Below are 53,185 nucleotides of genomic sequence, written 5' to 3'. Positions count from 1 at the left end.
TACAATTCAATCTATTATCAATGTCGATACTCCCCAGGTACAGGAATTTAAGAGTTACTGGGAAAAATCAGATAGAAAACCTGAAACTATTGCCTTTGTTACTAAAGAAATATCCTAGATAAGGAGGCTGGAATGGGTTTTCTGGCTGATAATGCGGGATTGATATCGGGCATAATAAGTATTGTTGTTGGACTCGTGATTATTATCTAGCCGCGGCTTATAGCTTACTTAATCGGCGGCTATCTGCTGGTCGTCGGGATAATCATGGTTCTGGCAGCTATTTAAACGGGGAAATTTGGGAACTAACTGCTTGCTTTATTTTGCATATGATACGCACTTGGACCGCCGGCTTATGACTGTATGTTGCCCAACCGCCAAGCCGCGGTTTAGTGCCAGCTTACCCAATTTCCAGTTGATATTTACTGGTTGGTCCAGGGAGTGGCGCGGTGCTATCGCTAATATAAAACGCGCTGGTCGTGAGAAGGTACTGGGAGGGGTGTACGAAATTGACGAGAGCGATCTGGCAAAGCTGGATCGAGAGAAAGGCTTTCCGGCAATTAATGACAGGATCAAAGTAATTGTTTTTAAAGACACCGGTGAAGCTGTTGAGGCTTTTACATATACGTTGAAACAACAGAGCAAGGCGGAAAAACCATCCCCGGAGTACCTGAAAGTCATCCAAAAGGGGTATATAGACTGGGGGCTGCTATAGTTTTCTGGATAGGGTTTAAAGTCCGTTATAGTTTGATCGAAAGAGAAATTGGCGAGTCGCCCTATTGACAACCACAAGGGGTGTGACTATTATGGTGAGCTATAATGGCAGGTGAAACTGTAAGGGCACCAAAGTTTCATACCGGGCAAAGGGTTATCATACAGCCGGTTAAACAAGAACGAACCCCTGGGGATGCTGCAATTGAACCCTACGCAGGAAAAACTGCCACTATAGAAGATTATTATTATATTTACAGTCCTGATCGAAGCCAGGTTTTTTACGTATACACGGTCCGGTTGACCTCGGAAGAGAAAAAAGAGCTTGTTACTCACGAAGATGAGTTAAAGCCAATGTTTGAGTGATCAGAGTCCGAGCGCTTGTCCGATGCCCCAAATGATAATTATGGTCAAAAACACGGCGGCGCAAATACAACTTACGAGTGCCCAGTCTATCACCGGAACTTCGTTCTGTGTATAGTGGCGGCTTGCCTTGATTTTTATGAATTGTCTTTGCATATCGCCCCCTCCTCCAAAAATACCCTCTGATATATAACGTATTAGAGTATCGATGGTTAGGGGGGGGTGTCTAGCAAATGTGGATGCGGTTCAAGTCTGTAAAGTGGTATAATAAAAAGCAATCTGTATTCCGAATAGAGGAGAAAATATATGAAAAAAGCAGTCCTTAAAGCCGGTAAACGCAAGTTATTTGGTAAGAGAACACGGTTTTTAAGACGGGATGGTATCGTTCCCGCTAATGTATACGGACAAGGCGTTGATTCTCTTGCGCTCGAATTGGGAGAGAAAGACTTGGAACTAATCATCAAGGGGGGTACTTCACGAATTATTTTACTTGATGTGGAAGGTGAAAACAATAATCGTAACGTACTGATAAAAAACGTATCTCGGCATTCCCTTAGCCAGAGTCTGGTGCATGTTGATTTGTACCAGGTAAATATGAGCCAAAAAATTTCAGCCGATATACCTGTATTACTTATCGGTCAAGCGCCCGCGTTAGAATATAGTGAGAACTTTTTGGATCATCAACTTAACGAAATCCAGATTGAATGTCTTCCTGATAAATTGCCTCCTCACATCGAGGTTGATATCAGCGTGCTGACTGAAGCTGGCCAAACGATTTATGTTTCTGATTTGCAGCCTGAAGAGGGCGTGGAAATTATTACTCCAGGTGATCATGCTATTGTTAGGGTTACCCAGTCAGCCAAGGATGAAGCCGAAGAGGGAGAAGAAGAAAAAGCCGTTTCCGAAACTGAAGTTGTTGGTAAGGAAGCTGATACTGGAGCAGCAGAGGCATAGTTTTACCGTCTTTTTAGCTGGTTTTGGTATTATCCGTTACCCGCCAAATTTTTTTTGGCGGGTAACTTATTTTTCGGCAGAGTATCCTGGATTGAGGTAGAATGCTGCTTAAATCTGGACACAGCTTATAAAAATAGAGTAAACTTCTAAACTTGTTTAAATTATCGCTGAGAAGTAAATAATCCAAAAGAAAATACAATAAGGGGGGATACATGAAACGTATATTATGGTTGTTGTTGGCTACTGTGCTCGTAGCCGGGTTACTGTTGCCGGGTTGTGGTGGCGATACCGGCAAGATTCGTGTAGCTACTGATGCTACCTGGCCGCCTTTTGAATATGTTGATACAACGACTGGCGAAATAGTTGGCTTCGATGTCGATCTTTTCAATGCAATCGCAGAAGAAGCCGGTCTTGAAGTTGAGTGGATTAACGTTGAATGGGACCCGCTGCTTGCTGGTGTGGCACAAGGTACCTATGATGCAGCCATTTCATCCATAACTATTAAGGAAGAGCGTAAGGCTGACATGGATTTTTCTGATCCGTATTATATTGCAGGGCAGATCATCGTTGCCAGGACTGACAGCACGATGACAGGAGCTGGCGACCTTGTCGGTAAAAAGGTTGGCGTTCAGTCCGGTACTACCGGGGATGATGAAGTAAGCGCAATGGATGGCGTCAATGTAACCGGGTACGATGAAATCGGCATGGCTTTTGTAGCTCTTATGAATAACCAGGTTGATGCAGTTGTCTGCGATACTCCAGTTGCTTCCGGCTATGTAAACAAGTATGATACCTTGAAAACGGTAGGCGAAGTATTGACCACCGAAGAGTATGGTATTGCTATGCCCAAGGGAAGCGACGAGTTAATGTCAAAGATAAACGCAGCATTGGCTGAAGTCAAAGCCAAAGGCGTGATAGACCAGCTTGTTGAAAAATGGCTGGTTGATTAATAGAACAATTGTGGGAGGGTTCAATTGAACCCTCCCTTGGTTTAATAAATGGAACAAAAAGAAAAGAATGAACCTATTAGTGAGTTAAGCTTCGTCACCGGGGGTGAGGTCAATATACGTCAGGATCCCTGGTGGTGGCTGGTAGCGGCGGTTATCGCCATCATAATTTTGCTGGTCATGCTCGCCCCGGTACCTTTCAAGGAAATAGTTGTCTTTGCCCGGGAAGGGATTCTGGTAACCATTCTGGTAACTATTGCGAGCTATTTTTTAATGCTGATTCTTGGCTTGTTTGGAGGGTTGGGCCGACTTTCCAAGAACAAGCTTATCTTTGGAATTTCCTCTCTCTACGTAGAAATTGTTCGTGGCATACCCTTGCTTGTTCAGCTGATCGCCTGGTATTTCGCCTCTCCGGTAGTCATACAAAAAATTGGAGTTTGGCTTAACTGGGCGCCACTAATTAACTATCGTGCAAATCCGATCCTTACGGCTATTATAGCTATTACGGTATGCTACGGAGCTTATATGAGCGAAATTGTTCGTTCCGGTATCCAGAGTATTCCAAAAGGACAAATGGAAGCCGCAAGGTCTCTTGGCATGAGTCATTTTCAGGCTATGCGCTATGTGGTGTTACCACAGGCATTCAGGGTGATATTACCCCCTATGGGGAATGAATTTATTGCGCTGTTAAAAGATTCTTCACTGGTTAGCGTAGTAGCTGTGGCAGACATTACCAGAAAAGGAAGAGAGTTTATGTCTGCCCATTTTAATCCTATTGAAACTTGGCTGATGGTAGCTTTGCTCTATCTGGTACTCACTCTGGTCGCAGCGCGAGTGGTTTCCTACATTGAAAAACGATCGAGGCGTGGAAGTTAACATGGCGCAAGCTATCATAGAAATAAAGGACGTATACAAAAGCTTTGGGCATGTTGAAGCTCTTAAGGGAGTAAACCTGACTGTCGAAGAAGGCGAAGTCATTGTGATAGTAGGTCCTTCTGGTTCTGGCAAATCAACTTTACTGCGTTGTATTAACCGCCTGGAAGAATATGATAAAGGCAGCATAGTTGTTGATGGAATACCGTTGGATACCAACCAGAACATTAATGCGGTGCGTCGCGAAGTAGGAATGGTGTTCCAGTCGTTTAATCTTTTCGCGCACCTTACAGTTCTTCAGAACTTGATACTTGCGCAGACTATTGTACGCAAGCGAACCAAAGAGGAAGCTGAAAAAATTGCCCAGGAGCTGCTTGTAAAGGTGGGGATACCTGAAAAAGCGCGGAGCTATCCATCTCAGCTATCCGGTGGCCAGCAGCAGCGTGTGGCTATCGCAAGGGCTTTAGCGATGAATCCGAGGGTTATGTTATTCGATGAGCCCACATCTGCTCTTGATCCTGAAATGATAAAAGAGGTTCTTGATGTGATGGGCTCACTGGCAAGCGAAGGAATGACAATGCTGGTCGTTTCTCATGAGATGGGTTTTGCCCGGGCTGCTGCGCAAAGAGTAATTTTTATGGATGAAGGCCAGATTATTGAAGAAGCGCCCCCTGACGTATTTTTTACCGATCCCACTCATGAACGTACTCGGTCTTTTTTAAGTAAAATCCTCCATATGTAATAATTGTTCTTCGGTTTGTTTTCCGGCAAGTACGCAGGCGTTTTACTGTATGCCTGTGTAATATTTACAGGCAAGCGGAGCATGGTGCGATATCGTCTTTTAATTGCCGCATGATTTGTCTTTTGCGAAATTCGGGGGTAGAATCTACCCGGATTTACAGTTAATTTCTCAATCCATCTAAATGAAATCAAGGAAGGTAGACATGAGAGACTTCAACGAGAAAGATAAAACGAAAAAACGTGGGAGGATACAATTATCGGAAAATCCTGCCAATCTACCCGCAGAAAAACTTGCAGAGCTGGAAAGTGTCATAAGTGCTTCACTGAAGGATGGATATATGCCGTGCCCGCTGGCCTGGAAAATTGCCAGGGATGCTGGAGTCCCAAGGATCGCGGTTGGTGCGATCGTTGATAAAATGGGCCGCAGGGTGATCGATTGTCAGATTGGCTGCTTTAAAGTTGATAAAACTCCTTTCGAAGATATTGAAATGAAAAGGATGGACGGGGAAGTGGTTGCAGAAATCAACCAACTTGAATCGGCTGGCCGATTGACCTGTGAAGCAGTATTTGAGCTTGCCCGCAAGTACAAGCTAAAGCCGATGGACATTTCCAACGAAATAAATGCCCGGGATTTTAAGGTTTCCGTCTGCCAGCTGGGGTGTTTTTAATCCCGCTGTTGCCGGCTCGCCAACAATAAGGATGAAGCTCCTGTTAGCAGCGCTCCTCCGGCGGTCAAACCAGCTACTAACAGAGCAGCATCAAACCAAAAACCCTGCGGAAACATCATGATTAGGTAATCTGTAGCCGGATCGAGCAACCAGAGATCATTAGTAAAACTGATAAGATGAAACTGTAAAAACAGCCAGTTGAAGTCCATCAGTGCGATAATTCCAGTCGCTGTTATTGCCAACAAAGTCAATAGACTTCCAAAAGCAAACTTGCGTAGGATCATGCCCTGTCCGGATGGTTTCAGTGCGAGGGAAACAGCGCAAAAGCCCAGTACATATAGGCTTGAAAGCACAAGTGCGGTATAGTCCAGATTTACCAAATCCTTCACGTCTTTAAGGTGCAGCACTTCCTTTTCGTTAAACAATGTAAACAGCTGCCCATTTTTAATGACCGTGATTTCCGCTAACTCTTCTGATGAGTTGAAATACCTGATTAATTCCTGGCTGGCTTTTTTTAACTCGGATTTTTCAATACCGGTAACAACCTCAATGTCATATTTATTAAATCCTCTCTGATATACCCACTGACTATTAAAAGCAATTGCAATACTGGCAGTTAGAAACAGAACTGGCAGACAAACTACCAATAGAAATTTGGATAGCAGGTTGAAATACTTCATATTTATTCCTTTCTCTGACTATTTTACAATAATTAAATTAAAGTTGTCTGGCCTAGCCAGCCAGACCCGGCTTTATAAACCTGGCAGCCATTGTTATAATTAGCATTGTGAAACATACTCATCTCCATGTCCACACCGAATACAGCCTCCTTGATGCCATGTGCCGCATTCCGGAACTTGTTCAACGAGCAATAGATCTCGGTATGGATGCCATTGCCATTACCGACCATGGGGTACTCCATGGTGCTATCCAGTTCTATCAGGCAGCCAAAGAAGCCGGCATCAAGCCTATTATTGGCTGTGAAGCTTATCTGGCAAACGGCAGCAGGCATAGCAAGACCAGCGCAGATCGGGAAAATTATCATTTGGTGTTGCTAGCGAAAAATAGTACCGGATACAAGAACTTGATACGGCTTGTCAGTCTGGCAAATACTGAAGGTTTTTACTATAGACCCAGGATGGATAAAGAAATCCTGGAAAAACATAGCGAAGGTTTGATTGCTCTAACGGCATGCATAGCCGGCGAAATACCCAAGCTTATTTTAAGTAACCGCCTGCTTGAAGCTCGTGAGGCTGCTCTTTGGTATCAACGTGTATTCGGGGAAGATTTTTATATTGAACTGCAACGCCACCCAATTCCCGAACTCGAACAGGTGAACAAGCAGCTGGTACCACTTGCCAGGGAACTCGGAATACCTATGGTGGCAACCAATGACGTGCATTATATCTTCCCCGGGGATTCCAGTCCTCATGACTTGCTCTTGTGCATTGGCACCAATGCCACCGTGTTTGAAGAAAAGCGGAAAAAAATGGGGGGTGACTACTTCTATCTGAAAAGCTCTGAGGAAATGACAGAGCAGTTCAGCGATATACCTGAAGCGATCGAAAATAGCAATAAAATTGCCGAAAAGTGTAATCTTGAGATTGATTTCGGCAGACTGCACTTACCGCAGATTGATATACCTGAAGGAAAAACTCCCCTTCAATATCTTAAAGACCTTTGCTCTGCTGGATTAGAGCGTTATTATCCCAATGCCAATGATGAGATTCAAGATCGGCTTAATTATGAGCTTGATGTTATCCGTCAGACAGACTTTGCCAATTATTTTCTGGTAGTATGGGACATTGTGTCGTTTGTACGCCGTGAAGGCATTTTATTTAATGTGCGGGGTAGCGCTGCGTCATCAATAGTTCTTCGTTGTCTTGGAATAACCGAAGTTGATCCGATCGAGCACAAGCTGGTTTTTGAAAGGTTTTTGAATATCGAAAGGCGAGAAATGCCGGATATTGACCTTGATTTTGCCGATACACGACGGGATGAAGTGATTAACTATGTTTCTCGAAAATATGGGGCTGATCACGTAGCTCAGATTATAACCTTTGGAACAATGGGTGCCCGAGCGGCTATAAGAGATGTGGGTCGCGCGCTGGGGATGCCGTATGGTGATGTTGATCGTATCGCACGGCTGGTGCCTTTTTCCCCGGGAATGACTATAGATAAGGCGCTGGAAATGAGCGAAGAGCTGCGACAGTTAAAAAGCAGGGACGCTTCGGTAAACAATGTCCTCGAAACTGCTAAAAGAGTAGAAGGCTTGAGTCGTCATGCGTCTACACATGCGGCAGGAGTAGTCATAGCCCGCGAGCCGCTTACCGACCACTGTCCGCTCCAGTTGCTTTCTCGGGGAGATAACAATGGCCTGGTTATGACGCAGTATCCGATGGGTGATATTGCCAAAATCGGATTATTGAAGATGGATTTTCTGGGGTTGGTGAACTTAACCATTTTAGGGAAGGCTCGTGATATTATTCTGCAAACCCGGGGTGAGAAGATCGATCTTACCAAAATCCCACTCGAAGATGCCAAAACCTATAAACTACTCTCCAGCGGAGAAACGGCCGGAGTTTTTCAACTGGAAGGAAGCGGTATGCGCCGTTACATACGTGAGCTGAAACCCACAACGTTCGGAGATATTGCTGCCATGGTTGCCTTATACAGGCCTGGCCCAATGGAGCAGATACCCCATTTTATCAACTCTAAACATGGTCTGGAACCCATTCATTACCCGCATCCGGTACTGGTAGATATCTTGGAAGAAACCTATGGCGTGATAGTCTACCAGGAGCAGGTGCTTTTTATTGTAAGGGCGTTTGCCGGATACACTTTGGGCCAAGCGGATATATTCCGCAAAGCCATGGGGAAGAAAATTGCTGGCGCAATGAAAAAAGAGCGCAGCAACTTCATTGAAGGCGCGCTCAAGCTTGGGTATCCGGAAAAAGTTGCAGATGAAGTGTTTTCTCTTATTGAACCTTTCGCCGGATATGCCTTCAACAAAGCTCATGCTGTAAGCTATGCGCTTGTAGCGTATCAAACTGCTTATTTGAAGGCTAATTATCCGGTGGAGTATATGACTGCCCTGTTGACTTCTTACCTTGGACATTCAGAAAAATTGGCTACTGCTTTTGGAGAGTGCCGTAATTTAGGCATACAAGTGCTGTCCCCTTGTATAAATCATAGCGAACTTGATTTTGCCATTGAAGAGCAAGAAGATGGAGCTATGGCGATACGCTTTGGATTGTCTGGGATTAAAAATGTCGGCACAAATGCTGTAGAGCCGTTGGTTGAAGAGAGGAATAAAAACGGGGCTTTTGCGTCGATTGAAGATCTCTGCCGGAGGGTAAACTTAAGCGCCATCAACCGGCGGGCATTGGAAAGTCTGGTCAAAGCAGGCGCATTCGATGTGTTTGGTGATCGTGGTACACTACTGGCTGGCCTGCCGAAAGTCATGTCTCTTTCGGAAAGACAGCAAAAATTGAAAAGCACCGGGCAGACTACCATGTTTGACTTGTGGGGCTCAGAGGCAGAAACGCCTCTGCCGAACCTCGAGTTTGAGGTATCTCAGGTGGCACTAAAAGAAAAACTAGGCTGGGAAAAAGAACTTATGGGGGTTTATTTATCCGAGCATCCATTTAGCCCATACGCAACACAGGCGAAAGCAGATGCAGATATTGTTCTTTGCGGCCAGATTGATGAAGAGATGGAGGATAAAACAGCCGTTGTGGCCGGTATGGTTGCTTCAGTGCGTAATTTGACCACGCGTGATGGCAAGGCATCTGTAAGTGCGGCGCTGGAAGATATGGAGGGAAGCATTGAGGTGGTAGCCTGGCCAAGGGTTTATGCTGCCTCAAAGGAATTATGGCAGGAAGGGAATATCTTGCTGGTGCAGGGAAAGATTAAAGCCAGAGGTGATAGCGTCCAGCTAGTTGCCGATAGCGTTAGTACCTACGAACTTAATACTAGACCCGAGGAGAAAGATTTGATTCAATTTTCTAGTCATGATACCGGTACATCTGAAGATAGAAAAAGGGTGATATTGCATATGGATCAGACAGAAGACGAAGAAGCTGATTTAGAGCGTCTGGATCATTTAATCAATGTGTTAAAAAAATACCCCGGTGATGACAAGGTAGGGATGGTGGTTAACAATGGCAGCCGTATTTATTGGATGGAACTGCCGGATACCGAGATAAAGTACACTTCACAATTACACAAAAAGCTGGTTGAAATCCTGGGGTCAAATGGAGTGACTGTCGTTTCTTCAAACGGCACTAGTAATGGAATCGGATAAAAAAAGAGACAAGAATAATCATCGAGAAAGGCTGCGGCAGCGGTTTGAAAATGGAGGACTTTCCAGTTTAGCGGACCACGAAATCGTGGAACTGTTGTTGACTCTTGGTTACCCCCGTAAGGATTGCAAGCCCCAGGCACATGAAGCAATAAGAAGGTTTAAAAACCTTAAAGGCGTTCTGGAAGCTCCAAAAGAAGAATTACTTAAGATTGAAGGGATGGGCGAAAGAAGTACGATTGCCTTGCGGTTGATACGCGATGTCAGCCAGCGCCTGGTTCGGGATAAGACTATTAACTCGGGAGCTTGTTATTCAAATCCGGATGATGTTTATGATTTTCTTAAGGTCGCCATCGCTTCCCGGCCTAAAGAAATATTCAAGGTTTTGTATCTGGATAATCGTAACAGGCTGTTAGAAGAAAAAACACTTTTCGAAGGAACTGTAAATCGTAGTGCAGTCTACCCTCGCGAGGTGATGGAAGACGCTCTGAGGCAGCATTCTACTGCTATGATATTTGCCCACAATCACCCGTCAGGTTCCCTTGAACCAAGCCCGGAAGATAAAAATCTTACCCGCACACTCGTTTTTGCAGCTATTTTTATGCAGTTAAAGATTTTGGATCATTTGATTATCACACAGAGAGGATATTACAGTTTTGCCGAGCATGGATTGATAGAACGGTGGGAGTCTGAGTATATCAGGTTAAATATTCCGGGCTCTTAAGTTTAGCTCTTGGCTTTAACCAGTGCGTCCTTTTCTAGTTTGAGCAAGTCTTCTTTAAGTGTAGTTCCTCCGTTAAATCCCCCGATTGACCCGTTATTGCATATAATACGATGACAGGGAATGATTATAGGTACAGGGTTGCGCTTGAGAGCCTGTCCAACTGCTCTAAAAGACTTCGGACTCCCCACTTTAATAGCTATATCACGGTAAGAAGCTGATTGGCCATAACCGATTTGGCGAGTGTTGTGCCATACAGATTGTGTAAAAAGAGGATATTCTGCAAGGTCGGTAATTTCATTAAAAATCACAATCTCGCCACTAAAGTAAGCTTGAAGTTTTTTCTCAAGATTGCTGAAACTGTCCTGGTCAAGCTTCTTATTACTCAAATCTCCGAGTTCACTTAGCGCCAAGCCACGGGTGTCCCGGGGGAGAGTCAGCCTTCGGATGCCATAAACTGAAGACAGTATGCCAACCCACCCCCAGGAAGTGTGCATAGCGCAATAAACAAAACCTGAGTAATTATTCTGTTTCTGGTGTAATGAGGCCGTAATTCCCGTCCTTTCGGCGATAGAGAAGATTTACCTTGTTATTTTCCGAATTGGTGAACAGGAAAAAGTCATGTCTTAATAGTTCCATTTGGTCAGCTGCTTCGTCAACAGGCATCGGTTTTATCGCAAATCGCTTGACTTTAACGATGGGTTTTCGTTCAGTCGGAGCTACATGTTCGGAATCGGAAACCGGAGCCATGGCAACTCCAGTCGGAAGGGCGTTTTTACCACGATCCTCCAGCTTGCCCTTCCATCGTTCAAACTGACGTTCCGTAATGGGCAGCGCCTTATCCATTGCTGATTGGATGGACTCACCTCTTTCTTCGGTGTATAAAAGGGTAGAATGGCAATCAAGGACAATCCGGATAATGTATCGGTCTTTCTGGGCTTTGGTTTTTTCTTCTGATACTTCAACCTTTATTTCCTTGATATCATCCAGCCTTCGTTTAAGCTTGCTCAGCTTCTTTTCAATATAAGCCCTGGTTTTCTCTGTTAGTTCAATGTTTTTGCTGACGATTTTTACTTCCATTCTTCTTTGTCCCTTTCTTTATATTTCCCTTGCCAGAGTTAATGCCTGAACCGTTGAAGCACCAGCTTTTTTTAGACTATGAGCGCAAGAGTCCAGGGTAGCGCCAGTGGTGGCTACATCATCGATCAGAAGTATCTTTTTCCCTTCAACCGTGTTGTGTTCACAGATAAAAGCCCCATTAACATTATTGCGTCTCTGGCTGGCATTATTTGAGTCAACCTGTGATGGGGTATGGCGATTTCTTGTGAGGGCGGGCTCACACGGTGCTCCGGTTAACCTGCCGAGCTCTCTTGCCAGAATTAAAGACTGGTTGTAACCTCGTTCCCGTAGGCGTTTCTTATGAAGAGGAACGGGAACCAGCACATCGAAAGGAATTGTCCTGCTGGCAAGATAACGATATAGTAATGTGGCAAGGAAGGGTGCTATAGCTCTCAGATTATGGAATTTGAACTGGATAACAGCTTTTCTTATCGTGCCCTGGAATACATAGGGAGAATTGAGCCTATCAAGGGATTGCCAGAAACGACAATCGCACTTCCGGTTTCCTGTAACAGGTAATATGCAAATAGGGCATACCGGAGGCTTGACATGAACCACCAGGTTCAAACACCCATCGCAGATATACTTCCCTTCTCGCCCGCAGCTGGTGCATTTTGGCGGAAATAGAAAGTCAAGCACCATCCGGTTAATCGTTCCCAGATGGGTTATCATCTTATTGCTACCCCTGGTTGGTAATAATGATTATACCAGGTCAGGATGAGGGGCGGGATCGATGGTTAGTAGCCCCGTTCATAATCGGTTCGTTGATGTAAATGTCACCGTTTCTGATTTTAAGGTTGTAGCCACAATCCGGGTTGGTACAAACCCAGGCTTTATATAGCAATGAAGCGCCATTTGAGCCAAAATCTGATAATGGCACCAAGACCCCCTCCTGATCACCACATTTAGGGCATTTCGGAAAGCAGAAAAGTTCCACGGTTACCTCCTCCCAGCCGGTAATAATGATAGCCTAGTATACAATAAGCCTTTTAAGGCTGACAAGCATTCGGTTTTCCAGCATGATTTTTTTAACAATTCAGCATTCTTAAACCGCTCCTCTGTTATGAAGAAAGAGCCTCTGGTTCTAATGGTACTACGATTGTCTTGATTACTCCAGTATTACGGATAAATCAAGACAATGCATGTTGAGAAACAGGTCTTCAATCTAAAAAAGATTAATAGTTACCATAACGCAACAGTGATAATTAATGCGAAAATAACAATTGTCAAGGAAATTATCACTGATCTGAAACTTGCCCAGGGATTTCTGTGGTAAGAAAACGCCCAAATTGCTACGCTCAGGTTTACAGCGGTTAATGCCATTCCCGTCTGTGTATCAATAGAGCCGCGAATCACCAGATACACCATCCAAATGGCAGCACAGATTGATATCCCTATCAATGTCACTAACCAGAAGCTCTCAGCGGATCGTGTATTTGCTGCCCTGGCTAGCCTTTTTTCAGTGCACTTCACACAGGTACAAGTGGGAGGATGGCCTCCATAATAGTTTTGACGGTAAAATTCATCTTCCCTATTTGCCATGTAGCTATCCTTTGGTGAACCTTTGCATCAGTTGCCAGCCGGGATCGCATACTATACCGCTGCGTCTGGCCTCGTTTTCGGTAAATCTGCATCCTTCACCGACAGCTATTCCTTTACCCCACATCAGATATGGAACTGGATCAGAAGTATGAGTTAATAACTCTATTGGAGTGGGGTGGTCAGGCATTATCAACAGTCGTCCACGGTTCTCCAGAAAGTTGGCCAGCCTCCCTATCATTTCCCGATCTGCTTGTTCAATGGCTGCAACTTTTTGCTCAATTGAACCAGCATGGCCGGCTTCGTCCGGTGCTTCGTAATGGATTACTACCAGATCGTGATAGTTTAAAGCTTCAATTGCACCTTCAGTTTGGGCTATGCAATTGTTGTCCTGGCCATCGGTTACTCCGGGAATATCAAGAATATCCATCGATACCATCTTGCCAAGGCCGCGCAACAGATCTACCCCCGAGGTTATCGCAGCAGTTTTTCCATAAGCTTGTTTGAAGGATGGAAGCTTGGGAGGTTTTCCTGAGCCCCAGGTCAACCAAATGCTGTCTGCGGTAATTTGATTTTCGGCAAGGCGCCTGGTATTAATCGGATGATTTTTTAATACCAGTTTTGAATCCTCGATCAGCTTGAGTAAAAGTTTGCTGCCTTCTCCTCTGGGTAAATAGTCAGATATGGGAAGGTTAGAAATATCATGAGGGGGTGTGGTGATTGCCTGAAGCGTTTCGTTGTATTCTTTCAACTTCAGGATGTGCCGGTACCCTACTCCTGGGTAGAAAGATATTCTCCGGCTGCCAATAGCTTCGTTGAGAGCTTTAATAAGCTCATTTGCTTCGTCGGTCGATATATGACCCGCGCAGTAGCTCTGCATTATACCGCCTTCGGTGTTCACCAGGTTGCATCTGAATACAACTTCATCTTCGCTGATAGCGATGTCCAGACTGGTGGCTTCAATAGCAGCACGTCCCTTGTAATACTCTCGTGGATCATAACCTATCACCGACATACAGGCTACAGCGCTTGAAGGCTCCATGCCCTGTGGAACTGTGGCAGCCATACCAAGCTGGCCGTGTCTGGCCAATTGGTCAAGGTTAGGGGTCGAAGAAATTTCAAGGCAGGTTCTGTTTTTCTTTGCTGGTATGGGCAAACCGGCAGCTCCATCCAGTATTAATACTACGTATTTCATTTCAAGTTTGCTTTAAAAAACCTCTTGCTCTTATAATATTGAATAACTTTACGGGGCGTAGCGCAGCCTGGTTAGCGCGCAGCGTTCGGGACGCTGAGGTCGGTGGTTCGAATCCACTCGCCCCGATTTACACCACCAGTGTTTTGGATTCTTCCCATAATTCGTTTTGCTGTTTAAAATTCATGTTTGCCAGATCCAGACCTCTTTCGCGGCATAGTCGTTCCATAGTAGAAAAACGATGGTAAAACTTCTGGTTGGCCTGCCTGAGAGCCGATTCCGAATCTATTCCTTGGCGGCGGGCAAGGTTTACCAGGGTGAACAACAGGTCACCGAATTCGTTTTCTTTTTCCTCCTGGTTTTCTGCATTGATCATTTCCCTGGCTTCTTCGGCAATCTTTTCAATGACACCGCTATCCTCGTCCCAGTCAAAGCCTACCCTGGCTACTCTTTTTTGTATTGCCTGGCTATAAGCCAGAGCTGGCATAGAAGGGGGGACACCAGTTAGTATTGATGATCCTTCGCCACGCTCCGATTTTTTTATTTCTTCCCAGTTGGAAAGTACTTCGGAAATATTGTTGGCTTTGACATCCCCAAATACATGCGGATGACGGCGGATAAGTTTTTCTGTGATTGATTTGATAACCTGTGATATGTCGAAATCGCCGCTATCGTGGGCAATTTGAGCATGAAGCAGTATCTGGAGCAGCAAATCGCCAAGCTCTTCTCGCAATGATACGGCATCATTATTGTCAAGGGCATTGAGAACTTCGTAGGTTTCTTCCAATAGGGAATCCCTAATTGAAAGATGGGTCTGCTTCCGATCCCATGGACACCCGTCGGGAGCTCTCAATTGAGCTATTATATTGACAAGGGTTTCAAAACGGCTAAGCTTGCCATTTTTTAAACTAGAGTCCTTCCCATCCATAATAGGTGATTATACCCCTCAAACCGGTTATGGGTAAAATAGTAGTTTGTTTCTATTGGTCAACCAGAGCCTCAGAGTGCTAAAATCTAACCTGATGGCACTACGTGAGATAAACACCAGCGAAATAGAACAGAATGTAGCGGAGCTCTGTTTGAAAGCCAACTTTCGGTTGGGCGAAGATGTGATCAAGGCTTTGCAAGATTGTATTGATAAAGAACAATCTCCTGTTGGCAGGGAAACTATACTGCAATTAATTGATAATGCTCGTTTATCCCTGGAAAAAAGCATTCCCCTTTGTCAGGATTGCGGAGCAGCGGTTATTTTTGTTGAAATAGGACAAGATGTTCACATTAACGGGGGCAATCTCTCTGAATCTATAACACGAGGTGTTAAAGAGGGGTATCGTGCGGGTTATCTAAGAAAATCCATGGTTTGCAAGCCCTTTTCGGAAAGAATTAATACCGCAGATAACACGCCTCCAATTATCCATTATGATATTGTGCCTGGAGATAGGTTGCGGATTATCATGATGCCCAAAGGGGGCGGGGCGGAAAATATGAGCAGGGTTTCAATGCTGTCCCCCGGAGATGGAGAGGGGGGGATAATCAGTTTTATTGAAGATACTGTCAAGAATGCAGGCGGAGCACCGTGCCCTCCGATAATAATAGGAGTCGGGATAGGAGGGACTCTGGAAAAAGCCGCACTCATGGCCAAAAAAGCACTTGTAAGACCTGTAGGTGAGTCCAGCCCAGATCCTGAGTTAGCATGTCTTGAAGAAAAAATCCTGAACCGGATCAACTGCCTGGGAATTGGGCCACTTGGAATGGGTGGAACGTCTACCGCGTTGGCAGTACATGCAGTTGTATTTCCTTGCCATATGGCAAGCTTGCCGGTAGCGGTAAACTTACAATGCCACAGCTCGCGACATGCCGAGGTGATGCTCTAATGGGCCAGATCAAGGTACCATCCCCTCTTTCAGAGTATCAGGTTTGTAGTTTACATATTGGGGATCGTTTGTTGATTGATGGTGTAATGTATGTTGCCCGTGATGCAGCACATAAGAGATTGGTGGATTTACTTTCTTCCGGGTTTGATCTCCCGATAGACTTTTACGGTCAGACCATATACTACATGGGCCCGTCACCTGCGCAACCAGGATCTGTAATCGGTGCCTGTGGGCCAACTACAAGTCGACGCATGGATCGGTATACCATTCCTCTTCTTGAAAGAGGGTTGCGAGTCATGATTGGCAAAGGAGAGAGATCCGCGGAAATCAAACAAGCCATTGCAGCTTATCGAGCGGTATATCTGGTCACTTTAGGCGGTGCTGGAGCTTTACTGGCCGATTGTGTTAAAAAGGCGCAAACAGTATGCTACCCTGAACTTGGTGCAGAAGCAATCATGCGGCTGGAAGTAGAGAATTTTCCAGCGGTGGTAGCTTACGATTCCAAAGGGGGCGACCTGTTTCAGGAAGAAACTGGAAAATATCGCTGTTCGCATAAAGAGTAATTAGATAGAATCGGAGGTATTCGTGGAAGATTGTGTTTTTTGTAAAATAGTCCGTGGGGAAATTCCCTGCGATAAAATATATGAGGATGATCAGTTTATTGTGTTTCGGGATATTCATCCACAGGCTCCGGTTCACTTGCTACTTATCACAAAAAGGCACATCAAGTCTATTGCCGTAATGACTGAACAGGATGTGAATGTGGTTGGTCAGATGGTAAACATTGCTACTCGTATAGCCGTTGCAGCCGGGATTAGCTCTAAAGGTTTTCGGTTGGTAACCAATAGTGGGGAAGAAGGAGGCCAGGTTGTGCCTCACTTGCATTGGCATATACTTGGCGGCAAACAGCTTTCCGGGGAGCTGGGCTAGTGGTTACTGTTATTGAGAAACATAAATAGTGCTGCAATTGTTTTGCAGTCTTTAATCTGGCCGGATTTGATCATTTCTTCAACCTCCGGCAATGTTTTTTTGATTAAATCTATAGTTTCGGTGTCCTCGGCTACCAGAGGAGAATATCTTAACTCGCGTGCGATATATATATGCATATACTCATTAGCATAGCCTGGGGCCAGGTAAAATCCACCCAACTTTTTCAGGTATCCCGGCTCAAAACCGGTCTCCTCACGAAGCTCGCGTATTACGGTTGAATCCGGACTTTCGCCCGACTCAATGCATCCAGCGGGAATTTCTAAAAGATTTTCCCCGGCTGGATAGCGGAACTGGTTTACTAGTAACAGGTTATCCTGTTCGTCGAGGGCAATTATACCGACAGAGTCAACATGTTCTACTACTTCTCTGCTGGCAGTTCGCCCTGTAGCGGTTTTAACGATATCTGCCCTGAGGTTAAGTATTGTTCCTTTATAAACATAGTTGGTACCAATGGTGATTTCCTGCATGAAGCTACTCCATGAAAGTGAATAATAGTGCCGATTCATCGCAATCCGGGAATTTGGGGCACTTGAAGCATTCCCCCCAGATTTTTTGCGGAAGCTCTGATTTATCAATCAGCTTAAATCCGCATTTCGAAAAGAACTCCGGTGAGTAGGTGAGGCAGAAAACCCTGGGTATATTAAGAAACCTCGCCTCTTCCAGGCATTTTCGTACAATTTTATCTCCCCAGCCTTGTTTTTGGTGCTCACTGGTTACCGCGAGGGATTTTATTTCAGCCAAATCTTCCCAGAGTACATGTAGGGCGCCACAGGCGATTATGTTGTCACCCTGGCGTATTACGTAGTAATCCCGAATATTTTCGTAAATTTCCGACAGTGAGCGTGGAAGCATTTTTCCCTTGTCGGCAAAGTTGTTTACCAAGCGGTGTATTGGGGCAGCATCTTTGATGGTGGCTTTTTGTATTAGATCCATTTAAACTTTTAATCTCTTTTCAATAGTACTATAAAATGGAATTTTTGGCAGTGTTCTTAAGAATCTTATTGTATGTGGGCTATGACGAATGGTAATGGATGCGCCATCTGGCAGCGAACAGGAAGTATGACCGTCGACATTCAAGGTTGCCATATGAGTATTTAAAATTTGGAGCTGAACTTCACTATCTGCGGGGAGTACCATGTTGTAGCCCAATCCGAGGTGAGGTAAGATTGGAACAAGCAGATAATCCTGAGAGCTCGGATATATCACTGGCCCTCCAGCCGCCAGGGCGTATCCGGTGGAGCCAGTAGCTGTTGCCAGGATAACGCCATCGGCTCTATACGTGGTTAGCAGGTCGCCGTTAATCCTGGTTTCTATATGGATTATACGTGTAACTTCGCCCCTGGCTACAACAATGTCATTTAAGGCTGTGAAGTGTTGCCGGGGTGCATCGGGACCATCGCCAGGAAGAGTCAATTCTGCCTGTAATAATGCTCTTTCGTCAATCCAGCCTTCACCTCTGACTAGCGCTGGGATTGCTTCTCCGGTATCTTCTGCACTGACCTCAGTCAGGAAACCCAGCCTTCCCAGATTGATGCCAGTTATACAGGTAGTGCCCGGAATAATGGCATTAGCCGTGCGAAGGATCGTTCCATCTCCACCTACGGTGATTATCAGTTCAGCCTCCGACGCTTTTCGGCGTAACTCAATCGAATCCCAGGCGGAAACCATCCAGGTTTCAACTCCGAGCTCCTTTAGAAGAGCGACGGTTTTTTCAGCAACAAACGGAGCAGCCTGGTTTTTTGGATGGTATACAACGCCAACAATATTCAAATAATCACCTTTTTTAAAGTATGCAGAAAAAGCAGTCTATCACTGGCATTCTCACGTGTCAATCTAGCGCTTTCGGGCGAGTATTACAATTACTATTCCAGCTAACATAGCAATCATGGCGCCAATCGGCCCCCAGAAAACCCATTTAATCAGACTGAGACTGGAAAAAAGTACCACCACTCCGAGAATTGTAATCAGGATCCCTATCAGGATGATGCGCGTACGTGGCGAAAGCGACGATTCTTTCTGACTGACGTCTTCGTTATTCTCTTCGGGGTATTGTCGCGATTTTTCAGGTATTTGCGCCATTTTAATTATGCGCACTACCAGTAGAACAACAAAGGCAATAACGATTATTAAAATAATTTCGCCTATGCCGAATTTCATTAAAAAAGCCCCTTGAACTTTAATAAACCATTATTAATAGCATAGCATAAACGCAGTTCAGGCTAAAACCATATTATAAGAATGAACCGATTATGATAAAATGCCTGAAGTATTATAAGAAAGAGGCGAAATTACAATTTATGGTAAGCGACGAGATAAAATACACAACAGACCATCTCTGGGTTAAACAAATTCAGACGGGTTTATTCCGTATTGGCGTGACTTATGATTACCTTGATCGTTTGGCGGCGATACGCTTGGTTGAACTCCCAAAGGTCGGCAGCGCAATTTCTTCAGGTGATAGCATGGCAGTTTTGGAGTCCTCCAAAGCAGCTATAGAACTCCCTGCTCCGTTTTCCGGTATAGTAAAAAAGATCAATGCAGATGTGGTGGCAGACCCAGGGCTCATCAACCGTTTGCCGATGACCGATGGCTGGTTATTGGAGATTGGCACTAATCAACCCGAAGGTCTCGCGAATTTACTTTCAGAAGAAGATTACCAGAAACTGCTTTAAACTAATTAATTTTGGGGGTAATTATGGAAAGTGCTAAAGAAGCCTTATTCCAGATCGACTCTTCCCTGAAAGATCTGGGCAGTCAGACACCTGCTCAGATGCGTGCTTTCAGCCAGATGCTTGAAGCTATTGAGGCTCCGGGCAAACTGGATAGAAAGACCAAGGAATTGATTGCTGTTTGCCTGTCTATAGCCAGCAAGTGCCACTGGTGCATTGCACTTCATGTTAAAAACGCTCTCGACAGCGGAGCTACCAGGGAAGAAATTCTGGAAGCCAGCTGGGTTGCCGTTCTCATGGGTGGCGGTCCGGCCCTTATGCAGATTCAACTGATTCAAAAAGCCCTGGATGATCTTGCATAGACAGTCTGTATCTTGATTAGTATAAACCACCTATTGCCAACCTGAAGGGATCAATGAATGGAGATGTGCCAAACCTCGCTTGCAAGGTAGCCTATTAAATACGTAAAAGATGCTATCAGGGTTGCGATTATAACCATCTCTGCAAAGCGTTTCCAGAACGAAATATTGCGAGCAACGGCAATATAGTAGTTAAAAAAGAAGATGATTACCAGTGCGATGGCTATCATTGCCCCCATCGCAACATAGGTATTTGGTAGAAAAAGATATGGAGAAATAAGCAGGGTAACCGTGATAGCGGTAGCAAAACCGGTGTAGAGGGCAGACTTACCTGGTTTGAGGTGGCTTTCTTCAGCCTTGGTGGCCAGGTATTCGGTTGCCCCCAGTGAGAGCGACATGGCAGCACCAGTAATTATGCCAGTCATGGCAATTACCGTAGTTTCGACAAGAATCAGGCTCAAACCAGTCAGGATTGCGAGGGTTTCAACTACCGCTTCATTTAATCCTCTTATAATGGCTCCGACATAATGGAAGCGTTCTTCATTGATCATTTCCATCAGCTGGGCTTCATGCAAATCTTCGTCAGAGCTGATCTGTTGTGCGTCCGGGATGGATTTAGCCAGGTCATCGTAATTTACCTGAGCGGCTTCCTCCCCCTGTTCCATAAGCTTAATAGAAAAACTGAGGCCGAATACTCGGGCAATTATATAAAAAAACCAAATCTTAAATCGTTTGGGTTGTACTTCCTGCTGTGTATATGCCTTCCATATATTATGATGGCGCAACTCATCTTGACTGATTTGTTCTAAAATATGGCTGTTATGAGGATCCTTTATTTTATTGGATAATTTTTGGTAAATGTAGTATTCGGTGATTTCGTTTTTCTGGGCTTCAAGTATCCGGTCGAACACAACTCTATCCATTATTCAGACTCCTAGTGAAGTGATTTAGTATAGTAACATAGAAAGATATTATTGCCAATCAGTATGAATAATAACCAATTTCAAAGAATTTCGTTATATATTACGGCGTTCCTGAATGAGCCTGTCGGGGACGGCATCCATGTTCCTCCTTTCGAGATAGCCGGAGCAGTGTTTTTAACCTGCTCCGGCTGTTTATTATCGCAGAAGCATTTATTTGGTAAAATACTACTGTGACAAAAATTAGTCTGTTGAAGGCATTGATTGCGGCGGGTTTTGGCTCGCGCAGAAAAATGGCCAGTGCTATTAAAGAAGGCCGGGTAAAGGTGAACGGGGATACAGCTTCTGCCTTTAGCCATACTATTGACATAAATCAAGATCGGGTGCAATTTGATGGAGTCGAAGTAGGGCTTCAGGCGAAGCCAAAGGTATATCTTGCGCTTAATAAGCCCGCTGGTGTGTTGTCAACAACTAGTGATGATCGCGGGCGAAAGACAGTTCTGGATTTTATTCCACCTTATCTGCGAAGTATAAAAATGTTTCCAGTTGGCAGGCTGGACAAAGATAGCACCGGGCTGGTTTTGCTTACCAATGATGGCGATGCTGCTTTTCGCCTTAGTCACCCTCGCTTTGAACACGAAAAAGAATATCTGGTAGACCTTGACCGGATCCTTGATGATCCTGACCTTGCACAGTTACGAAAGGGCGTTGAACTTAATGATGGCTGTACCAGGCCTGCGAAAGTTGTCGCAATGCAAGACAGTAATAATTTTACTTATAGCGTCATAATACATGAAGGGAAAAACCATATTGTCAGACGCATGTTTGCGCGTTTGGGCTATATAGTGGTTAAGTTAAAGCGGATCAGGATAGCATGTGTAAATCTTGGTGATTTGAGTTTAGGCCAGACCAGGCTGCTCGAACAAGAAGAAGTACGCCGGTTACAAGAGTTATAAAAAATTGCAAGTTGGCCGGGCTTTGTGTAAAATAAACTTCGGTGGTTTAAGGCAGGCTCATCACAATGGTAAGATCCCTGAAGTTAAAAACCCGGATATACAAACTGGATGACCTTAGCTCTAACCAACTATTATAAGAAGGAGGGAGTCCAGTGGCATTTCAGGAAAGAGAACTTCAGTGTGCCGACTGCGGAGAAACCTTTACCTTTACCGTAGGTGAACAGGAATTTTACGCAGCCAAAGGTTACACCAACGATCCCAAACGCTGTCAGTCCTGCCGCCAGAAGCGCAAGGTAGAGCGTGGCGAAGGCGGAAATCGTCGCCAGATGTTCAGCGTTGTATGTGCGCAGTGTGGCCAGGAAACCGAGGTCCCGTTTGAGCCGCGCCAGGGCAAGCCTGTGTATTGCAGTGCATGCTTTAGCCGCTCAAGGGAAGACAGATAGTCTAAACCACTATTAATCGAACTGACAAACAGGCCAACCTATGAATGGTTGGCCTGTTTTATCGTGCTTGGTAATTGTTAGTAAAGATTAACGGTTGCCCAGTCGATACATGTTATCGTAAGCCTGGCCAAAATGTGGATTATTTTCCTCAAACTGCTGTCTTAGCTGCTTCATACGTTCAACGAAAGACTGGCGATCTTTTTTTTCAACAAGTTCAGACCAGAGCTTTGCATTGGATATAAATATTCCCTGAGCGTCTTTCATATGTGGCAGGTTCATCTGGAGCGAAGCATAAAGCTCGGGATCTTCAGATAGCACACTCTCGATAAGGGTTAAAAGCGCCCGGTATGTAACACCCTGAACACCGGCCATTTCCTCCAGCTTGCCGTAATCAACCAAAGTGTTAGCAGATACTATAGAGATGAAGTGCGCCAGTCCAAGGATAACTGCCATCAAGCGATCGTGTTCTTCGGGGCTCATTATGCGTACACGTGCACCGCGTTGACATAAAAACTTTCTAACTTTTTCAGCAAGCTCTTGCTGTGGAACACTAGTTGGGGTAAGGACAAAATTTTGGCCTGACACTCCTCTTGCCCCAGGGCCGAATACGGGATGAGCTCCTAAAGCAGTACCTTTGACGATGTAACGGTTCATTATTTCGACTGGCATTATTTTTATCGAAGTAATATCGATGATTGACTGATTATCGGTAGTAATCGGTGCCAGTTTTTTAACTACTTCTTCAAAAGCGTCGATTGCTACTGAAATGATGATAGCTCTGGATCCCTGTACGGTGGTTATATCTGTAGTAGCCTGACAGTCAATATCAAGCCCGGCTTGTTGTGTAGAGACCGGATCCCTCCCGATAATAGTGACATCAGCGCCTTCTTCCTTGAGGAAGCGTGCCAGCCATCTTCCCATGCGTCCAGTGCCGCCGATAATTGAAACCTTCACAGTTGTTCCCTCAGCTCCTTTCTTTGACCTTGGGATAGGAGCCCAAAATTTTTATAAATATGGCGTACTGATTTGCACTTTTAAGAGCTCTCGCGGGACCGGGATCGCGATAATTCCCTTCAAAATCCATATAAAACTTGTATTCCCATGGTTTGCGACGAGTTGGCCTCGATTCTAGTTTGGTGAGGTTGATATTCTCTACGGCAAAAGCGTTTAATATCCCGGATAAAGCACCAGGTTCGTGCTTGACAGTAAAAATAACCGACGTTTTATCTAACGGATTCGGATCAGATGCTTTTTTTGAAATTACAAAAAAGCGGGTATAATTCTCTAAATTATCCTGGATATCGCTTGCCAGGATTTCCATATCGTATATTTCAGCCGCACGGGAACTGGCAATTGCGGCACCGTCCGTTATTTTCTCATTCTTGATAAGTTTAACACTGCCGGCGGTGTCATATGTCGGTATCAGCTGGCATCCAAGATGCTTGATAAAAGCTTGACACTGCCCAAGCGCCTGGGGATGGGAGTATATTTTATTAATACTGGAAAGGCTGGCACCGCGATTGGCGATCAGGCAATGGCTGATTTTTAACTCAAGCTCACCCGATACGGTTAAAGTTGAGTCTAAAAGTAGATTATAAGCAGTATCAATGCTTCCTTCGAGTGAGTTTTCTACCGGGATTACGCCATAGGGGGCATCTCCTCTTTGTACTGTTCTAAATACATCCTCCAGTGACTCCAAAGGTACAACCCGTGTTGTAGTACCGAAGATTTTTATTGCAGCTATTTCGCTAAAAGCTCCGAATTCCCCTTGAAAAGCTACAGCCAACCCCTGGGCGCTTTTGGAAGCTTTGAAAATAATGTCATAAATATTGGCAGCATCTGTGGCGTTAAGTCCTTCCTTTTCTGCCAGCTGTTTTATCTTCGTGATGATCTGATTTTCCCTTCCCCGATCTTCTATATCGAGCCCCTGACTGTTTTTAACTACCCCAATTTGGCTGCTCAGGTTTAACCTGGCACCCAGGAGCTTAATAATTTGCAGGTCGATCGAATCTATGTGATTGCGTAACTCATCCAGGTTCATTTTGTTACTCCCCGGATTATATTGGCTCGCCTGGCAAAATCGGCAATGGTTATCGCGACCATAGATTCAGCGACGACTACTGCTCTGGGCACTATGCAGGTATCGTGTCTTCCTTTTGTTGTCAGCTTGACCGCTTTGAGGGAATCCAGATCAACAGAGTCTTGGGGGATACCGATGGAAGGTGTGGGCTTTATTGCGACTTTGATGACTATGGGCATACCGTTGCTCATACCTCCGGAAATTCCGCCTGCATTGTTACTGGCACAGGTGATTCTTTTGCTGTCTGTTAAAAAGGGATCGTTATTCTGGGAGCCTTTCAGCCGAGCAGTGTCAAATCCGCAACCGAATTCAATAGCCTTGACTGCCGGTATAGCAAACAGGGCTTTGGCCAAATCACCATCCAGATTGTCAAATACGGGTTCTCCCAATCCTGGTGGCACTCCCAGCGCTACAACTTCGATAATCCCGCCAATACTGTCATTTTCTTCCCTTGCCTGTCGGATAGTGTCACGCATATCCAACACTGCACTGACATCGGCGCAGCATAGTTCGTTATCACGAGCGGCGCGTATCTCTTCCAGAGAGGCGGCTTTTGCTTTTTTCCCTCCCAGTTCGATGGTATGAGCGATTACTTCTATGCCTGATTGGACGAGCAGTTTTTTAGCAATAGCTCCCGCCATCACAAATCCAGCTGTAATTCTGCCAGAGAACCTGCCTCCACCACGATGGTCCGCAAAGCCTCCATACTTGATAAATGAAGCATAGTCCGCATGCCCAGGCCGGGGGATGGTTAGTCTTTTACCATATTGGTTTGAATCAAAATCCTGATTCCAGACTACCATTGCGATGGGAGCGCCGGTGGTATGTTCTTCGTATACTCCCGAAAGTATTTCAACCCGGTCTTGTTCTTGTCTGCTAGTGGTTCCGAATGAGCCGGATTTACGCCTGTCAAGTTCAGTTTGTATATCACTTACATTTAGAAAAAGCCCCGGAGGACATCCATCAACCACCGCTCCGATAAGGCGACCATGACTTTCTCCAAAGTTGGTGACAGAAAATAGTTTTCCCAGTGTGTTACCCATTCTCGATCCTTATCTTTCCTCCCAGCGATTGTATTGTATCCCAGAAAGAAGGAAATGTTTTAGATACGCATTCAGCTCCGGTGATTGTGGTGTTTCCGGTTTTTAAACCAAGTACAGCAAATGCCATCGCAATGCGGTGATCATCAAAGCTGTTAATAGTTGCCCCACGAGGCTCGCCACCGTGTATGATGAGCATGTCTGGTCGTTCTTCAACCTGTATACCCATTTGGATGAGCCCCTCACAAATAGCCCGCACACGATTAGATTCCTTCAGCCGCGCTCTTGCTATACCGCTTAGATAACTGGTGCCATCTGCGGTTGCCGCGGCGATGGCCACCGTGGGAAGCAGGTCAATACAATGGCTCATATCAAACTTGATTGCATGGAGTCGAGCCGGACGAACTGTAACAGAGTTGGAATCGGGCAAAATAGCCGCTCCCATTTTCTGTAAAATTTGGATCAGGATTTTATCTCCCTGGATACTCAGCAGATTCAAACCTTCAACCGTGATTTCGCCAATAATGGCTCCAATTGCCAGGAGGTAGCTTGCACTCGACCAGTCACTCTCTATGCATATGCCGGCAGGGTGGTAAGCCTGGGGGGATGTCTTGAAGAGGGTAAAATCAGTTGTAGTATTAACTTGAACACCGAAGTTATGCATAGTTTCAATTGTCATTTCGATATATGGGCGTGAACGGGGCATTGTATCGAGTTGATAGGCTACGTCTTCTCTGACAAGTGGGGCAATCAGTAATAATGCTGAGATAAATTGTGAACTCAAATCTCCCTTAATTGTATATAATCCTCCCCGTAAATCTCCGCCGAAAACAACAATTCGGTTACTCTCGTAAACATAATCTGCTCCCATTGTTTTTAATATTTCGAGCAGTGGAGTAATCGGTCTTCGGGCAAGGCCTGGCCTCGCTTCAAGGATGGAAATTCCGGGGAGGGCAGCACATATCGCGGCCATAAAACGCAAAGTAGCAGCTGAATCACGGCAGTTTAAAGGTTTTTGAGAAGGAACCGGCGACCCGCCTCTGACAATCAATAGTCCATTTTTATGTGTAATAACCACGCCCAGGTTTGTTAGCACGTCGATTGCAGCCAGGGTATCATCCGAATATAGAGGATTGTATAATTGGCTTGTACCGCAACCAAGTGCTGCAGCGATTAGCGCTCTGATAGTATAGCTTTTTGACGAAGGGGCAGTTGCCCTTCCTCTCATTTGGCTAGGTTCTATCGTGCAGTTCATGGTTGGCTAACCTTGCAATGATTTGTTGGGCGGTTTCTTCTGCAGAGAGAGATGTAGTATTTATAATAATATCGGCATAAGCCCTGTAAAAAGGTTCACGAAAGGATAGCAATTCCCTTACTTCATCGAGATCACCTGGATTCTTTAGTACCGGTTTTTCTACTGACTGGCTTTGCATTCTCGACATTATCTCATCCGGATTTACTTCAAGGTATACCACTACCCCATTTTCTTTGAGCCGATCTATGTTTATTTTGTTGAGGATAACTCCTCCTCCGCACGAAATTACCTGGTTGTTAACTCCAGAAACTTCTTTGATGGCTGCTATTTCCAGCTCTCGAAACTCCGTTTCTCCTCTGATGGAAAAGATTTCAGGGATGCTGATGCCGGCGTTGATTTCGATCAGGCGGTCCAATTCGATCAGGCGCTTGCCGGTTTTCCCGGCAAGAATTCTGGCAACGGTAGTCTTTCCAGAACCCATGAAGCCTATCAATACAACGCTGTTTTTTGATTTATTGCGCATGGATTTTTGATGTTTTTTACTCACTGGATTATCTCCCTCTAATGCTTTCAACGCTTCCGCACGCATTATTCCAACTGGAGGGGCAAGACCTGTCCATAGTTCAAATGCGAGAGCCCCCTGCCATACCAACATTTCAAGGCCGTTGATTGTTTGCGCCCCTGCGCGAGCGGCATCAGCCAACAGCTTTGTCTGAAGAGGATTGTAGATGAGGTCAAAAACAATCATCTCCGGTCTAAGTAAATGTTCCGGTACCAGGGTACGATTTTTACCCGGATGCATACCTACGCTGGTAGCGTTTATCAGAATTTCAGCAGTTTCAAGACATTTTTCCAGGTTCTGGGGACTTAATGACATCGCCTGAACAGGGTTATGGCTGATACTGCCCAGTTTGTTTGCCAGTCGAGAAGCTCCATCAAGATGCGCCAAGCGGTTCATGATTGTGACACTGGCGCCTGCTTTAACCAAGGCGTACGAAACTGCCATGGAAGCTCCTCCGGCTCCCAATACTACTGCCTGTTTTCCGTAAGCGTCGACGTTTTTGCCTGCCAGTGCTTTTGTGAATCCAGCAGCATCCGTATTGTATCCCTTTAATACTCCATTAGTATTGACAACAGTGTTAACTGCTCCAATTTGCTCACTTGCTTCATCAATTTCGTCCAGTAATGCCATGACGCTGACTTTATGTGGAATAGTTATATTTAATCCGTGAATACCAAGTGCCCGGCTTCCTTCAATGGCTTCTGCAAGCGATGAGGGCTTAACCCTGGAAGCGATATATATATAGTTGAGCCCCTTATCCCTGAATGCGGCATTATGCATATCTGGAGACAAGCTTTGCTCGATTGGGTCTCCAAGAAGGGCGCATATTTTAACTCCTGGCTTCATGATAATCCCAACATGGAATATATTTTATTGAGTTCGAAGGCGGAAAATTGGCCAGCGGCAGATTCCTGCCCCGTGATGGTAGCCGCATAAGTGAAAGGGCTGCCGATTAGTGGCGCCAGGATCCGTGAGAGAGCCCCCTTTTCCCCCATAGTGATCGCTATTACTTCTTTATCCGGGAACTTTTCTATAATCTGGAGTACTCTCAAGGCGTCGCTGGGGGAATCTGCCATGGTGGCGATTTTGGCAATATCGGCTCCAGCATTGAATTCGCGTTCAACAATAGCTTCAATTTTTTCCAGTGAAGGAGTTTCGTTGTAGTTATGATAAGAGAGGATAAGTTGCCCCCTCTTTTTGACAATGGGGGCCAGCCTTTCAAGGTTGGGGGTATCGAGTTCAAGATCGACCAAAGAAGCCCCACTGCTTAAAGCTTTCAGAATCTCTTCTTTGCGCCTCGCCTCACTTGCATCCCAGGTGCCGCCTTCGGATTTCAGGCGACAGGTGGCTATCCACGGCTTGTGTATGAAACGAAGAATCGAGGACCAGTCGTTACCAATCATGTCAAGACGCATTTCGAACAGGTCAGCATACTGTGATGAATACTCTATAGCAACAGTATCATCCGAGGTTATCACAACACATATCTTTGGTTTATGCATCTTCTTCCAAAATTGACATTTTTATCATTTCCAGGGTTACCTCCCGGCTTAGCAAGCTGTTGCCGGGCTCTGTTATCAATACAAAGTTCATTTTACCATTTTTAATTTTTTTATCGTGTTTTATTGCCTGGATTACGTCTTCCGGATCAATCCCTCCGATTTTTAATGGTAACCCAGCTCGTGATATCAGACTTCTGATTCGAAGAAAGTCGTTACTGCTGAGCAGATTCATCTTTCGGGAAATCCTTGCGGCTGCTATCATGCCAGCAGCTATCGCCTCGCCATGCCGGACTGATAATCCACTGGCGGTTTCAATACCGTGGCCTATTGTGTGGCCGAAATTAAGCAACTGGCGAAGCGAGGTATCCTTCTCGTCCCCTGATACTGATTGCCCTTTTATTTTGACAGTGCGAAAAACTGCCTCATCTAAAAGATCTGCCTTACCCGGGTGCAGCCTGTCGATGCTTGCTTCCAGAAGGGTAAAGAGTTCACTATCCGCGATCACCGCACTTTTGATAATCTCAGCTACACCGTTTGTGAACTCGTTTGGAGGCAAGGTTGAGAGTGTTACCGTATCGCTTATCACCAGGGCAGCGTGGTAAAAAGTCCCCACCTGGTTTTTTAATCCCTCGAAGTTAACGCCTGTTTTTCCTCCAATGCTGGAGTCAACCTGGGCAAGAAGAGACGTGGGAATATGAACCAGGGGCAGTCCTCGCAAGTAGGTGGACGCTACGAAACCTGCCGTATCACCAACAACACCTCCACCCAAGCCAATGATAGTTGTGCCCCGGTCGGCATACAGTCTGGCTAGTTGCCCGTATATTTCGGTAACGGTTTTAAGGTTTTTATTATTTTCCCCTGCCGGGATAGTAATGATGTTGGCAATTATCCCAGCTTCTTCAAGCCTTCTCAGTAAAGACTCTGCGTAGACGTGGCCGACGTTGGAATCGGTTATGATAATCGCTGATTGCGAGGCTGCAGACTCACCTACATATGTAGCGCAGTTTCTCAGGATTCCGTTGCCAACCAGTATGCGGCAGGTATTTAACCCCGGAAATATAAGGTTTAACTCATGCATTGTTTACCAGCTTCGATTTCTTTATACTCCCTGATAGTTTGGTTGAGTTTTCTGCATGATTGAATAAGGAATCCCAGTTCTCCGGCAGTGATCATTTGTTGATTGTCACAACGAGCTTCCTTGGCATTATAGTGCACTTCAATTTCCAGTCCCGATGCCCCTGCAGCAATAGCAGACATGCTCATGGTTGTGATCAGGTCTTTCCTGCCGGCGGCATGAGATGGATCAACAATTATTGGTAGATAGGTTTCCTTCTGGATAACTGGCACTGCCTGTAAATCGAGAACGTAACGAGTGTAGCTTTTCCCTCTTCCAACTGGCACGATACCGCGCTCGCACAAGATTATATCCTTGTTGCCTGAAGCGGCGATATATTCTGCAAAAGAAAGGAACTCTTCAATACTGGCTCCAAAATGACGCTTGAGTAATACCGGCTTGCCAGTTTTCGCAACCTTTATCAGCAAATCTTGGTTATACATATTGCGAGAGCCAATTTGCAGTATATCGGCATATTTAGCAACGATATTTACGTGGGATTCACCCCTCACTTCGGTGATGACCGGTATGTCATACTTGTCTCCAGCTTCTCGAAGCCACCCCAAGGCCTGTTCTGCACCCTCATCGCTGGATCCAAGCCCCTGAAAGGAGTGAACCGAAGTGCGTGGCTTGAATACCCCTCCTCGCAGGATATCAGCACCGGCAGCCTTCACTTCCGCCGCAATTCGCATCAATTGAACTTTACTTTCAATCGCGCAGGGGCCGGCTATGAATACCGGTTCAGAATTACCGATTTTTACTGCGCCGACTTTAACTACGCGGCTTTCAGTCTTGCCATCGAACAGAGTCGAATATTCCCGGTTTATCAACTTGTAAGGTGTTTCTATCAGCCGAACCTCTTTTACCCCGGGCAAGGTTTCCAGGTGCGCGGCAGAAATTCGACTTTCATCACCAATGATCCCGATTACGGTACGAATTTCTCCCCTGGAAACGTCCGCACTCAGGCCGTGACTTTTAAGGTCATTGACTACTCCGGCAATTTCCTCAGCCGTAGCTCCTTTTTTCATTATTATCATGGTTTACTCCTCCCGATTAACCAGCTGAATTATATAAAAAAACCCTCCATGTAGGAGGGTTAAGCTGTTTTAGCGACAATAGATACCAGAGACTACAAGCCAGACCCTCCAAGGGAAGGGTGGTAATAATATGCCCAAAACAATTTTACAGTAGTTTTTGTATGCATTATATTTGTGATCTATAATACCTTTGCGCTATTGTGGAAGCATTTTAACACCGGCTATCCGCCTTGTCAATACAATACCGTTTATGCTATGATTTTCCGGTTTTTAGCGGTGCTTTTCAAAGCTCTTTAAGCTTGACAGTGCTAAATTGACTGTGCTACTCTTATAGGCTGTTGCTTATCACTAAGGCGGTTCGAGCAAAGGGCTAACGGTAAGTTAGTCCTTTATAGTGCAAAGGATGAGCTGGACTCATCCTTTGGAATTTTCAGAATGCCTTGTAATTAAGGGGGAAAATTTGCCCACGGTAAATCAATTAGTCAGAAAAGGACGCGAAAAGGTCTCTGATAAGACCAAGACGCCAGCGCTGCGGTTTACGTTTAATGCGTTAACAAACCGAACTAATAAAGGTCGCAAGGGCTCGCCCCAAAAGCGTGGTGTTTGCGTGCAGGTAAAAACCACCACTCCTAAGAAGCCTAACTCGGCTTTACGTAAAATTGCCAGGGTAAGGTTGTCAAACGGAATCGAAGTTACTGCGTATATCCCAGGAGAAGGGCACAACCTGCAGGAACACTCTGTTGTATTAATCAGGGGTGGCCGTGTACCGGATCTACCTGGTGTGCGGTACCATATTGTACGCGGTGCACTGGACGCCAGCGGTGTTAATAATAGAAAACAAGGGCGCAGTAAATACGGCGCCAAACGACCCAAGAAGGCTGCGTAGAGCAGGAGAAGATAAATGCCAAGAAGAGCTCAAATAAAAAAACGGGAATTATTACCAGACTCCAAATACGGCAGTCTTTTGATAAGCCTACTTATTAATAAGATAATGTATGGTGGTAAAAAGAGCGTCGCTGAAAAAATCGTTTATGGCGCAATGGATGTTATCGAAGAAAAAGAAGGCAAAGAGCCACTTTCTGTGCTTGAGACAGCCTTTAATAATGTTACTCCTCTTGTAGAAGTAAGGCCAAGGCGGGTTGGCGGTGCCACTTATCAGGTGCCGGTTGAAGTGCGGCAGGGAAGGAATACATCTCTGGCGATACGCTGGGTACTAAAAGCAAGCCGGTCACGCAACGGACACTCGATGGCAGAAAAGTTAGCTGCAGAACTTATGGACGCTTATAAAAACCAGGGGGCGGCAATTAAAAAGCGGGAGGAAACTCACAAGATGGCGGAGGCTAACAGAGCTTTCGCACATTACCGCTGGTAGGTGCGCAAACGAATCCTGCACCATATCGACCAAGTACGGTCAATGATTTGCTAAATTAGAATTGAAAGAAAGCAACACCCGAGAAATAAAATGCCCAGAAGTTATCCACTAGAGAAAATACGTAATATTGGGATTATTGCCCACATAGATGCCGGTAAAACAACAGTTACCGAGCGTATATTGTTCCATACCGGTCGTACCTATAAAATCGGCCAGGTCGATGATGGTACTACTGTCATGGATTGGATGGACCTTGAAAAACAGAGGGGCATCACTATTGTATCGGCAGCTACTACCTGTTACTGGAATGATTATCGTATAAATATTATTGATACTCCCGGTCACGTGGATTTTACAGCTGAAGTCGAACGCAGTTTGCGTGTTCTTGACGGGGGTGTTGTGGTTTTTGATGCCGTAGCTGGGGTTGAGGCGCAATCTGAGACGGTTTGGAGACAGGCTGATAAATATGGAGTTCCCCGGATTTGTTTTATCAATAAAATGGATAGGACCGGGGCAAACTTTGAACGTTGCATTAAAATGATTCGTGAACGGTTAAATGCCAAGCCTCTCGCTGTCCAGTGTCCTTTAGGTAAAGAAGATACTTTTTTGGGAGTGATGGACCTGGTTGAAAATCGTGCACTTGCGATGGATGGGCAAAAAGAAGGGAAGATTACCCCATGTGAAGTACCGGCTGCTGAAAAAGAGCGAGTAGAAAAATATCGGCAGCTTCTTATCGAAACTTTGGCTGAAACCGACGATGAAATTATGAACGCCTTTATTGAAGGGCAGGAAATTACAACAGATCAAATTAAAACCGCCATACGGCGTGGTACGCTTTCTAACAAAATCATACCGGTACTTTGTGGCAGTGCCCTTAAACATAAAGGCGTAACATTGTTATTGGATGCTGTTGAGGCTTATCTTCCCTCGCCCCTTGATATGCCGCCGGTAACCGCTATCGATACTAATTCTGGCGAAGAAGTAATAAGACACGTAGACGATGATGCGCCTTTTTCCGCTTTGGCATTTAAAGTAGTTGCTGATCCTTTTATTGGCAGGCTGGTATACCTCCGGGTTTATTCTGGTAAGCTCAAGGAGGGGTCCCAGGTTTATAATGCCACCAAACAAAGTCGCGAGAGAATAGGCCGCCTGGTGCTCATGAATGCGAATCGCTACGAAGAGTTGGAAGAGGCTGATACCGGAGCAATAATTGCAACCATGGGTCTTAAAAACACCTTTACCGGTGATACTCTTTGTACTATGAATGAACCAATATTGCTTGAATCCATCAAATTTCCGGAGCCGGTTATTTCGGTGGCCATCGAACCTAAAACTCGCGCTGATCAAGATAAAATGGGGCAAGCTTTACAAAAGCTGGCTGAAGAGGATCCAACCTTTCGTGTTGCCTATAATAATGATACCGGGCAAACGGTGATTTCCGGAATGGGAGAACTTCATCTGGATGTTATCGTTAGCCGGATGATGAGCGAATATAAAGTCAGTGCACAGGTAGGCAACCCTCGTGTGGCGTTTAAAGAGGCATTTAGAAGAAGCGTAAAAGCCGAAGGGAAATTTGTTCGCCAATCGGGTGGGCATGGACAATACGGTCATGTGCTGGTTGATTTTGAGCCCTTGGAACGCAACGCAGGCTATATATTCGAAGATAAAATTAAAGGTGGCGCTGTTCCGAGGACCTTTGTTGTTGCCGCTGGCAACGGTATAAAAGAAGCCTCCGTTACTGGCGGATTGAAAGGCTATCCGGTGGTAGATTTTAAAGCTACTGTATACGATGGAAGCTATCACGATGTTGACTCCTCTGAAATGGCCTACAAGATGGCCGGATCTCTGGCTTTCAAAGAAGCTCTTTCTCGAGCTGGCACGGTGGTTCTTGAACCTATTATGAAAATCGAAGTTACTAGTCCGGAGTCGTTTCTGGGCGATATCATAGGCGATATTAATTCACGTCGTGGCCAAATTCAGGGGATTGATACCGGAGGTGATGTAGTGACAGTGAAAGGCTTGATTCCCCTGGCTGAAACCTTTGGATATGCCACGGTTTTAAGATCTATTACGCAGGGACGTGCTACCTACGCCCTTGAATTTTACGAATACCAGGAAGTACCTGAGTCAGTGCTGGCTCAGCTAAAGTAGGCAAAATCAGGATAGGATATGGCGAAACAAAAAATTAGAATCAAACTCAAGGCTTTTGACCACAAGGTTTTGGACCAGGCTGCCCAGCAGATCGTTGGCGCTCTTGAACGCACAGGAGCAACGGTTGTAGGGCCGATTCCCTTGCCGACGCGCATTAACCGGTACACAGTTATGCGTTCGCCGTTCATCGACAAAGACTCTCAGGAGCACTTCGAGATACGGACACACAAACGTCTTATAGACATTATGGAAACAACTTCAAAAACAGTTGATTCCCTGACTGAGCTTAATCTGCCGGCAGGGGTTAGCATAGATATTAAGATTTAAAGGTTAGATGATGTTAACAGGTATTATAGGACGAAAGCTGGGAATGACCCAGGTCTATAAAGAAAATGGTAAAGCCGAAGCTGTAACCCTGATCGAGGCTGGGCCTTGCAAGGTGATTCAGATAAAGAATGAACAACAGGATGGATATCAGGCTGTGCAATTGGGTTTTGGTCGGGCAAAACGTGTCACCAAAGCAGTCCAGGGGCACTCCCGGGATATGGAAAAACCAGCCTGCTTGCGTGAATTCCGTCTGGATACCACCGAGGGGATAAACAGAGGGGATACAGTAGACGTAAGTATGTTTTCTCCCGGAGATAAAGTAAACGTCACCGGCATTTCTAAAGGTCGGGGATTTGCAGGAGTAGTTCGTCGCCACGGTTTTGGTGGCGGGCCTAAAACCCACGGTCAATCCGATCGTTTCCGGGCTCCTGGTTCAATTGGTTCAGGTACTACACCTGGTCGTGTATTAAAAGGAAAGAAAATGGCCGGCCACATGGGGGTTGAGCAGGTTACAGTGCGCAATCTCGAGGTAATCAAAGCCGACGTCGAGCGCAATATTCTTATGATAAAGGGTGCTGTGCCAGGCATGACTAAAGGCGTGGTTGTGGTCAAGAAGGCAAACAGGAGTAATTAAGGTGCAACTACCACTTTATAATATGGAAGGAAAAATCAAGGGCAATATTGAGCTTGATGATAAGGTCTTTGGGATTATGTTTAACGAAGCGGTCGTTCACCAAGCTCTGGTACGACAACAGGCTAACTCCAGGCAGGGAACAGCCTCAACTAAAACCAGGGGCGAAGTAGCCGGGAGTACTCGTAAACTATTTAGGCAGAAACATACTGGTAATGCCCGGGCTGGCTCAATCAAGTCGCCATTGCGACGAGGCGGAGGAATTACCTTCGGTCCGAAACCCAGGGATTACCGGCAGGCGATGCCCAAGGCAATGCGACAGTTGGCAATCCGATGTGTTTTATCATCCAAAGCCAGTGATAATCAAATCATGGTGTTGGATGAGCTCAAATTCGAAGCGCCCAAAACACGGGAAATGGCCGAGGTGATGAAAGCTTTGGGTATCGGGGAGACAACACTTGTAGCGCTCGAACAACCTGATACCAACATAATCAAATCTGCTCGAAACATACCGAATATAAAGACAATTCAGGCGCGTCAACTTAATATTGTAGATATTATGAAGTATCGAAAACTTCTTATTACAGAATCAGCGTTGCGGCAGGTTGAAGCAATTTGGGGAGCAGCAAGCGCAAATGGAGAGGCGAAAGAATAAAATGAACCTCCATCAAGTATTAAAAAAACCATTAATCACTGAAAAAGGCACCTATCTGCAGCAGGACGGCAAATATTGCTTTGTAGTAGCAGATAAGGCTAGTAAGTGGGAAATTAAAAGAGCGGTCGAGATGGCGTTCGATGTCGAAGTAGACAGTGTGAATGTTATGCATGTGCCGGGTAAACAGCGGCGGATGGGACGAAACATATTCCAAGAATCGGCATGGAAAAAAGCTGTGGTATCCCTGAAGGAAGGGCATAGCATCCAGCTGTTCGAAGGTGTTTAATTAAGGAGAGCTTGAAGAGACATGACACTTAAAATATACAAGCCGACCTCTCCAGGAAGAAGAGGATTTATCGGCGTAAAATATGATGATATTACAAAAGATAAGCCTGAAAAAGCATTACTTAAGGTAAATAAAAGGCAGGCTGGGCGTAACAATCAGGGTAAGCTTACTGTTCGCCATCGTGGGGGCGGTTCTAAAAAAATGGTTCGCGTTATCGATTTCAAGCGCGATAAATTTGGTGTACCGGGTCGGGTGGCTGCCATTGAATATGATCCAAATCGCTCGGCACGGCTTGCTCTTATATTTTATGCTGACGGGGATAAAAGATACATTCTGGCTCCTAATGGGTTAAGTGTCGGTGAAGTAATTAAATCAGGCCCTGATGCCGATTATAAAACTGGTAACAGTATGCGGCTGGGTGATATGCCAAATGGTACCCAAGTACATAATGTAGAGTTAAACCCGGGGCGTGGTGGTCAGATGGTAAGAAGTGCGGGAGCTTCTGCTCAGATAATGGGCAAGGAAGAAGACTACGTTTTCTTGCGATTGCCGTCAGGAGAAATGCGCAAAGTCAGGACCAATTGTATGGCTACTATTGGTCAGGTGGGTAATATTGAACACCAGAATATTAAATTAGGGAAGGCTGGACGAAAACGCTGGATGGGTATACGCCCGTCAGTCAGAGGTTCAGCAATGACCCCGAGGGACCATCCGCATGGTGGTGGTGAAGGAAGATCTCCTATTGGTATGCCCGGGCCGAAGACCCCGTGGGGTAAACCGGCATTGGGTTACAAGACTCGAAAAAACAAGTCTTCGGACAGGCTTATAGTCAAACGGAGAGGTAAATAGTCTAATGTCAAGGTCAATAAAGAAGGGTCCGGCAGTTGACGGAAAATTAATGAAAAAGGTTGAAGCCATCAGTCGCTCCAAGGAGAGAGTTGTAATAAAAACCTGGGCGAGGTGGTCAACGATAGTGCCAGAGATGGTAGGTCTTACTGTTGGAGTGCATGACGGACGCAGACATGTGCCGATTTTTATCACCGAAAATATGGTTGGGCACAGGCTGGGAGAATTCGCGCCCACCAGAACTTTCCGGGGTCATGTGTCCAAATCAGAAAAAGGTAAGAAGTAGTTAGGTTAGAGTACGATGAGAGTAAAAGCTGTTGTAAAAGACACCGGGATTTCTGTTCGAAAAATCAGACCGCTGATTAACAACGTCAGGGGTATGCGTGCAGCTCAGGCAGTGGATATACTTGCTTTTGCGCCAACTCCGCATGCTAGAGTGGTCGCGCAGGTAATCCGGTCGGCAATGGCCAACGCCGAGCATAATTACCAGATGGAACCGGCAGATTTAAGAGTTGTAGCCATTTACGCCGATGAGGCGAGGATGAATAAACGGTATAAAGCAAAATCACGCGGCAGGGCTGGTGCTATTTTGAAACGCTCCAGCCACATTACAGTTGTTGTGAGTGAGCAGGAGGCTTAATGGGACGCAAAGTTCACCCAATTGGGTTCAGGCTTGGGGTTGTCCGTGACTGGCAATCCAAATGGCATACCGATAAGCGTTACGTAGAATATCTTCAGGAAGATATGGAGATACGTAAGGCGATAACCAAAAAATACGGAGATGCCGGAGTATCACTTATTGAAATCGAAAGGCCGGCCAATAAAATTATTGTGACTATTCACACTGCAAGACCGGGTATTGTAATTGGCCGGGGCGGACAACGTGTGGATGAAACCCGTCGAAATTTGGAAGAGCTTATCGGAAAGAAGCTCCAGCTGAATGTGCAGGAGATTCGCCAGCCAGAACTCGATGCTTTCCTGGTTGCCAGGTCGCTAGCAGAACAGATTGAACGCAGGGTTGCTTACCGACGGGCGATGAAGCAGGCTTTATTCCGGAGCATGCAAGCTGGCGCACAAGGAATCAAGATCAATTGCGCTGGAAGGCTGGGCGGTGTTGAGATAGCACGAAGTCAGGTAATGCACCAAGGAAGGGTGCCGTTGCATACTATTCGAGCCGATGTGGACTATGGTTTTACTGAAGCTCATACCCTAATGGGGCGAATTGGTATTAAGGTATGGCTATATCGGGGCGATATTCTCCCTGAGCAGGAAGAAGAAGCCGTTGAGGCAGCCGTACCAGCAGTGGTTGAGGTAACCGCAACAGAAGCTGTCGAAGGTAACGAAAGTGCTGAAATAGCAACTGACGAAATCTCGACTGCTGTTGAAAAAGAAAAAAAGGCCACTGCAAGCCGTAAGGTTAAAGCTAAAACCGGTACAGGTGTTGCTGATGAGGATTCCGCGGCTGACAGTGTCACTGCTGAAGCTACAGAAGTGGCCAAGCCAAAACGCAGAGTTAAAGCTCAAGTAGTGGAAGAACAGGCGGCTGGTGAAGAGGAAACATTAAAAAGCAAATCTTCCAAAATAGTTACAGCTGCCAAATCGGCAACCAAAGCAAAAAAAGCGGCTGATGGAGAAGATGAGCCTTTAGCCGGTGAAGAAAAGGGCAAATCGGTTTCTGCAAAAAAGAAAAAGGCTAAGACAGTAGAGGAAGAGCACGATGCTTCAACCGAAGAGAGTTAAATATCGAAAATCACATAAAGGCCATCGCAGGGGCATGGCCCACCGCGGGGCTATCATTGAACATGGCGAATACGCGCTTCAGGCTACAAGTTCGGCGTGGGTTACTGCCAGACAGATAGAATCCGCCAGGCGGGCGATAGTCCATTATGTTAAGCGTGGTGGCAAGATATGGATTCGCGTTTTCCCGGATAAGCCAGTTACCAAGAAACCGGCTGAAACTCGTATGGGTTCCGGTAAAGGTCCTATGGATCATTGGGTTTCGGTAGTAAAGCGAGGGCGCATCCTATTTGAAATCAGCGGAGTCACTTTTGATCATGCCAAGGAGGCAATGCGCCTCGCCGGACATAAGCTTCCGCTCGGCACCCAGTTTATTGCACGCGCGCAGGAAACTGTCGAGGAGGAGGCGGCCGATGAAAACTAATATACGAGAAATGACCGATGGCGAGCTTTTAAAACGGCTGGAAGAAGCACAGAAAGAATTGCTCGACATGCGCTTCAAGGCAGCTACACGACAGTTAAAAAGCCCCAAGGATATTAGCAAGATTAAAAAGGAGATAGCCCGGCTGAGGACAATCAAGAGGGAACGAGAGCTGGGAGTATAACAAAAATATGGAAGCCAGAAGAAAGACCAGGATAGGTTTTGTTGTCAGCCGAAAAATGGATAAAACGGCTATTGTGGGTGTTGAAGTTGTTAAAAGACATCCTCTTTATCGGAAGACTTTTCGAAGAGTTATTAAATATAAAGTACATGATGAGAATAATCAGTGCCAGGCTGGCGATAAAGTAAAAATTATCGAAACAAGGCCTCTTTCCAAAGAAAAGCGGTGGCGTTTGCTGGAAATTATTACCCGTAAGGAAGTGGCCGAATTAAAAGAAGAAGAACTCGTACCCGAGGTCGAAAAGGCAGAATAATATGATACAGCCACAGACTCGTTTAAAAGTAGCAGACAATACCGGAGCCCGTCAGATAATGTGCATCAATGTTCCTGGTGGTTCCGGAAAAAGATGTGCACGCGTAGGTGATGTTATAGTTGCCTCCGTAAAGAAGGCTATTCCGGAATCATCTGTTAAAAAGGGAGAGGTTGTCAGAGCAGTAGTCGTGCGTGTTTCCAAACCATACAAGCGTTATGACGGTTCGTATATCAGGTTCGACGAAAATGCAGCTGTGATACTTACCGATAAAAATAACCCTAAGGGAACTCGTATATTTGGCCCGGTAGCTCGTGAATTGCGAGATAAAGACTACACCAAGATTCTTTCCCTGGCGCCAGAGGTGATTTAGTAATTATGAAAATAAAAAAGAACGATACAGTGTTGGTTACCGCCGGTAAGGACAAAGGAAAAAAAGGCAAGGTTCGCCAAGTTATAACACGTGACGGACAGTTGATGGTTGATGGGATTAATATGGTCAAGAAACATGCGCGTCCGACAAAACAAGCCCGTCAGGCAGGCATTATCGAGCGAGAGTCACCCATGGATATATCCAATGTGATGTATCTGTGTGATAAGTGCCATAAACCAGTGCGTCTGGGATATCGCAAGTTGGATGACGGCAAAAAGGTGCGCTACTGTAAATCGTGCAAAGAGGTTGTAGATTAGATGTTGGCTCTCAAGGAAAAATACCAAAATGAAGTTGCGCCGGGCTTGATGAAAGAGTTTGGCTACAGTAATGTAATGCAAGTCCCGCGGTTGGTAAAAATCGTGCTTAATATCGGAGTCGGAGAAGCCATTCAAAACGCCAAGGCTATTGAAGCGGCTGAAAGTGATCTCACTGCGATAAGCGGGCAACACCCTGTTACTACTCGATCCAAGCGGTCGATATCGGCGTTCAAGCTTAGAGAAGGTATGCCGGTTGGTTTAAAGGTTACGTTGCGTGGGCGCAGGATGCACGAGTTTCTGGATAAAGTAATAAACGTGGTATTACCCAGGATCCGTGATTTCCAGGGAGTAAGTGCCGACGCGTTTGACGGCCAGGGTAATTACACTCTTGGTTTTAAAGAGCAAATAATGTTCCCCGAGATAGAATTCGATAAAGTTGATAAGTTGAGAGGGCTTGAGGTAACAGTTGTTACTACAGCTCGCACAGACCGGGAAGCCAGGCGGCTTCTGGAACTCTTGGGTATGCCCTTCACCAGGAATTAAGGAGTTATTATGGCTAAGAAATCAATGGTAATTAAGGCTAACAGGCTTCCTAAATTTAAATCCCGCGGGTATTCCCGCTGCATGAAATGCGGTCGACCCAGGGCTTATATAAGGGATTTTGGCCTTTGTAGAATATGTTTTAGGGAAATGGCATCCAGGGGATTGATTCCTGGTGTAAAGAAAGCAAGCTGGTAGCAGGGAGAAAAAAGCATGACAGTATCTGATCCAATAAGTGATATGTTGACCCGCATACGTAATGCGGTTATGGTACAGCATGAAACCGTGGCAATACCGGCTTCCAAAACGAAAATAGCCATTGCCAAAATTCTTAAAGAAGAAGGGTTTATAGCTGACTATGAGGTTGAAGGCGAGAAAACTAAAAAACAGGTTAAAATAAACCTGAAATATGATGATGTAAGACGCCCATTTATTAATGGCTTAAAAAGGGTTAGCAAACCAGGGCTTAGAGTTTATGTTCCGTCGACTCAAATCCCCCGGGTTTACGGCGGCGCCGGAATCGCAGTCATTTCCACTTCAAAGGGAGTGATGACTGGTGGTGAGGCTTATCGCAAGGGGGTTGGCGGCGAAATACTAGGGTTTATCTGGTAGAAATATTGAGGTCTAAGAATGTCTAGAATTGGAAGAATGCCAATAACCGTGCCCCAGGGGGTGTCGGTAGAAATTAAAGAACACGATATTAAGGTCAAGGGTCCTAAGGGAGAGCTGTCCCGCAAGATTAACCCTGCGATGGAAATCAAGCTTGAGGACGGGATACTTAGAATAAACCGACCTAGCGATGCGCGTGAACACCGTGCCCAGCATGGTTTAACCCGTGCGTTGATTGCTAACATGGTAGAAGGTGTTTCCAAGGGATTTGAAAAGAGCCTTGAGATTGTTGGCGTAGGATACCGGGCTGAGAAGGTGGGCGAGAAGCTGGTTTTAAAACTGGGATTTTCGCACACATGTGATTTTGATCCTGAGCCCGGGATTATGTTTGAACTGGAAAATCCGAATAAAATAAAAGTTATCGGTATTGATAAGGAAAAGGTTGGCAAGATTGCTGCAGAAATCAAGAAGTCTCGTCTGCCAGACGCTTATAAAGGGAAAGGTGTGCGTTACGCTGGTGAAAAGATCCGCATTAAACCTGGCAAGGCTGGTAAGGCAGTAGGGGGTAAAAAATAATGGCCAAGGTTAATTCTCGCGCTGCCAGATTGATAAGGCATGCACGTGTGCGCAGCAAAGTCAGGGGCGATAGTGAAAGGCCAAGACTGGCAGTATTTCGCAGCCTGAACCATATATATGTGCAGGTAATCGACGATTCTTGTGGACATACCTTGGCGGCTGCTTCAACATTGGATATAACAATAAAAGACAATCTGGAAAATAAAAATAAGAGTTCTCATGCTGAAATGGTTGGCGAACTGATTGCCCAAAAAGCTCGTGAGAAAGGAATCACGCAGGTCGTTTTCGACCGTGGTGGTTACAAGTATCACGGCCGGGTCAAATCTTTAGCGGAAGCCGCCCGTAAAGCAGGACTTAAGTTCTAAGGGAGTGCGGAGTGAGTAAAAAAGAAGTGCGAACAGCCAAAATCAATCCCGATGAGCTGGTGCTTAATGAAAAGCTTATTGCCCTTAACCGGGTTTCCAAGGTGGTCAAGGGTGGGAAGCGCATGCGTTTCAATGCACTGGTAGTGGTTGGTGATGGCGCCGGCCATGTAGGAATTGGGCTTGCAAAATCCAACGAAGTGCCTTCGGCTATTGCCAAGGCTGGCGCTTACGCTCGTAAAAATATTGTGAAAGTGCCATTAAAGGGCAACACAATTCCGAGTGAGGCTACAGTAAAACTTGGAGCAAGTGTTGTGTTTTTAAAGCCCGCTACACCTGGTACGGGAATCATAGCCGGGGGTGCTGTCAGGGCGGTGGTTGAGGCCGCTGGTGTTAAAGATGTTCTCAGTAAGTCGCTTGGTAGCTCCAACCCTATCAACGTAGCTAAAGCAACTATTTACGCTCTTGGTCAGCTACGTGATCCGAAAGCTGAAATAGCCCGCCGGAAAGGGATTGAATTAGAACCGGAGGCGGCTGTTAATGGCTAAATTACGCATAACATGCACGCATAGTCCTATCGGTTATCCCGAAGACCAGCGTTTAACGTTAAAATCTCTTGGTTTGAACAAGATCAACCAGAGTGTGGTGAAAGAAGACTCCCAGTCTTTACGTGGGATGATAGTGAAAGTAAGACATTTAGTAACAATAGAGGAGGCGAGCCAGTGAATTTGAATGAACTAGCACCGGCTCCCGGTTCAAAGAAAGATAGAAAAAGGGTCGGGCGCGGAAATGCAAGTGGCCATGGCACTTATTCATGCCGTGGTTTAAAAGGTCAAAAAGCACGCGCGGGATATAACATAAGACCGGGTTTTGAAGGTGGTCAGCTGCCAATCATTAAACGGTTACCGCGCAAGCGTGGATTTACCAATATTTTTAAAACGCAGTTTAGTCTGGTAAATATCGAAGAATTGATTATATTCGAACCCGATACTGAAGTTAGTATTGAAAAATTGTTAAAAGCAGGTCTTATAAAAACGTTGGCAAAACCGGTCAAGGTACTAGCCAATGGTGATTTGGATAGACCGCTTGTTGTAAGCGCTAATAAGTTTTCCGATGCCGCAAGAGCTAAAATTGAAGCTGCTGGCGGCCGGATTGAGGAGGTCCCTTTTGGCTCAGGTGCAATCCAGGCCTAGATTACTCCAGGCTATGATCGATGCTTTCAGCCTGCCTGATTTACGGCGCAGGTTGCTGGTCGTATTCGGAGCGATTATTGTTTTCCGCCTGATAGCACATATTCCTGTTCCCGGAGTGAATGCGGCAATCCTTGCCGAATTCTTCCACTCGAACGCTCTTTTAGGTATGTTTGACCTCTTCAGCGGTGGAGCTATGAGAAATTTCAGCGTAGCCGCTATGGGAGTGTATCCCTATATTACATCTACCATCGTGATGCAGCTAATGACGCCAGTTATCCCTAAACTGCAGGCACTGTCCCAGGAGGGTGAAGCCGGGCGCAATAAAATAAATTTATATACTCATTTGCTAACGGTTCCGCTGGCGGCATTTGCTAGTTATGGACAGCTGGCATTACTGCAGGCTAATGGTGCTGTGGCATCAACCGATGGAATCACAACAGCCGCTATTATTGTCGCCATGATTGCTGGTACTCTGTTTTTGGTTTGGTTAGGGGAACAAATTACCCAATATGGCATCGGTAATGGCATATCAATTATAATATTCGCCGGTATTATATCTGGCATTCCGAGTATGGTTGGCGAAGGTATACTGGCTGGTGAGCAAGGGCAGGTTTTAGGCCTGGTTGCATTCATTGTTATTGTTATTGCTACAACGGCGCTAATTGTACTTTTTACCGAAGCTCATAGACGTATACCAGTTCAATATGCAAAAAGTGTAATCAAGGGCGGCAGAATGTACCGCCAGTCAGGTTCTACCTATATACCTTTGCGGGTCAATACGGCCGGGATGATTCCACTGATATTTGCCATGGCGTTTGTAATGTTTCCCAGTATTGTGGCAAGCTATTTTGCCAATCCGACCGGGGAAGAGGCCAATTTTGCCAATCATATTGTTAATATTTTCAGTTCCAATGCTGAAATGCCGCTTGGTTTAATTTATTGGGGGCTCAACTTTCTGCTGGTGGTATTCTTTGCTTTCTTCTATACCATGGTTATCTTTCAGCAGCAAGATCTTCCAGGCACTCTACAGAGGCAGGGCGGCTTCATACCTGGTGTGAGGCCAGGTAAACAGACGGAAAAATATTTGAATGGCGTAATTAACCGCATCACCTGGGCGGGAGCATTGTTCCTGGCTTTCATAGCTATAATTCCGGTGATTGCGCAAACCGTTACTAATGTGCAGACTCTTCAGCTTTCGAGTTTCGGCATGCTCATTGTTGTGGGTGTTGTTTTGGATACTATGAAACAACTTGAAGCCCAGCTGGCAATGCGCCGTTATGAAGGCTTTATTAAATAGGGTTCTATTCGGTTTAGTGATGTATATTATTTTTATGGGCCCCCCAGGGGCAGGCAAAGGAACCCAAGCCGAACGTGTAGCCAGCGAACTTGAACTCGAGCATCTTGCTCCTGGTGATTTGTTTCGGCAGGCTGTGAAGCAGCAAAGTGAGCTGGGGGCCGAAGTCCAGAGCTATATGGAACGCGGGGAGCTCGTACCGGATGAAATAACCATCCGTGTGATACTGGAACGTTTGATTAACATTGGCGAAGGAAAAGGGGTAATTCTCGATGGTTTTCCCCGTAACTATAACCAGGCATTAGCACTGGATGAAGCACTTGAAAAACAAAATAAGGCTATTGATCGAGTAGTAGATATTCAAGTAGCACAACCCGAACTCGTTAAACGCTTGTCCAGCAGATGGCTTTGCCGTGAATGTCAGTCGCCATACTCATCCTGTGACACCGAAAATCCTTATAAGGAAGGATGCCCAGCTTGTAGCGGTGAACTTTACCAGCGCACCGATGATAAACCGGAAACTGTAAATCGGAGGCTGGAGGTCTATTTTAAAGAGACAGCTCCGCTGATTGATTACTACCGTAATCAGAATAAGCTGGTTGAAATTGAAGGCCAGGGCGGGATTAAAACAATTACAAAGCGCATAATACGAGCGCTGGAGTGATCAGTTGGCAGTTATTATAAAGTCAAAGCGCGAACTGGAACTCATGCGCCGTGCCGGTAAAGCTACTGCTATAGTGCTGGAGAAGCTGGCTAAAAGTGTTAAGCCGGGGATAAAAACCCGTGAACTTGATGATATAGCAAACGAAGAAGCAAAGATAATGGGAGGAAAACCCACCTTCAAAGGTTACCAGGGTTTTCCGGCTTCATTGTGTGTTTCTATTAACAATGAAATAGTACATGGTATACCTGGCGAAAGAGTAATCCGAGAAGGTGACATCGTTTCCCTGGACTTCGGACTCGAGATTGAAGGATTTCAGGGGGATACGGCCATTACCGTTGGGGCTGGGAAAATTGATCCCGGCGCGATCGATCTTATTGATGTGACTCGAAACGCTTTACAAGCTGGTATCGATGTTGCCCATGCAGGCAAGCGGATAGGAGATATTTCGGCTGCCATTCAGGAATACGTTGAGAGTCGTGGTTACGCGGTGATACGTGAATATACTGGCCATGGGATAGGAAGGAATATGCACGAAGATCCGCAAATTCCGAATTTCGGTAAAATTGGAACAGGATTGCAGTTGAAAAAAGGTATGACACTTGCTATTGAGCCTATGGTCACAACTGGCACTTGGCTTACCAGGGTTGGTAATGACCGCTGGGTAGTTTATACTGCTGATGGCAGTATGGCCGCTCATTTTGAGCATACTATTGCTATAAATGATGGAGGAGCTGAGATACTTACAGCGGTTTAAAAGATATGGCAAAAAAAGAGGCGATTGAAGTTGAAGGTACGGTACAGGAAGCCCTGGCCAATGCAACCTTTCGGGTTGAATTGGCAAATGGGCATGTGGTACTGGCTCATATATCAGGTAAGCTCCGGGTGCATTATATCCGGATACTGCCCGGTGATAAGGTCCTGGTGGAACTTTCCCCATATGACCTTACTCGTGGTAGAATTACCTATCGTTTAAAATAAAATGATGGAAAGAGCGTAATGAAGGTAAAGGCATCTGTAAAAAAGGTATGCGATAAATGCAAAATAATAAGACGCCATGGGGTGGTCAGGGTGATATGCACCAATCCCAAGCACAAACAACGTCAGGGTTAGTTAAGAGGAGGCTTTAATGGCACGTATTGCCGGAGTTGATATCCCTAAAACGAAGCAGGTCTGGGTAGCACTGCAATATATCTATGGTATTGGGCGCACTACAAGCTTGAAAATCCTGGATGAAGTCGGTATCGAGCGCGCCAAGGAAGTTAGCAGTCTTACCGAGGACGAAATCAACCGCCTAAGGGAAGTGATAGCTAAAGGTATGAAGGTTGAGGGTGATTTACGCAAGGAGAACACCCTAAATATCAAAAGGTTAATGGATATTGGCAGTTATCGGGGAATGCGCCACCGGCGCAACCTGCCTGCCCGAGGTCAGAGAACTCGTACAAATGCTCGTACCAGGCGCGGTGAACGCAAGACAGTTGCCGGTAGAGGGCAGCGCCGTGGCATGGCCAAGAAGTAGTAAAGGTTAACTAGGAGAGAAAATGGTCAAAAAACGTACTCGCATCAGGAAGAAAGAGCGTAAGAATATACCCTTGGGTCGGGCTTATATTCAGGCAACTTTCAATAATACAATTATTACTCTTACCGACCCTCAGGGTAATGTAATCGCTTCAGCCTCAGCTGGCATGGCTGGTTTTAAAGGATCGCGTAAAAGTACTCCTTATGCAGCCCAGCTAGCAGCTGCCAATGCCGCCAAAAAAGGCATTGAGCATGGCTTGAAGGAAATACATGTTTATGTTAAAGGACCGGGGAGTGGGCGCGAAGCGGCAATACGTTCTCTGCAGAGCACAGGTCTTAATGTTGCCAGTATAAGGGATATAACTCCAATCCCTCATAACGGTTGCCGTGCTCGTAAAAGGAGGAGAGTCTAATGGCCAGGTATACTGAAGCTCGCTGTCGTTTATGCCGGCGTAGCGGCGAAAAACTGATGCTGAAAGGCGATAAGTGCCTCACGCGATGCGTATTTGATAAAAAACCTAAGGCTCCCGGTCCACAGACAGCCCGTCGACGGCGTATTTCCGATCACGGGGTGCAGTTGCGGGAAAAACAAAAGGTACGTTTTAGCTATGGTTTAATGGAAAGACAGCTTCGACGCTTCTTTGCCGAAGCTAACCGACAACCCGGCGTGACTGGTGATAACCTGATTACATTACTTGAAAGGCGTCTTGATAATGCAGTCTTTCGTCTGGGTTTTGCTGATTCACTGTCTCAGGCGAGGCAGATTGTTCGTCACGGTCATATAACGCTTAATGGTAGAAAGACCAATATACCTTCATGCATGGTACAGGAAGGGGACGTGATTGGCTGGCGTGAAGGAAGTCGTAAAACAGAATATTATAAACAGCTGGTTGAGAATATAGGAAGCAAAACTACGCCCCAATGGCTTAGTGTTGATAAAACTAAGATGGAGGGGCAGGTGGTAACGCCCCCGACTCCAGAAGATGTCGGAATTCGGTTTGATACAGCGGCTGTGGTTGAATACTACTCCCGATAGCCGGTTTAAGGAGGTTTGTGGTTGTATAGCTTGGTTGTTCCTAAAATAGAATGTATTGAAGAAGAGGTCAATTACGGCCACTTTGTTGCCGAGCCGCTGGAAACAGGTTTTGGCGTTACTATGGGCAATTCTCTGCGGCGTATTATGCTGCGCTATTTGCCGGGAGCGGCTGTAACGCAAGTATGGATTGATGGTATTCATCATGAGTTTTCTCCTATTCCTTTTATCAAGGAAGATGTACTTGCCTTTCTCATGAATGTAAAAGAGTTACGCTTGAGGCCTCTTTCCGGTCAGCCCGGGAAACTCGTTTTGTCTAAGCAGGGTGAAGGTAAAGTGTATGCTTCGGATATCGAGCCCAACATGGATTTCGAGGTTGTTAATCCTGATTTGTACCTGGCAACTATCGATTCACCTGATGGCAAACTCTATGTCGAACTTACGGTGGAGATGGGCATTGGATATCAAGCGGGCACCACTAAAGACGATATGCCGGTTGGCACCATACCTGTCGACGCTATTTTTAGCCCGGTGCGGAAAGCGAACTTTACCACTGAACCAATGCATATCGGGCGAGAAACCAGCCAGGAACGGTTACGCCTTGAGGTATGGACTGATGGTACTATTACTCCCGCTACAGCCGTCAGCATGGCTGCCGATATTCTTAAAGAGCAGCTCGAAGCTTTCGTTGAATATGGTGCAGTCTCTAACGCTGAGCAAAAGAAGAAAGTATTCAGGGCAACTATTCCTGAAGACATTTATAACATGCCAATCGAGCAGCTCAATTTCTCAGTTCGAGCGCTGAATTGTCTTAAGCGTGGCGATATCAATACTGTGGGAGAACTGGTCACCATGAACGAGGAAGAAGTTGCCTCTCTCAGGAATTTTGGTTCCAAATCTCGCAAAGAAGTTGAGGATAAGCTCAAGGAAATGGGTATGGTTTTAGGCGGCGGCAGCGGCTTGAGAATCAAACCTGGAAATACTGAAGCAGGTACCAGAGCAACGGAGGAAAATTCCAAAGTTGATGAAGCAGATGAGGCTCTGGATGAAGAGCCCGACGAATTATCATAATAGTTATTACTTGGTAAGGTGATTGATTCATGAGACATAAATTAGATGGAAGAAAACTGGGCAGGAATTCGGGGCAGCGCCGCGCTCTCTTTAGAAAGCTGGTCACTGATCTGCTCGATTATGGCAAGATTGATACCACTTTAGCTAAGGCAAAAGAAACACGCCCGATAGCTGAGCGTATTATCACTCTGAGCAAGGATGGGGGCTTGGCTTCCAGAAGAAAAGCTTTGGCTTATCTTTACGATGATAAGGTTGTTGACAAACTTTTTGATGAACTGGCCAAACGCTACTCTGAAAGACCTGGCGGTTATACCCGTATCACCAAGCTGGGAGCGAGAATCGGTGACGGGGCGCCAATGGCAAGGTTAGAACTGGTTGAATAATGGGTTCTGCTCTTTTACAAAGCCCGGAGGATAATATTGCGGGCAATAATAGCCTGCCCGGTTCTCCTGAAACATCCCGGGCTGACGTGGCAACAGTAAGCCAGATAGTGCTGGTTGTTGAATACGATGGATCCCGTTATGCTGGTTTCCAGCTGCAAAGAAACCACCCGACTATACAGGGTGAACTTGAAAAGGGATTAGAAAAACTCACCGGCTGTTTCAGCCGGGTATATGGATCGAGTCGTACCGACAGCGGGGTGCATGCTTACGGACAGGTAGTTTCGTTTAAAACAGGTTCTTGTTTGCAAACGCGGGATTTCGTTGGTGGTATGAATTATTATCTGCCCAGCGACATTTCAGTGAAAGTGGCATACCGGGTGCGAGAGGGCTTTGATGTTCGCCGCCGAGCGGTTAGTCGTCGATACAGGTATTATATTCTCAATCGTGATAGTCGGGCACCCTTGAGAGATGCATATTCTGTGCAGATTAGGGGAAAACTTGACGTAACGGCGATGAATACTGCATGCGGGTATCTGGTAGGTACGCACGATTTCAGTTCATTTGCTTCGCCGACTGAACCTCTTCGTTCTACCACTCGCAGGGTTATTAAAGCAGGGGTCAGCCGCATTGATGAAGACGGTATGGTCGTGGTGGAAATAGAGGCTAATGCGTTTTTGCCACACCAGGTGCGAAACACGGTTGGACCTCTTATTAGAATTGGCCGGGGACAGATGACACCAGAGGCCTTAAAAGATATAATGAATGCACATACAGTTGGGTTGGCTCAACCGACTGCTCCGTCGAAAGGTTTGATTTTACACAAGGTAAACTATACCAGGGAATTAAAGGAAGAGAGTCTGGAATGAATACATATTCGGTTAAACAGGCAGATATAGAGCGCCAGTGGCATGTTTTAGATGCAGAAGAGCGCATTCTTGGAGACTTGGCAACTGAAATCGCGTGTCTTCTAATGGGTAAGGGCAAGGTAAAATTTGCTCGGCATCTTGATGTTGGTGACAATGTCGTAGTTATCAATGCCGCAAAGATAAAAGTAACCGGCAACAAGATGAACGATAAGTTTTACTATCGGCACTCGGGGTACCCGGGAGGTTTTAAGGCCGAAAGTTTGGAACGTGTATTAGCAACCAAGCCAGAAAAGGCTATCGAGCATGCCGTTAAAGGAATGTTGCCGCAAAACAAACTGGGTAAACAAATGATGAGCAAATTACGTGTCTATGCCGGAGCAGAGCATCCCCACGCATCACAAGTGGGGCTTGCCGGTGAGGACCAGGCTTAAACCGGGAGAGGAATATGATAGAAAAGCAGAAAGAATACTTACATGGTACTGGCAGGCGGAAAACTGCTGTTGCACAGGTTAAGCTCTATACAGGGAATGGCGCTATCCTGGTGGACGGAGCACCTTTTGAAGAGCGTTTTAACCGGGTACAATATCGCCAGGCAATTTTGAAACCCTTTGAAGTAACCGGAACAATGAGCAAATTTGATGTTGTGGTTAAAGTTAATGGTGGCGGAATTACCGGGCAGTGTGAAGCTATACGGCACGGTATTGCCAGGGCTCTTTCCGAATTCGATGACAAATTTCGCGCTCAATTGAGAGAAAATGGATTACTTACCAGGGATCCACGAATTAAGGAACGCAAGAAGCCAGGTCTTAAACGGGCACGCAAAGCTCCTCAGTACACCAAGCGTTAAAAGGTTTAGCTGGAAAACAAAAAAGCCGCGGAGTAACCGCGGCTTTTTTTATATATTTACCGATTATGACTTCCAGTTTTCAAGTTGTTTCTTAACGTTTTCTATTTCTGGTAAAGTAGTTGCATACAATGGCGAGTATGTTTGCCACCAGTCTTCCGCTTCAGTTTCCATTACGCTAAAGAGGGCTTCAGGGAGAAGTGAAATAGCAACCAGCCATACCTGGTAGGATTTTAAAAAATGGTATTTGTCATAATAAGGACCCAACCGGATATCTTTGGAAGGAGTGAATAGCATAGTGAGCGAAGGTGTTCGGGGATGGGCAATGCAGCTCATGGAATCATAGATGGATTTCCATGATTCCGCTATTTGTTCGGGAAGTCTTTTGGCCATCTGGTTGAACTTGAATTCACGCTTCCAGAACTCATCCTTGCCTTCCAGCAGGAGATTCAGGGTTTCGGGATTGGTACGGCTGTCTTCGCCGGTTAGCCAGTCTTCAAGGGCAGAGCGAGTCAGGATAATGGATTGTGAATAATAACCTCTTCTGAACAGATTAAAGGAAGACCACAGGGAATTAAACCCCCGAGTAGTAAGCAACAATAAAACTGTCCTGAGGCCGATTGAATCACTAATAGGCGGCAGGGTGCTGAATCCATTGAGATAACTGCTTAAAAGCTGTTCACATAATGAGACTTCTGTGGGGTGCTGAGAATTAATAAGATCAGCAATTTCAGATTCAATTTTCATTATCGAGTATAAATTGATGGGAGTCATTTCCCTGCTCTCCCGTAATCATCAACCAATCGTGTAACATCATCCAGTTCCGGGGTGGACACTTCCAGGATAACACTGTCTTCACTTGCTTTTATGCGATGTAAAGTTCCTGGAGCAAGATGCAGGCTCTGCCCTGGTCGAATGATCTGTTGTTTAAGATCAGAAGTAGAATCACCTGTTTCAAATACGACGCTCCCTGAAAACAGGTGCATGGTTTCTTCTTTTGTACGGTGGTATTGCAAGCTTAGGCGGTGGTCTTTCTTGATAAAAATAATTTTACCAGCATAGTCTTCTGTAAGAGCATATAGAAGCTCCCAACCCCATGGTTTTATTGTTTTCTGTGGCAGCTTAGCGCTCAAATCAACCTCCTTAAAGGCCAGCCAAGGCCCTTCCCTCCTGAATTAGTCCAGCTGCTCGATCTGGGCTGTTGGACTCGGCATATATGCGCAGTAAAGGTTCAGTACCTGAAAAGCGGATAAGCAGCCAGGAATGGTCATTGAGAAGAAAGCGCACTCCGTCGAAATTATCCCTTTTAATAACTTCATATCCTGCAATGGAGCAGGGATTTGCCTGTTTGATCCGGTTGAAAATTTCCTCCTTGTTGACGGAAGCAAATATCAGGTCTTCCCGTTCATAATAATGAGGCCCAACCTTGCTGTAAAGCGTTTCGATTAATTGGGAGGGAGATTTACCGGTTTTCACCATGTAATCCAGAAAGAAAAGGCCAGAAAGTACCCCATCGCGCTCGGGAATATGGCCGCGATAACCATATCCTCCGCTTTCCTCCCCTCCTATCATTGCATTGTGTTCTAGCATTACTGGTGCTACGTATTTGAAACCAACCGGTACTTCGTATACCGGTACTCCTTACAACTCCCCTAGCTTGTTCAGCATTTGCGAAGAAGTGATTGTTTTAACAATTGCA

78 protein-coding genes, 1 tRNA gene and 2 pseudogenes (1 of these 81 cut by a window edge) are annotated in these 53,185 nt (G+C 45.7%); 55 read left to right on the top strand and 26 right to left on the bottom strand.

Annotated elements, in window-relative coordinates:
• The 3 genes from PHX29_02260 to PHX29_02250 form a co-directional block, all read left to right on the top strand.
• A protein-coding gene (locus tag PHX29_02260) for a hypothetical protein (protein MDD5604728.1) crosses the window boundary here: on the top strand, positions 1–118 show its 3' end. 1,607 nt of this gene lie to the left of the window's left edge; only the last 118 of its 1,725 coding nucleotides appear in the window; its start codon lies off the left edge, out of view; its stop codon occupies positions 116–118.
• Between the two features lie 177 nt (positions 119–295).
• Positions 296–712 carry a gamma-glutamylcyclotransferase gene (locus tag PHX29_02255; protein MDD5604727.1) on the top strand — a complete coding sequence of 139 codons (417 nt, stop codon included), beginning with the start codon at positions 296–298 and terminating at the stop codon, positions 710–712.
• A gap of 104 nt (positions 713–816) precedes the next feature.
• Positions 817–1,074: a hypothetical protein gene (locus tag PHX29_02250; GenBank protein ID MDD5604726.1), complete on the top strand. Its 258-nt coding sequence runs from the start codon at positions 817–819 to the stop codon at positions 1,072–1,074.
• On the opposite strand, the gene PHX29_02245 is transcribed toward PHX29_02250, so the two are convergent.
• Complete coding sequence (locus PHX29_02245) at positions 1,075–1,227, bottom strand: hypothetical protein (GenBank protein ID MDD5604725.1); 153 nt, start codon at positions 1,225–1,227, stop codon at positions 1,075–1,077.
• 150 nt (positions 1,228–1,377) lie between these two features.
• On the opposite strand from PHX29_02245, the gene PHX29_02240 reads away from it, so the two are divergent.
• The 5 genes from PHX29_02240 (at position 1,378) to PHX29_02220 (ending at position 5,254) form a co-directional block, all read left to right on the top strand.
• Complete coding sequence (locus PHX29_02240) at positions 1,378–2,025, top strand: 50S ribosomal protein L25 (GenBank protein MDD5604724.1); 648 nt, start codon at positions 1,378–1,380, stop codon at positions 2,023–2,025.
• Positions 2,026–2,237: 212 nt separating this feature from the next.
• Complete coding sequence (locus tag PHX29_02235; GenBank protein ID MDD5604723.1) at positions 2,238–2,975, top strand: basic amino acid ABC transporter substrate-binding protein; 738 nt, start codon at positions 2,238–2,240, stop codon at positions 2,973–2,975.
• A gap of 48 nt (positions 2,976–3,023) precedes the next feature.
• The gene (locus tag PHX29_02230) at positions 3,024–3,848 is read left to right on the top strand and encodes an amino acid ABC transporter permease (GenBank protein ID MDD5604722.1); all 825 of its coding nucleotides are present in this window, start codon (positions 3,024–3,026) and stop codon (positions 3,846–3,848) included.
• Position 3,849: 1 nt separating this feature from the next.
• Positions 3,850–4,587, top strand: coding sequence for an amino acid ABC transporter ATP-binding protein (locus PHX29_02225; protein ID MDD5604721.1), 738 nt, complete (start codon positions 3,850–3,852; stop codon positions 4,585–4,587).
• A gap of 202 nt (positions 4,588–4,789) precedes the next feature.
• Positions 4,790–5,254: a hypothetical protein gene (locus PHX29_02220; protein MDD5604720.1), complete on the top strand. Its 465-nt coding sequence runs from the start codon at positions 4,790–4,792 to the stop codon at positions 5,252–5,254.
• Here the strand turns inward: PHX29_02220 and PHX29_02215 are convergent.
• Positions 5,251–5,934: a TIGR01906 family membrane protein gene (locus PHX29_02215; protein MDD5604719.1), complete on the bottom strand. Its 684-nt coding sequence runs from the start codon at positions 5,932–5,934 to the stop codon at positions 5,251–5,253. The genes PHX29_02220 and PHX29_02215 overlap by 4 nt on opposite strands.
• A gap of 107 nt (positions 5,935–6,041) precedes the next feature.
• Between PHX29_02215 and PHX29_02210 the strand changes: the two genes are divergently transcribed.
• A complete protein-coding gene (locus PHX29_02210; GenBank protein ID MDD5604718.1) occupies positions 6,042–9,560 on the top strand; it encodes a DNA polymerase III subunit alpha in 3,519 nt (1,172 codons plus the stop codon).
• Entirely contained in the window at positions 9,547–10,281 is a 735-nt protein-coding gene (gene radC / locus PHX29_02205; protein MDD5604717.1) for a DNA repair protein RadC, read from the top strand. Before PHX29_02210 ends, radC begins: the two co-directional genes overlap by 14 nt.
• A 2-nt stretch (positions 10,282–10,283) precedes the next feature.
• On the opposite strand, the gene PHX29_02200 is transcribed toward radC, so the two are convergent.
• The 6 genes from PHX29_02200 to PHX29_02175 all read right to left on the bottom strand — a co-directional run bounded on the left by PHX29_02200 (position 10,284) and on the right by PHX29_02175 (position 14,131).
• On the bottom strand, positions 10,284–10,775 hold the full coding sequence (locus PHX29_02200; protein MDD5604716.1) for a methylated-DNA--[protein]-cysteine S-methyltransferase: 492 nt from the start codon (positions 10,773–10,775) through the stop codon (positions 10,284–10,286).
• Between the two features lie 25 nt (positions 10,776–10,800).
• The gene (gene raiA, locus PHX29_02195) at positions 10,801–11,358 is read right to left on the bottom strand and encodes a ribosome-associated translation inhibitor RaiA (protein MDD5604715.1); all 558 of its coding nucleotides are present in this window, start codon (positions 11,356–11,358) and stop codon (positions 10,801–10,803) included.
• Positions 11,359–11,376: 18 nt separating this feature from the next.
• The gene (locus PHX29_02190) at positions 11,377–12,069 is read right to left on the bottom strand and encodes a ComF family protein (GenBank protein ID MDD5604714.1); all 693 of its coding nucleotides are present in this window, start codon (positions 12,067–12,069) and stop codon (positions 11,377–11,379) included.
• Positions 12,070–12,109: 40 nt separating this feature from the next.
• On the bottom strand, positions 12,110–12,277 hold the full coding sequence (locus PHX29_02185) for a hypothetical protein (GenBank protein ID MDD5604713.1): 168 nt from the start codon (positions 12,275–12,277) through the stop codon (positions 12,110–12,112).
• Positions 12,278–12,579: 302 nt separating this feature from the next.
• Entirely contained in the window at positions 12,580–12,939 is a 360-nt protein-coding gene (locus PHX29_02180) for a hypothetical protein (GenBank protein MDD5604712.1), read from the bottom strand.
• A gap of 4 nt (positions 12,940–12,943) precedes the next feature.
• Complete coding sequence (locus tag PHX29_02175; protein MDD5604711.1) at positions 12,944–14,131, bottom strand: cofactor-independent phosphoglycerate mutase; 1,188 nt, start codon at positions 14,129–14,131, stop codon at positions 12,944–12,946.
• A gap of 51 nt (positions 14,132–14,182) precedes the next feature.
• On the opposite strand from PHX29_02175, the gene PHX29_02170 reads away from it, so the two are divergent.
• Positions 14,183–14,257: transfer RNA gene (locus PHX29_02170), tRNA-Pro, on the top strand.
• Position 14,258: 1 nt separating this feature from the next.
• On the opposite strand, the gene mazG is transcribed toward PHX29_02170, so the two are convergent.
• Positions 14,259–15,056 (bottom strand): nucleoside triphosphate pyrophosphohydrolase, encoded by a 798-nt coding sequence (mazG, locus tag PHX29_02165; protein MDD5604710.1) that lies wholly within the window; start codon positions 15,054–15,056, stop codon positions 14,259–14,261.
• A gap of 76 nt (positions 15,057–15,132) precedes the next feature.
• On the opposite strand from mazG, the gene PHX29_02160 reads away from it, so the two are divergent.
• Genes PHX29_02160 through PHX29_02150 form a run of 3 tightly spaced genes read left to right on the top strand, consistent with a single transcriptional unit; the run spans position 15,133 to position 16,932 of the window.
• Positions 15,133–16,002, top strand: a complete 870-nt coding sequence (locus PHX29_02160) for a fumarate hydratase (protein MDD5604709.1) — start codon at positions 15,133–15,135, stop codon at positions 16,000–16,002.
• Complete coding sequence (locus PHX29_02155) at positions 16,002–16,565, top strand: FumA C-terminus/TtdB family hydratase beta subunit (protein ID MDD5604708.1); 564 nt, start codon at positions 16,002–16,004, stop codon at positions 16,563–16,565. The genes PHX29_02160 and PHX29_02155 overlap by 1 nt, the downstream gene beginning before the upstream one ends.
• 22 nt (positions 16,566–16,587) lie before the next feature.
• Positions 16,588–16,932 carry a histidine triad nucleotide-binding protein gene (locus PHX29_02150; protein ID MDD5604707.1) on the top strand — a complete coding sequence of 115 codons (345 nt, stop codon included), beginning with the start codon at positions 16,588–16,590 and terminating at the stop codon, positions 16,930–16,932.
• On the opposite strand, the gene PHX29_02145 is transcribed toward PHX29_02150, so the two are convergent.
• The 4 genes from PHX29_02145 to PHX29_02130 form a co-directional block, all read right to left on the bottom strand.
• Positions 16,929–17,459 (bottom strand): NUDIX hydrolase, encoded by a 531-nt coding sequence (locus PHX29_02145; protein MDD5604706.1) that lies wholly within the window; start codon positions 17,457–17,459, stop codon positions 16,929–16,931. The genes PHX29_02150 and PHX29_02145 overlap by 4 nt on opposite strands.
• 4 nt (positions 17,460–17,463) lie before the next feature.
• Complete coding sequence (locus PHX29_02140; protein MDD5604705.1) at positions 17,464–17,925, bottom strand: N-acetyltransferase; 462 nt, start codon at positions 17,923–17,925, stop codon at positions 17,464–17,466.
• On the bottom strand, positions 17,926–18,762 hold the full coding sequence (locus PHX29_02135) for an NAD(+)/NADH kinase (GenBank protein ID MDD5604704.1): 837 nt from the start codon (positions 18,760–18,762) through the stop codon (positions 17,926–17,928).
• Between the two features lie 63 nt (positions 18,763–18,825).
• Complete coding sequence (locus tag PHX29_02130) at positions 18,826–19,149, bottom strand: hypothetical protein (protein MDD5604703.1); 324 nt, start codon at positions 19,147–19,149, stop codon at positions 18,826–18,828.
• A gap of 92 nt (positions 19,150–19,241) precedes the next feature.
• Here PHX29_02130 and PHX29_02125 point away from each other — a divergent pair, with 92 nt between their 5' ends.
• A complete protein-coding gene (locus PHX29_02125; protein ID MDD5604702.1) occupies positions 19,242–19,664 on the top strand; it encodes a glycine cleavage system protein H in 423 nt (140 codons plus the stop codon).
• A gap of 23 nt (positions 19,665–19,687) precedes the next feature.
• A complete protein-coding gene (locus tag PHX29_02120) occupies positions 19,688–20,023 on the top strand; it encodes a carboxymuconolactone decarboxylase family protein (GenBank protein MDD5604701.1) in 336 nt (111 codons plus the stop codon).
• Positions 20,024–20,073: 50 nt separating this feature from the next.
• On the opposite strand, the gene PHX29_02115 is transcribed toward PHX29_02120, so the two are convergent.
• Positions 20,074–20,943 carry a VIT1/CCC1 family protein gene (locus PHX29_02115; GenBank protein ID MDD5604700.1) on the bottom strand — a complete coding sequence of 290 codons (870 nt, stop codon included), beginning with the start codon at positions 20,941–20,943 and terminating at the stop codon, positions 20,074–20,076.
• A 230-nt stretch (positions 20,944–21,173) separates the two neighbouring features.
• Here PHX29_02115 and PHX29_02110 point away from each other — a divergent pair, with 230 nt between their 5' ends.
• A complete protein-coding gene (locus PHX29_02110) occupies positions 21,174–21,896 on the top strand; it encodes a pseudouridine synthase (protein MDD5604699.1) in 723 nt (240 codons plus the stop codon).
• A gap of 152 nt (positions 21,897–22,048) precedes the next feature.
• Complete coding sequence (locus tag PHX29_02105) at positions 22,049–22,339, top strand: zinc-ribbon domain containing protein (GenBank protein MDD5604698.1); 291 nt, start codon at positions 22,049–22,051, stop codon at positions 22,337–22,339.
• An 87-nt stretch (positions 22,340–22,426) separates the two neighbouring features.
• Here PHX29_02105 and PHX29_02100 read toward each other — a convergent pair whose 3' ends face one another.
• From PHX29_02100 to aroF, 8 genes are read right to left on the bottom strand one after another with little or no spacing between them, the layout of a single operon-like run.
• Entirely contained in the window at positions 22,427–23,293 is an 867-nt protein-coding gene (locus PHX29_02100) for a prephenate dehydrogenase (GenBank protein ID MDD5604697.1), read from the bottom strand.
• 10 nt (positions 23,294–23,303) lie between these two features.
• On the bottom strand, positions 23,304–24,380 hold the full coding sequence (gene pheA, locus PHX29_02095; protein MDD5604696.1) for a prephenate dehydratase: 1,077 nt from the start codon (positions 24,378–24,380) through the stop codon (positions 23,304–23,306).
• Positions 24,377–25,462, bottom strand: a complete 1,086-nt coding sequence (aroC, locus tag PHX29_02090) for a chorismate synthase (GenBank protein MDD5604695.1) — start codon at positions 25,460–25,462, stop codon at positions 24,377–24,379. The genes pheA and aroC overlap by 4 nt, the downstream gene beginning before the upstream one ends.
• Positions 25,455–26,714 carry a 3-phosphoshikimate 1-carboxyvinyltransferase gene (gene aroA / locus PHX29_02085; protein ID MDD5604694.1) on the bottom strand — a complete coding sequence of 420 codons (1,260 nt, stop codon included), beginning with the start codon at positions 26,712–26,714 and terminating at the stop codon, positions 25,455–25,457. Before aroA ends, aroC begins: the two co-directional genes overlap by 8 nt.
• Positions 26,692–28,122 (bottom strand): shikimate dehydrogenase, encoded by a 1,431-nt coding sequence (locus tag PHX29_02080; protein ID MDD5604693.1) that lies wholly within the window; start codon positions 28,120–28,122, stop codon positions 26,692–26,694. The genes aroA and PHX29_02080 overlap by 23 nt, the downstream gene beginning before the upstream one ends.
• Positions 28,119–28,778, bottom strand: a complete 660-nt coding sequence (aroD, locus tag PHX29_02075; GenBank protein MDD5604692.1) for a type I 3-dehydroquinate dehydratase — start codon at positions 28,776–28,778, stop codon at positions 28,119–28,121. Before aroD ends, PHX29_02080 begins: the two co-directional genes overlap by 4 nt.
• On the bottom strand, positions 28,771–29,856 hold the full coding sequence (gene aroB, locus PHX29_02070; GenBank protein ID MDD5604691.1) for a 3-dehydroquinate synthase: 1,086 nt from the start codon (positions 29,854–29,856) through the stop codon (positions 28,771–28,773). The genes aroD and aroB overlap by 8 nt, the downstream gene beginning before the upstream one ends.
• Entirely contained in the window at positions 29,844–30,920 is a 1,077-nt protein-coding gene (gene aroF, locus PHX29_02065) for a 3-deoxy-7-phosphoheptulonate synthase (protein ID MDD5604690.1), read from the bottom strand. The genes aroB and aroF overlap by 13 nt, the downstream gene beginning before the upstream one ends.
• 469 nt (positions 30,921–31,389) lie before the next feature.
• Here aroF and rpsL point away from each other — a divergent pair, with 469 nt between their 5' ends.
• The 37 genes and pseudogenes from rpsL (at position 31,390) to rpsI (ending at position 51,489) form a co-directional block, all read left to right on the top strand.
• The gene (rpsL, locus tag PHX29_02060) at positions 31,390–31,815 is read left to right on the top strand and encodes a 30S ribosomal protein S12 (GenBank protein ID MDD5604689.1); all 426 of its coding nucleotides are present in this window, start codon (positions 31,390–31,392) and stop codon (positions 31,813–31,815) included.
• A gap of 15 nt (positions 31,816–31,830) precedes the next feature.
• A complete protein-coding gene (gene rpsG, locus PHX29_02055) occupies positions 31,831–32,301 on the top strand; it encodes a 30S ribosomal protein S7 (protein MDD5604688.1) in 471 nt (156 codons plus the stop codon).
• Positions 32,302–32,391: 90 nt separating this feature from the next.
• Positions 32,392–34,452 (top strand): elongation factor G, encoded by a 2,061-nt coding sequence (fusA, locus tag PHX29_02050; GenBank protein MDD5604687.1) that lies wholly within the window; start codon positions 32,392–32,394, stop codon positions 34,450–34,452.
• 18 nt (positions 34,453–34,470) lie between these two features.
• Positions 34,471–34,779: a 30S ribosomal protein S10 gene (gene rpsJ / locus PHX29_02045; GenBank protein ID MDD5604686.1), complete on the top strand. Its 309-nt coding sequence runs from the start codon at positions 34,471–34,473 to the stop codon at positions 34,777–34,779.
• A 10-nt stretch (positions 34,780–34,789) separates the two neighbouring features.
• A complete protein-coding gene (rplC, locus tag PHX29_02040; protein MDD5604685.1) occupies positions 34,790–35,413 on the top strand; it encodes a 50S ribosomal protein L3 in 624 nt (207 codons plus the stop codon).
• Between the two features lies 1 nt (position 35,414).
• Positions 35,415–36,065, top strand: coding sequence for a 50S ribosomal protein L4 (gene rplD / locus PHX29_02035; GenBank protein MDD5604684.1), 651 nt, complete (start codon positions 35,415–35,417; stop codon positions 36,063–36,065).
• A 1-nt stretch (position 36,066) separates the two neighbouring features.
• Positions 36,067–36,351 (top strand): 50S ribosomal protein L23, encoded by a 285-nt coding sequence (gene rplW, locus PHX29_02030; protein MDD5604683.1) that lies wholly within the window; start codon positions 36,067–36,069, stop codon positions 36,349–36,351.
• Between the two features lie 21 nt (positions 36,352–36,372).
• Positions 36,373–37,200, top strand: a complete 828-nt coding sequence (gene rplB, locus PHX29_02025) for a 50S ribosomal protein L2 (protein ID MDD5604682.1) — start codon at positions 36,373–36,375, stop codon at positions 37,198–37,200.
• A gap of 4 nt (positions 37,201–37,204) precedes the next feature.
• Positions 37,205–37,483: a 30S ribosomal protein S19 gene (gene rpsS / locus PHX29_02020; GenBank protein ID MDD5604681.1), complete on the top strand. Its 279-nt coding sequence runs from the start codon at positions 37,205–37,207 to the stop codon at positions 37,481–37,483.
• A 15-nt stretch (positions 37,484–37,498) separates the two neighbouring features.
• Positions 37,499–37,837 carry a 50S ribosomal protein L22 gene (gene rplV, locus PHX29_02015; GenBank protein ID MDD5604680.1) on the top strand — a complete coding sequence of 113 codons (339 nt, stop codon included), beginning with the start codon at positions 37,499–37,501 and terminating at the stop codon, positions 37,835–37,837.
• A pseudogene (gene rpsC / locus PHX29_02010) lies at positions 37,837–38,601 on the top strand (30S ribosomal protein S3). Before rplV ends, rpsC begins: the two are co-directional and overlap by 1 nt.
• Before the next feature lie 313 nt (positions 38,602–38,914).
• Positions 38,915–39,358, top strand: coding sequence for a 50S ribosomal protein L16 (gene rplP, locus PHX29_02005; protein MDD5604679.1), 444 nt, complete (start codon positions 38,915–38,917; stop codon positions 39,356–39,358).
• Positions 39,348–39,539, top strand: coding sequence for a 50S ribosomal protein L29 (rpmC, locus tag PHX29_02000; protein MDD5604678.1), 192 nt, complete (start codon positions 39,348–39,350; stop codon positions 39,537–39,539). The genes rplP and rpmC overlap by 11 nt, the downstream gene beginning before the upstream one ends.
• A 7-nt stretch (positions 39,540–39,546) precedes the next feature.
• The gene (gene rpsQ / locus PHX29_01995) at positions 39,547–39,849 is read left to right on the top strand and encodes a 30S ribosomal protein S17 (protein ID MDD5604677.1); all 303 of its coding nucleotides are present in this window, start codon (positions 39,547–39,549) and stop codon (positions 39,847–39,849) included.
• A 1-nt stretch (position 39,850) separates the two neighbouring features.
• Positions 39,851–40,219 (top strand): 50S ribosomal protein L14, encoded by a 369-nt coding sequence (gene rplN / locus PHX29_01990; protein ID MDD5604676.1) that lies wholly within the window; start codon positions 39,851–39,853, stop codon positions 40,217–40,219.
• Between the two features lie 5 nt (positions 40,220–40,224).
• A complete protein-coding gene (gene rplX / locus PHX29_01985) occupies positions 40,225–40,536 on the top strand; it encodes a 50S ribosomal protein L24 (protein ID MDD5604675.1) in 312 nt (103 codons plus the stop codon).
• The gene (gene rplE, locus PHX29_01980; protein ID MDD5604674.1) at positions 40,537–41,079 is read left to right on the top strand and encodes a 50S ribosomal protein L5; all 543 of its coding nucleotides are present in this window, start codon (positions 40,537–40,539) and stop codon (positions 41,077–41,079) included.
• A gap of 9 nt (positions 41,080–41,088) precedes the next feature.
• On the top strand, positions 41,089–41,274 hold the full coding sequence (locus PHX29_01975) for a type Z 30S ribosomal protein S14 (protein ID MDD5604673.1): 186 nt from the start codon (positions 41,089–41,091) through the stop codon (positions 41,272–41,274).
• A gap of 15 nt (positions 41,275–41,289) precedes the next feature.
• Positions 41,290–41,688, top strand: coding sequence for a 30S ribosomal protein S8 (gene rpsH / locus PHX29_01970; GenBank protein ID MDD5604672.1), 399 nt, complete (start codon positions 41,290–41,292; stop codon positions 41,686–41,688).
• 18 nt (positions 41,689–41,706) lie between these two features.
• Complete coding sequence (gene rplF, locus PHX29_01965) at positions 41,707–42,261, top strand: 50S ribosomal protein L6 (GenBank protein ID MDD5604671.1); 555 nt, start codon at positions 41,707–41,709, stop codon at positions 42,259–42,261.
• Positions 42,261–42,626: a 50S ribosomal protein L18 gene (gene rplR / locus PHX29_01960; GenBank protein MDD5604670.1), complete on the top strand. Its 366-nt coding sequence runs from the start codon at positions 42,261–42,263 to the stop codon at positions 42,624–42,626. The genes rplF and rplR overlap by 1 nt, the downstream gene beginning before the upstream one ends.
• A 26-nt stretch (positions 42,627–42,652) precedes the next feature.
• On the top strand, positions 42,653–43,171 hold the full coding sequence (rpsE, locus tag PHX29_01955; GenBank protein MDD5604669.1) for a 30S ribosomal protein S5: 519 nt from the start codon (positions 42,653–42,655) through the stop codon (positions 43,169–43,171).
• A complete protein-coding gene (gene rpmD, locus PHX29_01950) occupies positions 43,164–43,349 on the top strand; it encodes a 50S ribosomal protein L30 (GenBank protein MDD5604668.1) in 186 nt (61 codons plus the stop codon). The genes rpsE and rpmD overlap by 8 nt, the downstream gene beginning before the upstream one ends.
• Entirely contained in the window at positions 43,346–43,816 is a 471-nt protein-coding gene (gene rplO, locus PHX29_01945) for a 50S ribosomal protein L15 (GenBank protein MDD5604667.1), read from the top strand. Before rpmD ends, rplO begins: the two co-directional genes overlap by 4 nt.
• Entirely contained in the window at positions 43,800–45,113 is a 1,314-nt protein-coding gene (gene secY, locus PHX29_01940; GenBank protein MDD5604666.1) for a preprotein translocase subunit SecY, read from the top strand. The genes rplO and secY overlap by 17 nt, the downstream gene beginning before the upstream one ends.
• 19 nt (positions 45,114–45,132) lie before the next feature.
• Positions 45,133–45,774: an adenylate kinase gene (locus tag PHX29_01935; GenBank protein MDD5604665.1), complete on the top strand. Its 642-nt coding sequence runs from the start codon at positions 45,133–45,135 to the stop codon at positions 45,772–45,774.
• 4 nt (positions 45,775–45,778) lie between these two features.
• Entirely contained in the window at positions 45,779–46,528 is a 750-nt protein-coding gene (gene map / locus PHX29_01930) for a type I methionyl aminopeptidase (protein MDD5604664.1), read from the top strand.
• Between the two features lie 5 nt (positions 46,529–46,533).
• Complete coding sequence (gene infA / locus PHX29_01925; GenBank protein MDD5604663.1) at positions 46,534–46,752, top strand: translation initiation factor IF-1; 219 nt, start codon at positions 46,534–46,536, stop codon at positions 46,750–46,752.
• Positions 46,753–46,770: 18 nt separating this feature from the next.
• Positions 46,771–46,884, top strand: a complete 114-nt coding sequence (rpmJ, locus tag PHX29_01920) for a 50S ribosomal protein L36 (protein MDD5604662.1) — start codon at positions 46,771–46,773, stop codon at positions 46,882–46,884.
• 16 nt (positions 46,885–46,900) lie between these two features.
• Positions 46,901–47,290 (top strand): 30S ribosomal protein S13, encoded by a 390-nt coding sequence (gene rpsM / locus PHX29_01915; protein MDD5604661.1) that lies wholly within the window; start codon positions 46,901–46,903, stop codon positions 47,288–47,290.
• A gap of 22 nt (positions 47,291–47,312) precedes the next feature.
• Positions 47,313–47,702 (top strand): 30S ribosomal protein S11, encoded by a 390-nt coding sequence (rpsK, locus tag PHX29_01910; GenBank protein MDD5604660.1) that lies wholly within the window; start codon positions 47,313–47,315, stop codon positions 47,700–47,702.
• Positions 47,702–48,325 carry a 30S ribosomal protein S4 gene (gene rpsD / locus PHX29_01905; protein MDD5604659.1) on the top strand — a complete coding sequence of 208 codons (624 nt, stop codon included), beginning with the start codon at positions 47,702–47,704 and terminating at the stop codon, positions 48,323–48,325. The genes rpsK and rpsD overlap by 1 nt, the downstream gene beginning before the upstream one ends.
• A 21-nt stretch (positions 48,326–48,346) precedes the next feature.
• A complete protein-coding gene (locus PHX29_01900; GenBank protein MDD5604658.1) occupies positions 48,347–49,393 on the top strand; it encodes a DNA-directed RNA polymerase subunit alpha in 1,047 nt (348 codons plus the stop codon).
• Between the two features lie 29 nt (positions 49,394–49,422).
• Positions 49,423–49,776: a 50S ribosomal protein L17 gene (gene rplQ / locus PHX29_01895; GenBank protein MDD5604657.1), complete on the top strand. Its 354-nt coding sequence runs from the start codon at positions 49,423–49,425 to the stop codon at positions 49,774–49,776.
• Positions 49,776–50,642: a tRNA pseudouridine(38-40) synthase TruA gene (gene truA / locus PHX29_01890; protein ID MDD5604656.1), complete on the top strand. Its 867-nt coding sequence runs from the start codon at positions 49,776–49,778 to the stop codon at positions 50,640–50,642. Before rplQ ends, truA begins: the two co-directional genes overlap by 1 nt.
• Positions 50,639–51,073, top strand: a complete 435-nt coding sequence (rplM, locus tag PHX29_01885; protein MDD5604655.1) for a 50S ribosomal protein L13 — start codon at positions 50,639–50,641, stop codon at positions 51,071–51,073. Before truA ends, rplM begins: the two co-directional genes overlap by 4 nt.
• 14 nt (positions 51,074–51,087) lie before the next feature.
• A complete protein-coding gene (rpsI, locus tag PHX29_01880; GenBank protein ID MDD5604654.1) occupies positions 51,088–51,489 on the top strand; it encodes a 30S ribosomal protein S9 in 402 nt (133 codons plus the stop codon).
• A gap of 63 nt (positions 51,490–51,552) precedes the next feature.
• Here the strand turns inward: rpsI and PHX29_01875 are convergent, their stop codons facing one another.
• The 4 genes and pseudogenes from PHX29_01875 to PHX29_01860 form a co-directional block, all read right to left on the bottom strand.
• Positions 51,553–52,260 carry a hypothetical protein gene (locus PHX29_01875; GenBank protein MDD5604653.1) on the bottom strand — a complete coding sequence of 236 codons (708 nt, stop codon included), beginning with the start codon at positions 52,258–52,260 and terminating at the stop codon, positions 51,553–51,555.
• Positions 52,257–52,619 (bottom strand): hypothetical protein, encoded by a 363-nt coding sequence (locus PHX29_01870; GenBank protein MDD5604652.1) that lies wholly within the window; start codon positions 52,617–52,619, stop codon positions 52,257–52,259. Before PHX29_01870 ends, PHX29_01875 begins: the two co-directional genes overlap by 4 nt.
• A 10-nt stretch (positions 52,620–52,629) precedes the next feature.
• Positions 52,630–52,797: a hypothetical protein gene (locus PHX29_01865; GenBank protein ID MDD5604651.1), complete on the bottom strand. Its 168-nt coding sequence runs from the start codon at positions 52,795–52,797 to the stop codon at positions 52,630–52,632.
• Positions 52,798–52,923: 126 nt separating this feature from the next.
• Positions 52,924–53,109: pseudogene (locus PHX29_01860) on the bottom strand (phosphoglucomutase/phosphomannomutase family protein).
• Between the last annotated feature and the right edge of the window lie 76 nt (positions 53,110–53,185).

Source organism: Dehalococcoidales bacterium, assembly GCA_028717385.1.
Classification (GTDB): Bacteria; Chloroflexota; Dehalococcoidia; order Dehalococcoidales; family CSSed11-197; genus CSSed11-197.
Note: the sequence above shows the minus strand (reverse complement) of the source record. Positions and strands in the feature narration are given on the sequence as shown.

Coding starts and splice junctions, on each gene's coding strand:
- PHX29_02250 (MDD5604726.1), top strand. CDS start 817: ATGGCAGGTGAAACTGTAAGGGCACCAAAGTTTCATACCGGGCAAAGG.
- PHX29_02245 (MDD5604725.1), bottom strand. CDS start 1,227: ATGCAAAGACAATTCATAAAAATCAAGGCAAGCCGCCACTATACACAG.
- PHX29_02240 (MDD5604724.1), top strand. CDS start 1,378: ATGAAAAAAGCAGTCCTTAAAGCCGGTAAACGCAAGTTATTTGGTAAG.
- PHX29_02235 (MDD5604723.1), top strand. CDS start 2,238: ATGAAACGTATATTATGGTTGTTGTTGGCTACTGTGCTCGTAGCCGGG.
- PHX29_02230 (MDD5604722.1), top strand. CDS start 3,024: ATGGAACAAAAAGAAAAGAATGAACCTATTAGTGAGTTAAGCTTCGTC.
- PHX29_02225 (MDD5604721.1), top strand. CDS start 3,850: ATGGCGCAAGCTATCATAGAAATAAAGGACGTATACAAAAGCTTTGGG.
- PHX29_02220 (MDD5604720.1), top strand. CDS start 4,790: ATGAGAGACTTCAACGAGAAAGATAAAACGAAAAAACGTGGGAGGATA.
- PHX29_02215 (MDD5604719.1), bottom strand. CDS start 5,934: ATGAAGTATTTCAACCTGCTATCCAAATTTCTATTGGTAGTTTGTCTG.
- radC (MDD5604717.1), top strand. CDS start 9,547: ATGGAATCGGATAAAAAAAGAGACAAGAATAATCATCGAGAAAGGCTG.
- PHX29_02200 (MDD5604716.1), bottom strand. CDS start 10,775: ATGCACACTTCCTGGGGGTGGGTTGGCATACTGTCTTCAGTTTATGGC.
- raiA (MDD5604715.1), bottom strand. CDS start 11,358: ATGGAAGTAAAAATCGTCAGCAAAAACATTGAACTAACAGAGAAAACC.
- PHX29_02190 (MDD5604714.1), bottom strand. CDS start 12,069: ATGATAACCCATCTGGGAACGATTAACCGGATGGTGCTTGACTTTCTA.
- PHX29_02180 (MDD5604712.1), bottom strand. CDS start 12,939: ATGGCAAATAGGGAAGATGAATTTTACCGTCAAAACTATTATGGAGGC.
- PHX29_02175 (MDD5604711.1), bottom strand. CDS start 14,131: ATGAAATACGTAGTATTAATACTGGATGGAGCTGCCGGTTTGCCCATA.
- mazG (MDD5604710.1), bottom strand. CDS start 15,056: ATGGATGGGAAGGACTCTAGTTTAAAAAATGGCAAGCTTAGCCGTTTT.
- PHX29_02155 (MDD5604708.1), top strand. CDS start 16,002: ATGGGCCAGATCAAGGTACCATCCCCTCTTTCAGAGTATCAGGTTTGT.
- PHX29_02145 (MDD5604706.1), bottom strand. CDS start 17,459: ATGCAGGAAATCACCATTGGTACCAACTATGTTTATAAAGGAACAATA.
- PHX29_02140 (MDD5604705.1), bottom strand. CDS start 17,925: ATGGATCTAATACAAAAAGCCACCATCAAAGATGCTGCCCCAATACAC.
- PHX29_02130 (MDD5604703.1), bottom strand. CDS start 19,149: ATGAAATTCGGCATAGGCGAAATTATTTTAATAATCGTTATTGCCTTT.
- PHX29_02125 (MDD5604702.1), top strand. CDS start 19,242: ATGATAAAATGCCTGAAGTATTATAAGAAAGAGGCGAAATTACAATTT.
- PHX29_02120 (MDD5604701.1), top strand. CDS start 19,688: ATGGAAAGTGCTAAAGAAGCCTTATTCCAGATCGACTCTTCCCTGAAA.
- PHX29_02115 (MDD5604700.1), bottom strand. CDS start 20,943: ATGGATAGAGTTGTGTTCGACCGGATACTTGAAGCCCAGAAAAACGAA.
- pheA (MDD5604696.1), bottom strand. CDS start 24,380: ATGAACCTGGATGAGTTACGCAATCACATAGATTCGATCGACCTGCAA.
- aroC (MDD5604695.1), bottom strand. CDS start 25,462: ATGGGTAACACACTGGGAAAACTATTTTCTGTCACCAACTTTGGAGAA.
- aroA (MDD5604694.1), bottom strand. CDS start 26,714: ATGAACTGCACGATAGAACCTAGCCAAATGAGAGGAAGGGCAACTGCC.
- PHX29_02080 (MDD5604693.1), bottom strand. CDS start 28,122: ATGAAGCCAGGAGTTAAAATATGCGCCCTTCTTGGAGACCCAATCGAG.
- aroD (MDD5604692.1), bottom strand. CDS start 28,778: ATGCATAAACCAAAGATATGTGTTGTGATAACCTCGGATGATACTGTT.
- aroB (MDD5604691.1), bottom strand. CDS start 29,856: ATGCATGAGTTAAACCTTATATTTCCGGGGTTAAATACCTGCCGCATA.
- aroF (MDD5604690.1), bottom strand. CDS start 30,920: ATGAAAAAAGGAGCTACGGCTGAGGAAATTGCCGGAGTAGTCAATGAC.
- rpsG (MDD5604688.1), top strand. CDS start 31,831: ATGCCAAGAAGAGCTCAAATAAAAAAACGGGAATTATTACCAGACTCC.
- fusA (MDD5604687.1), top strand. CDS start 32,392: ATGCCCAGAAGTTATCCACTAGAGAAAATACGTAATATTGGGATTATT.
- rpsJ (MDD5604686.1), top strand. CDS start 34,471: ATGGCGAAACAAAAAATTAGAATCAAACTCAAGGCTTTTGACCACAAG.
- rplC (MDD5604685.1), top strand. CDS start 34,790: ATGTTAACAGGTATTATAGGACGAAAGCTGGGAATGACCCAGGTCTAT.
- rplW (MDD5604683.1), top strand. CDS start 36,067: ATGAACCTCCATCAAGTATTAAAAAAACCATTAATCACTGAAAAAGGC.
- rplB (MDD5604682.1), top strand. CDS start 36,373: ATGACACTTAAAATATACAAGCCGACCTCTCCAGGAAGAAGAGGATTT.
- rpsS (MDD5604681.1), top strand. CDS start 37,205: ATGTCAAGGTCAATAAAGAAGGGTCCGGCAGTTGACGGAAAATTAATG.
- rplV (MDD5604680.1), top strand. CDS start 37,499: ATGAGAGTAAAAGCTGTTGTAAAAGACACCGGGATTTCTGTTCGAAAA.
- rplP (MDD5604679.1), top strand. CDS start 38,915: ATGCTTCAACCGAAGAGAGTTAAATATCGAAAATCACATAAAGGCCAT.
- rpmC (MDD5604678.1), top strand. CDS start 39,348: ATGAAAACTAATATACGAGAAATGACCGATGGCGAGCTTTTAAAACGG.
- rpsQ (MDD5604677.1), top strand. CDS start 39,547: ATGGAAGCCAGAAGAAAGACCAGGATAGGTTTTGTTGTCAGCCGAAAA.
- rplN (MDD5604676.1), top strand. CDS start 39,851: ATGATACAGCCACAGACTCGTTTAAAAGTAGCAGACAATACCGGAGCC.
- rplX (MDD5604675.1), top strand. CDS start 40,225: ATGAAAATAAAAAAGAACGATACAGTGTTGGTTACCGCCGGTAAGGAC.
- rplE (MDD5604674.1), top strand. CDS start 40,537: ATGTTGGCTCTCAAGGAAAAATACCAAAATGAAGTTGCGCCGGGCTTG.
- PHX29_01975 (MDD5604673.1), top strand. CDS start 41,089: ATGGCTAAGAAATCAATGGTAATTAAGGCTAACAGGCTTCCTAAATTT.
- rpsH (MDD5604672.1), top strand. CDS start 41,290: ATGACAGTATCTGATCCAATAAGTGATATGTTGACCCGCATACGTAAT.
- rplF (MDD5604671.1), top strand. CDS start 41,707: ATGTCTAGAATTGGAAGAATGCCAATAACCGTGCCCCAGGGGGTGTCG.
- rplR (MDD5604670.1), top strand. CDS start 42,261: ATGGCCAAGGTTAATTCTCGCGCTGCCAGATTGATAAGGCATGCACGT.
- rpmD (MDD5604668.1), top strand. CDS start 43,164: ATGGCTAAATTACGCATAACATGCACGCATAGTCCTATCGGTTATCCC.
- PHX29_01935 (MDD5604665.1), top strand. CDS start 45,133: ATGTATATTATTTTTATGGGCCCCCCAGGGGCAGGCAAAGGAACCCAA.
- infA (MDD5604663.1), top strand. CDS start 46,534: ATGGCAAAAAAAGAGGCGATTGAAGTTGAAGGTACGGTACAGGAAGCC.
- rpmJ (MDD5604662.1), top strand. CDS start 46,771: ATGAAGGTAAAGGCATCTGTAAAAAAGGTATGCGATAAATGCAAAATA.
- rpsM (MDD5604661.1), top strand. CDS start 46,901: ATGGCACGTATTGCCGGAGTTGATATCCCTAAAACGAAGCAGGTCTGG.
- rpsK (MDD5604660.1), top strand. CDS start 47,313: ATGGTCAAAAAACGTACTCGCATCAGGAAGAAAGAGCGTAAGAATATA.
- rpsD (MDD5604659.1), top strand. CDS start 47,702: ATGGCCAGGTATACTGAAGCTCGCTGTCGTTTATGCCGGCGTAGCGGC.
- rplQ (MDD5604657.1), top strand. CDS start 49,423: ATGAGACATAAATTAGATGGAAGAAAACTGGGCAGGAATTCGGGGCAG.
- truA (MDD5604656.1), top strand. CDS start 49,776: ATGGGTTCTGCTCTTTTACAAAGCCCGGAGGATAATATTGCGGGCAAT.
- rplM (MDD5604655.1), top strand. CDS start 50,639: ATGAATACATATTCGGTTAAACAGGCAGATATAGAGCGCCAGTGGCAT.
- rpsI (MDD5604654.1), top strand. CDS start 51,088: ATGATAGAAAAGCAGAAAGAATACTTACATGGTACTGGCAGGCGGAAA.
- PHX29_01875 (MDD5604653.1), bottom strand. CDS start 52,260: ATGACTCCCATCAATTTATACTCGATAATGAAAATTGAATCTGAAATT.